The organism is Alkalicaulis satelles, from assembly GCF_008630495.1.
Lineage (GTDB): Bacteria > Pseudomonadota > Alphaproteobacteria > Caulobacterales > Maricaulaceae > Oceanicaulis > Oceanicaulis satelles.
This window is the reverse complement of the sequence record NZ_VWOJ01000001.1, coordinates 670,526-728,196: the sequence shown is the minus strand read 5'-3', so window position 1 is coordinate 728,196 and position 57,671 is coordinate 670,526. Positions and strand designations below refer to the sequence as shown.

The window sequence follows — 57,671 nt, the reverse complement described above, 5'->3', positions numbered from 1 at the left end:
GGGGCGTAGCGCAGCCTGGTAGCGCATCTGGTTTGGGACCAGAGGGTCGCTGGTTCGAATCCGGCCGCCCCGACCATCTTTCCCGCCTGTGGGCGGGGGGCTTGAGAGTTCTGGAGACGCCTTGATGTTCGCCAAGATCTACCGTCCGGCGAAAACCGCGATGCAGTCCGGCCGCGCCAAGGCGCAAAGCTGGGTGCTGGAGTTCGAGCCGGCCATGGCCAAGCGCCCCGACCCGCTCATGGGCTGGGCCTCCACCGGCGACACCCGCCGCCAGGTGCGCCTGAGCTTCGACAGCCGCGACAGCGCCGTGGCCTACGCCAAGCGCTACGAAATTCCCTTCCAGGTGTTCGAGGCCCGCGAAACCCCGCGCCGCATCAAGACCTATGCCGGCAATTTCGCCCATGACCGCAAGGAGCCCTGGTCACACTGACCGGGCTTGCGCGCCGGGCTGTGCGCCGTGCCGGGCAGGGCGCACGCCGCCCCCACTGCCCCAAGCCGCTGCTTTTGATTGCCGCCCCGCCGCGCGCCGGTTAAGCCTTGCGCGCGGGCGCGATCAGCCTCCACCCCCGCCCGCACTGGCCCCGTAGCTCAACTGGATAGAGCGCCGGACTTCTAATCCGATGGTTGCAGGTTCGAGTCCTGCCGGGGTCGCCAGGGCCTACCCCAACACCCGCGCCAGATCCCCCCACAAATCCTCCACATCCTCCAGGCCCACTGACAGCCGCAGCAGCGCGCCCTCGGCGCTCCAGGGCACGGCGGTGCGGATGATCTGGCGGTCGCAGGGCAGGATCAGGCTTTCGAACCCGCCCCAGGAAAAGCCCATGGCGAAGAGCTGGCAGGATTCGGCGATGGCTTCGCCTTGCGCCGCGCTGGCATCCTTCACGATGAAGGCGAAGCAGCCGGCCGGGCCGCTGAACTGGCGCGCATAGAGGGCGTGGTCGGGACTGGAAGGCAAAGCCGGATGCAGGACGCGGGCGATGCGCTTATGGGCGTCGAGGCGGTGCGCGAGCTCCAGCCCCGTCGCGCCCGAGCGCTCCAGCCGCAGGGGCAGGGTGCGCAGCCCCCTCAGGCACAGGAAGGCGTCATCGGGCGACACGTGGAGGCCGTTGACGCTCTCCTGGGATTTCAGGCGTTTGGCGTGGGCGCCGCGCGCAGCCACTGCGCCCATCAGGAAATCCGAATGCCCGCCAGCGTATTTGGTCAGCGCCTGGGCGGCGTAGTCCACGCCCAGCGCCAGCGGGTTCATCAACCAGCCCGCGCTCCAGGTGTCGTCGATCACGGTGGTGACGCCCGCGGCCCGGGCTGCGGCGGTGATGGCGGGGATGTCCTGCACCTCGAAGGTCAGCGAGCCGGGGCTTTCGATGAGGATCATCCGGGTCTGCGGCGTGATCAGCTGTGCAATGTCCGCCCCGATGCGCGGATCGTAATAGCGCGGCGTGACGCCTAAGCGCGGCAGCTCCTCGTCGCAGAAGCGGCGCACCGGCTTGTAGGCCGAATCGGTGATCAGCGCCTCGCCCGGCCCGGTGACCGCCGCGCGCAGGGCCAGCACCACGCTCGCCAGCCCTGAGGGGGCGAGGCCGACATGATCAGCCTCATACATATCGGCGATGGCCGCGCGCAGCTCGTCATTGGGGCTCAGCCCGCCGCGCCCGTAATGATGTTCGCCCGGCGTGGGCTCATAGAGCGCCTGCGCGCTGTCGCCCAGCACGGTGGAGGCGCGGCGCACCGGCGGGTTCACCAGTTCGCGGTCGCGTTGCGAACGGCCGGAATGAATGAGGCGGGTATCGCGTTTCATGTCGACGCGGGCCTCCTGTTTGGGTACATCCAAGGGGCGGTTCTTTAAGCGTTTAGGGTGGTTGGTGCAGTGACGCCAGCGTCTTTGTTCGACCTGTTTGCGCCGCGCCGCTGGTCAAGGGCCGCGGCGGCGTTTGCCGTGGGCTTTTCGGTATCGCAAAGCCAGATGGAGGCCATGGGCTCGGCGCTGGCCTCGATCCGCGACCGGGGCGTGCTGGCCTGCGGGGTGGATACCGGCCTTCCAGGCTTTGCCGAACAGGACAGCGACGGGACCTGGCGCGGCTTCGAGATTGATCTGTGCCACGCCTATGCGGCGGCCTTTCTGGGCGACGCCACGCGCGTGCGCTTCGTGCCCCTGACCACCGCCGAGCGCCTGCCGGCGCTGGAAGAGGGGCGGGTGGACATCCTGCTGCGCAATACCAGCTGGACGCTCTCGCGCGCAGCGCGGATGAAGGTGAATTTCGCAGGGATATATTATTATGACGGCCAGGGCTTTCTGGCGCCCGCCGATCTGGGCGTGGCCAGCGCGCGCGAATTGTCCGGCGCGCGCGCATGCGTGCAGGACGCCACCACCAGCGTGCTCAATCTCACCGACTATGCCGATATCTATGGCCTCACCCTGACGCCGGTGCTCTCGGACACGCCCGCCGAGGCGCGCGCGGCCTATGAGGCCGGGCGCTGCGACGTGCTCACCAGCGATATCTCGGCCCTGGCCGCCCTGCGCCGGGGGCTGGCTGCGCCCGATGACCATGTGATCCTGCCCGACGTGATCTCCAAGGAGCCGTTGTCCGTGGTGGTGGCCGCGCGCGATCCGCGCTTCGCCGAGGCTGCGCGCTGGGTGCTCCATGCCCTTGTGACGGCGGAGGAATACGGCGTGACCGCCGCCAATGCCCGCGCGCTGCGCGCCGAGGCCCGCAGCCCCGTGGTGCGACGCCTGCTGGGCGCTGAAGGCGCCATGGGCGAGGGGCTTGGACTGAACGCGGACTTTGCGCTGAACGCCATCACCGCGCGCGGCCATTACGGCGAAATGTTCGCCCGCCATCTGGGCGAGACCTCGCCCCTGCGCCTCGAACGCGGGCTGAACGCCCAGTGGAGCGATGGCGGCCTGATCTACGCGCCGCCGTTCAGGTAGGGGCTTAATCTGCCAAAATCAATTTCAAAAGCCTGCACCAGTATTGTTAGTCAATTGGGCCTTCGCACGGCGTCAATTGATCTGATTGTTTGCCCCGATGGCGATGTTATATTTCTGGAGGCCAATGAGATGGGTCAGTTTCTCTGGATGGAAGAGGTCGCGCCGGATTTACCAGTCTTATGGGCGTTCACTGACTATTTGTGTCGGCTCGCTGGCGCTGACTTTGAACCGCGCCCGGCCGAAATTACACTGGCGGCCGCGCGTTCGGATGGGGCCTTTGAACGCGGTCGAAATGATATGGCGGAGCGCGCCAGAGTGGCTTCCCCATTGTTCATTTACGAAACCGAAGACGGGCGCGCCGGCCGCCCCGCTGGACGTTGAGGAGCCTGCATTGATCTCTGCTGTGTTGGCTTTGTCCGCATCCTTGGCGCTCGCGCCAACGCCGCTTGAGCAATCGTGCGGAGCGTGGGCGGGGGCCGAGGCGATCCTCGACTCTCCAAGGTCGAACATCATTTTGTTAGGCGAAAGCCATGGCAATGCCGAGCAGCCTCATGCGGTGGGGGCGCTCCTGTGTGTCGCGGCAGGGCGCGGCGAACGCATCTTGCTGGCGCTGGAGATTCCCGGAACCGAGGACGACCGCCTTCAACGCTTCATGGCCAGTGACGGCTCTCTCGAGGCGCGCGCGGAGTTGTTTGACGGCAGTTGGTTTTGGACGGTCGTTCGCGATGGCCGCTCAAGTCTCGCTCTGTTTCGCCTGCTCGAGTACGCTCGCACCCTGCGTGAAGCGAGGCACTCCATTGACGTCGCAGCTGCTGACAGAGATGCGGCGGAGCCCGTCGATGCGATTCTGGCGCGGTTTCCTGGCCCGTTGCCAGATGTCGCGCCCGACGCATTGCGCCATGGCGCCCGTAACCTGCATATGGCCGTGACCGTTGCCAAAGCCTGGGACACGGGCGGCTATGACCGGATATTGATGATGTCAGGCGCCATGCATGTGCGTCGCTCAGTGACGGAGAACCAGTTCTATTTTCCCCGCGAACGGATGGTGCGTACATTGCCCTACGTCGCCACGCCGCTCCTGCTCGGGGACAGACCTGTGCGTACGTTCCGGCTGGTGCATTCCGGCGGCGTTACAGAGGGCTATACTGGAGACGAGCCTGTCTTTGGCCAATGGACCGCGCCGCCAAATGCGCCTGCTGGGCTTTCCCCGGGCAGCTCGATCTTCAATCCAGACGCCCTTTATGACGCTGATTTTGACGGCATTATACATGTCGGCCAGGTGTCCGTGTCGCCGCGCGCTGTTGATGTATTGCTCCGTCCCCAGCGGGCCGATACCGAAGACTAGACGCCTTGAAGCCCTGGGCCTGAGAGCCGCATAGCGGTTTTACCCCTCCAGCCAGGGCGGCGTGGGCAAGCCCTTCTCGCGCAGGAAATCGGGATTGTAGAGCTTGGACTGATAGCGCGAGCCGTGATCGCACAGAATGGTCACGATGGTGTGGCCGGGGCCCATCTTGCGCGCCATGCGCACAGCGCCCGCGATATTGATGCCCGCTGATCCGCCCAGGCACAGGCCTTCGTGCATGACCAGATCATAGAGGATCTCCAGCGCTTCCTCGTCGGGGATGCGAAAGGCGTCGTCGATGGCCGCGCCGTCCAGATTGGCGGTGATGCGGCTCTGGCCGATGCCCTCGGTGATGGAATTGCCTTCCGCCTTCAGCTCGCCATGGGCGTAATAGCCGTAGAGCGCCGCGCCGCCGGGGTCGGCCAGCGCGATGCGCACGGTTTTGCTTTGGCTCTTGAGGTAATCGGACACGCCCGCAATCGTGCCCCCCGAGCCCACCGCGGCCACGAAGGCGTCGACCTGGCCGCCGGTCTGCGCCCAGATTTCCGGGCCGGTGGTCTGGGCGTGGATGGCGCGGTTGGCGGTATTGTCGAACTGATTGGCCCAGATCGCGCCATGGGGCTCGCTGGCGTTCATCTCTTGCGCCAGCTGTCCTGAATAGCGCGCATAATGATTGGGGTTGGCGTAAGGGACGGCGTCCACCTCGATCAGTTCAGCGCCCATCAGGCGGATGGCGGCGGCCTTCTCGCGCGACTGGGTGCGCGGAAACACGATCACCACACGGTAGCCCAGAGCCCGCCCAACCATGGCCAGGCCAATGCCGGTATTGCCCGCTGTGCCCTCCACGATGGTGCCGCCGGGTTTCAGCGCACCGGAGCGCTCCGCGGCGCGGATAATGCCCAGCGCGGCGCGGTCCTTCACCGAACCGCCGGGATTGAGAAACTCCGCTTTGCCCAGAATCTCGCAGCCCGTGGCGTCCGATACCCGGTTCAGGCGGACCAGAGGCGTGTCGCCGATCAGATCGATCACAGAGCGGGCGGGCGAAGCGGTCATGGCGGGTTTCCTCATTTGACGCCCCTCCATGCCAGATCGCGGCGCGTGTGGCGAGGGCGCGTCAGTAGCGCCAGTCAGCCGCCTGGCCTGCGCGCCAGTCCTTAAGCCAGCGCGCAAAGCGCGGCAGGCCTTCAGCGATGGAAGTTGTGGGCTCAAAGCCATAATCGGCGCGGATGGCGTCAATATTGGCCGCGGTCATATGCACATCGCCCGGCGCCATTCCGGTCATGATTTTCTCGGCCTCAAGGCCAAAGGCGTTTTCCAGCGTGGCGATGAAGTCCATCAGACGCTCGGGCCGGTTATTGCCGATATTGTAGAGCCGGTGCGTGCGGCCGGCCGCCTGGCCGCCTTTCGGCCCGCCCAGGGCGATGGCGGTCACGCCCGCGACGATATCGTCGATCCAGGTGAAATCGCGCATCAGGTCGCCATGGTTGAAGACCTGGATGGGCTTGTTGTCCAGCATGGCCTCGGCAAACGCGTAATAGGCCATGTCCGGCCGGCCCCAGGCGCCGTAGACGGTGAAGAAGCGCAAGCCCACCTGCTCGATGCCGTAGAGCGAGGCATAGCTCTGGCTGATCATCTCCGCGCCGCGCTTGGTGGCCGCGTAGAGCGAGACCGGCGAGTCGGCGCGCGCGTCCTCGGCGAAGGGCGCGGGCGTCGTATCGCCATAGACCGAGCTGGATGAAGCGTAGACCAGGAAGGGGCGGGTGCTGGCGTGGCGCACATGCTCCAGAACGGTCAGCTGGCCTTTGAGATTGGAGTCCAGATACGCAAACGGCGCTTCCAGCGAGTAGCGCACGCCCGCCTGGGCGGCCAGGTGCACGATGACGTCAAACGCGCCCAGCCCGTCCAGCGCCGTTTCATCGGCCAGATCCCGCTCGGCGAAATCGAAGCCCTTTCGGGCCTTGAGGAATTCCACCCGCGCGCGCTTCAGGGCCGGATCGTAATAGGCGTTGAGATTGTCCAGCCCCGTGACGGCGCAGCCCTCATCCAGGAGCGCATGGCTGACATGGGCGCCGATAAAGCCGGCCGCGCCGGTGACTAGGATACGCAAGGGCAAGGCTCCTGAGACGGATATCAGTCGGGCTGACGTCAGGTCTGGTTCTTCAAAAACCAGTCATAGGCGTCTTGCAAGCCCTCGCGCAGGGCGATCTTCGGCGTCCAGCCCAGCGCGCGAATGGTATCGGCGCTCATGAGCTTGCGCGGCGTGCCGTCGGGCTTGGAGAGATCTTTGGTCAGTTCGCCCTCAAAACCCACCACCTCCATGACGAGGCGCGCCAGCGCCTCGATGGTGAGATCCTGGCCCGAGCCCACATTGACGTGCTCAGGAGCGGAATAGACCTGCATGAGATGGACCAGCGCATCAGCGCAGTCATCGGCGTGGAGAAACTCGCGCATGGGCGCGCCGGTGCCCCAGATCTCCATGGAGGCCGCGCCGGCCAGCTTGGCCTCATGGGCCTTGCGGATCAGGGCCGGGATCACGTGGGAGGTCTGGAGATTATAATTGTCGCCCGGTCCGTAGAGATTGGTGGGCATGGCCGAGATGAAGTCGCGGCCGTGCTGCTTGCGATAGGCCTGGCACAGCTTGATGCCGGCGATCTTGGCGATGGCGTACCACTCATTGGTGGGCTCCAGCGGGCCGGTCAGCAGCGCGTCTTCGGGTATCGGCTGGGGCGCGAGCTTGGGATAGATGCACGAGGAGCCCAGGAACAGGAGCTTCTCCACGCCTGTCTCATGGGCGGCGTGGATCAGATTGGCCGCGATCATCAGGTTGTCGTAGAGGAAGGCGGCCGGATAGCTGTCATTGGCCAGAATCCCGCCCACCTTGGCGGCGGGGATGAACACGGCCTCCGGCTTCAAGCGCGCCATCAGGGCCTCGGCCTGGTCCTGGCGCACCAGATCAGCTTCCTGGCGCGTGGCGGTGAGGATCTCGCAGTCCTCGCGCTTTAGCCGGCGCACCAGGGCAGAACCCACCATGCCGCGATGGCCGGCCACATAGACGCGCTTGCCCTTGAGGGAATAGACGCGCTCAGCCATGACGGTTATTGCGACCCGCCTCGGCGGCCACGGCCTTGAGGTCTTCGGCCACCATTTCGCGCACCAGTTCGGGGAAGGCGGTGGTGTGGCGCCAGCCCAGTTTCTCCTCGGCCTTGGAGGGATCGCCGATCAGCAGGTCCACCTCGGTGGGGCGGTAATAGCGCGGATCAATGCGCACCAGCACCTCGCCCGTCTTGGCGTCCCGCCCGGTCTCGTCCACGCCTGCGCCCGTCCATTCAAGCGTGCGGCCGGTTTCGGCGAAGGCGCGTTCGGCGAACTCGCGCACGGTATGGGTCTCGCCCGTGGCCAGCACCCAGTCATCGCCGACCTGGTGCTGGACGATGCGCCACATCCCTTCCACATAGTCGCGCGCATGGCCCCAGTCGCGCCGGGCGTCCAGATTGCCTAGCCACAGCGACTTCTGGAAGCCCAGTTCGATGGCCGCCACGGCGCGCGTGATCTTGCGGGTGACGAAGGTCTCGCCGCGCATCGGGCTCTCGTGATTGAACAAAATCCCGTTGGAGGCGTGCATGCCATAGGCCTCGCGGTAATTGACCGTGATCCAGTAGGCGTAGAGCTTGGCCGCCGCGTAGGGGCTGCGCGGATAGAAGGGGGTGGTCTCGTTCTGGGGCACGGCCTGGACCAGGCCGTACAGCTCGGACGTTGAGGCCTGATAATAGCGGCAGTCCTGCTCCATCTTCAGAATGCGCAGCGCTTCCAGAAGGCGCAGCGCGCCCAGCGCATCGGCGTTGGCGGTGTATTCGGGCGTCTCGAAGCTGACCTGGACGTGGGACTGGGCGGCCAGATTATAGATCTCGTCAGGGCGGGTTTCCTGCACCAGCCGGATGAGATTGGTGGAATCGGTCATGTCGCCATAGTGCAGATGGAAATTCGTCGGCGCCTCGTGCGGGTCCTGATAGATGTCATCAATGCGCGCGCTGTTGAACGAAGAGGCCCGCCGCTTCATCCCGTGCACCACATAGCCCTTGGACAGGAGCAGGCGCGCCAGATACGCCCCGTCCTGGCCGGTGACTCCGGTAATCAGCGCGGTTTTCGTCATGCCCGTAACCTCAAAGCCTGCCGTGCGCCTTGCGCCGCAGTGTGGACGGGCTTCGTTGTAGCGGCAAACGGATGGAAGAAAAGCGTTATGCCTGCTTTGTGGCGCCCTGGTCACCCGCCACGGGCGAACACCACCTCGCGCACGGTGCGGATCAGGATCACGAAATCACGCCATAGCGACCAGTTGCGCACATACCAGGCGTCCAGGCGCGCGCGTTCGGCAAAGGTGGTCGCATTGCGCCCATTGGTCTGCCACAGCCCGGTCAGGCCGGGGCGCACGCGCTGATAGGCGGTGAGATAATCGCCGTACTCGTCCATCTGGCCGAGGGTCATGGGGCGCGGGCCGACCAGGCTCATCTCCCCGCGCAGCACATTGATGAGCTGGGGCAGCTCGTCGATATTGGTCTTGCGGATCAGCCGTCCCACCGCCGTGATGCGCGGATCGCGGCGCAGTTTCTGGAACGCGTTCCATTCCGCCGCCACCGCCGGGTCCGAGGCGATCAGTGCTTCCAGGCGCGCTTCGGCGTCCATTTGCATGGAGCGGAATTTCAGGCAGTCGAAGACCTCGCCCCCGCTTCCGGCGCGCTTCTGGCGGAACAGGGCCGGGCCGCCATCGGCGCGCACGGCCAGCGCCACGGCGCCCATCACCGGCGCCAGCACGATCAGAAGCGCTGCGCTCGCTGCAATATCGAAGGCGCGCTTGGCGGCGCGCGCCAGCGGGCGCGCCAGCGGGTCGCGCACGTCCACAAACGAGACATCTTCGAGCGGGTAGTTGAGAATTTCGGCATGAGCGGGCAGGGGCCCCAGCTGGGGCGCCAGGAGGAAGGGCACGCCCTCCAGCGTCAGGGCGCGGATCACGGCGTGCTGATGGCGCTCGCCGGGCGAGGGCGCGTAGACCACCACCAGGCCCGAGGCCGCCGCCTGGCGCATCATGTCGATCAGGCGGCGCGATGCGAGGCCTTGCGTGCTCACTGCGGTTTCCACATGCACGCCCAGCGCGTCATGGCGGGCGATGACGTCGCCCGTGCTGGCGGCGCGGGCGGGTTCGCAAAACACAATGGCCGGGCTGGTCCACAACCCCGCCGAACGCAGGCTGGTGCGCGCCGCAAGGCGCGTTATGACCAGCACCGGCGCCAGCAGAACCCAGTGCAGCATGGTCAGAAGGCGCGAGCCCACCTCGATGGTCGCGAACTGGATGGCGCCAGCCGCCATCAGCGCGGCGGCGCAGCCGATGAGGATGGCGGGCATCTGATCGGCCAGGGCCTCGCGCCGGTGGTAATGCCCGCGCGAACGAAACCAGGCCAGCAGCGCCAGCGAAAACGCGCCCGCCATGCCCAGATGCAGGCTGATTCCGGCCGGATTGGCGCTGAGCGCGGGATAATCAACGCCCGCGCGCCACAAACCGGTGATCATCCAGGCCAGCGCGCCAGCCAGCACAAAAGCGATCAGATCAGCCCAAAGAAGGGCTGCAGACTTGATCGATTGGAGCCCCGCAGAGGAGACCCGTCCGCCCGCGCCTGTGTGCGTTTCCAGTGACTGATCGAGGCTGTGAACCACAAATCTGCTCCACCCTGACGCGCCCGAAAGCGCTGAGGGCCCAGCGATGCAAGCCCGGGGCCAGCTAGCATGGGCGCGCGCAGCCGCTTGACGCGCCCCGGGCGGCGAGGAAGGGGCCGGTCTTCAGGTGCTCCACCCCGTCTTCTCTTCGACCGTGTCGCCAGTAGAGATTGGATGGCGCCATCGACGCCTGGGCCGGGCGGAGGTATTGGAAGGGCCATGATCGAGATCCGCCCCGATGACCTCAGCTCGGAAGAGGTCCAGGCCCTGCTGGCGCTGCATCTGGCCGGCATGCACGCCAGCTCGCCGCCTGGAACGGTGCATGCGCTGGGCGTGGCGGCGCTGACATCACCGGATGTCAGCGTGTGGACAGCTTGGCGTGAAGGCGCGCTGGCGGGCATGGGCGCGCTCAAGGCCCTGGGCGAGGGGGCGGGCGAGATCAAATCCATGCGCACCCATCCTGATCATATGCGTCAGGGCGTGGGCGCGGCCCTGCTCGAGCACATCATCGCAGAAGCCCGCGCACGCGGTTGGCGCCGCCTCAGCCTGGAAACGGGCTCTGGCGGGCCGTTCGAGGCGGCGCTGGCGCTTTACCGCAAACGGGGATTTGAGGAAGGCGCGGCCTTTGGCGGGTATCAGCCCGGCGCGTTCAACCGCTTCTTTCACCTGGATATCTAGAAAAACCCGCCTACCAGCGCGCGCGCAGGGCGAGGCCGGCATAATGGTCTTCTTCAGACCAGTCGCGCGCGCCCATGCGGTAGTGGCGCTGTTCGCGCACATAGCCCGCGGTGACGAACAGATCGTCATTGACCTCCAGGCCGACGCCGAAATGGGCGTCGCCCACGCTGGCGAAGGCGCCTGCAGGGGCGAAAGTGTAGTCCAGCATGCCGCTTGGCGCGATCACATAGCTCTCGCGTCCCGCCCCGCCGACCAGGAAAACAGGCGGCAGATCGCTGAGCGTGCGGGTGCTTGCGGTGAGCTGGACGCCCAGCGCCGAACCTGACCAGCGCGACCCGTCTACGGCGCGGGCGCGGGCGCGCAACTGCACGTCCGGCCCAAGGTCAAAACCGGTCTCGTCAGACGATGCCAGACTATAAGGATAAGGCTCGGCCAGGCGCAGGGCTGCGCCCGAGCGCGACAAGGCAGCCGCCACCGCCTGGCGGCTGCCATCTGAAGCCTGGGGCAGCGAATACGCGTCCAGATCCACAAACGGCGCGGAAAGGGCCAAAGCGCCCGGATCGGCCGATGGGGCGTGGGCCGGATTCTGGGGCGCGGCGTCGGTGACGAAAGCGGTGAATAATCCGCCTCCGGCGACCAGGGCGGCCAGAGACAGCTCGGCTGAGCGCCGTAAAGTCAAGGCGCGGGCATGACGGCGCTTGCGCCCTGCCGCCCGATCCGTGTTCAAGACTGCCTCGACACCGCCTGCGCGCATGCCAGCACCTCGTCCCTGTCCCCCGGCCAGACGATGAGGCGGTCATGACGCCGCCCCTGACGCACTGGCTTGAACGCAGATTACTGCGCACCGCGGGGAACGGGCAAGGCCATAGTTAACCGGCCGGTTCGCGCATCGCACGGAAGCATGACGGCGCGCAGCGCACCGGTTGACGCCGTCAAGCGCGCGTCATACATAGCGCCCCCTGATCACGGGCCAGCCCTGTGAACGGCATTGACGCGGGGTGGAGCAGCCCGGTAGCTCGTCAGGCTCATAACCTGAAGGTCGTAGGTTCAAATCCTACCCCCGCACCCAATTCCCCGAATGAAAATAAAGCTTTGAAGCGCCACTCCTTGCGCCGGCGCGCCCTGTGCGCGTTCGCCTCAACATGACCGCTAAGCGTCGTATATTGCGGCTGTGTGCAGGGGCTTTTGACTGATGCGCGTCCTCGCCCTTCGGGCTGCGGGCGCTGCGGGCCAGCTCTGGCTGGGCGAGATCGGCGCCTGCTCCTGCAAGAACCGCATCTGCAATCCCGGTCATTCTCATGTAGGAACATGGCACACACACGGTCGCGACCTGCATGGCCACCCCTCGTTTCACGAGTTCTCTATGGCAGATGGAAGGTTTGCAATTCGGAGTCGGAGGCCTTTAGGCTTAATAACAAACCAGAGGGTGACCTCGTATACTCCGAGATTTGATCATAGAGGTAGGGCCGACTATCATCAACGGTCACCATTCTCTAGCTCTCCAGGCCGTGCTTTTGCGACCCCAGACATTTCTTGCGATTCTTAAGTGCGGAGCAAAAATCATGACATCATCGTTGTTCTTGTCAATTGTGTGGGCGCTCATTCTGGCGGGGAGTGAAAATCCAGAACAACATCCCACAGAGCGTTGGGGTGCTTACGATGAAACGCATTCAATAGACCAAAGCGTGACGTCTGGGATTCAGATCTTGTATTTATTCGACGTATTTAAATATGCTAAAAGAAAAGCCAATGTGTCTGGACGGGAGCTGTTGGATTTTGAATGTTACGGAATTTCCATGACCACCATATTTAATGGCGATATGGAAATTGTCGAGCGGCATTTTTCTTTTCTAGGTGTGCAAAGACTGGATTCTGAATTCGAGGATGCCGACGACCATGACATTGTAAGTTGGAAGTGCGCTACAGATGACCGAATTAGATCATTTGGAGTGTCTTGTGATCATGATTGTAATTACATGGAAATGGATGCATTTACGGATTGGAATTAAGGTCCTGCTCTAGGGGCTGCATCGGAGCGTGCGTCTAATCCTTCGAAGCATCGCCGAGACCAATGGGTCGGGCGCGGTGGTGCAGATCAACAGCTATGACGACTATGGCCTGCCAGCGTCCGGCAATGTGGGCCGGTTCGGCTATAAGCCATGACATCCCTGCGCGTCCTCGCCCTTCGGGTTGCGGGCGCTGCGGGCCAGCTCTGGCTGGGCGAGATCGGCGCCTGCTCCTGCAAGAACCGCATCTGCAATCCCGGCCTTGGCCGCTTCATCCAGCCCGACCCGATCGGCCTGGCCGGCGGGCTCAATCTCTACGCCTATGTGGGCGGCGATCCGATCAATTTTGTGGATCCGTGGGGGGTGTCGCCGGATATTCCAGAGCGTGAGCCACACCAAGAATACAAGGATAAAGAGTGCCCTTTCTCGATGCACTGCCGGGATGATCATTTGCTTCAATGGATCGCGTCGGGAGATGCTTTGATATTCTTCTCTGCGTCTATGGGGATGTCACCTTCTCAGGCAGCTTTTGCAACAGCGATCATGCAGCTCAGAACGATATATGGTATTGTTGGAGAGCCGCATTTTTTTGCAGAAAGTGCGGTTGGGTTATGCTCTGCTGATTTGGCTTTTCACATGATAAGATTGCCATTGATGCCTGCTCCAGGTGCAGCTTTTGCTGAAGAGGGCGGACACGAACGCAAGCTGTGGGGCAATAATCCGATTTTTCAAATCGTCGATCCAGATAATCGGACATTGATTAACATAACCCAACCCGGCCATCGTTATTATCCAGGGTTCTTGAATTCAATGTGAGGCGGGGAGCTTTCGGAACTTCAATTATAAGTGTTGTGGGTGTTGGTATAGGTGCGCACAGGAAAGAGAATATTGCTATTGGTTCTGCATACTTCGGGCGCGCTGTTTCTGGAGCGGCGAGTATGTGTACGGCGTTGACATTAGTTGCCCGAGGAGGGCCCGGAAGATGAATAAATACAGTCTCACAGCTCTGACCAGCGTTGCCGCATTTTTCTTGTCGGGATGCGACCCTTTCGCTTCAAGCTACCCTTCCTCGCGATTTCTTGTATGCCTGCAGCAGCCCCAACAGGCAGATGATCTCCGTTTGTTTTTCGCTAAACACGTCATCGAAAACGGTTTTTTATATCACGATATGCCAATACTGGTTGATGTCCCCTTGCACTCTTCCGCCAGGGGCGAACCGCGCCCCGGCTATTGGGAGGACATAAGGCTGGCCGCGCAAGTGCCCGGCGCGACGACATTCATGATGGCGAACAATGCAAGCCTGTATGGTCATGAAGTGAGCATTGCCATTTTCGCAAGCAATATTCCCGAAGCTTCCCGCGCATTCGAAGCAGATTTTTCGCAGGCTTTGCTGATTGAATGGAATGCCATCCCAATCAATCCGCGCGTCGGTTTGATACCAGGCGTTTGCGATAATCTGGATGAGGTGGCGCTATAGTCAAAGAGATTTAACACCATTTAAATAACGCCGCCGGCCAGATCGGCTGATCTTTATCTCCTGCGCGTCCTCGCCCTTCGGGCTGCGGGCGGCGCGGGCGCACCCTGGCCAACGATATCTACGCCTTCACCGGCTATACCAATATCGACGTGAACTTCACGGTGAACGGTCTGAACCCGTATCTGACGGCGGCCCATTTCACCTTCAGCCATGACGCGCGCGGCGCCTTGGCGGGCGCAGGCCGGGGGGCGAACCGATATTGATGGGGCTGGCCTGTTCGCGCTGTGCGCCGCGCGCCAACCCTCTCTTTGATATGGCCGCCAACACTATCCTTGCGCGCTGGCCGGCGCCGGGGCGAACGCGCGGCGTGCGTGTTGACGCTGGACCGGCAAGGGAGATTCCATTAACGCAGGGCGCCGCGGGTCTGGCCCGCGCCTATTGTCAAGACGAGAGACACACCAGAGTGGCGAGAGACAAGGACCGGCGCGGAGCCGTGACAATCGAGGATGTGGCGCGGCATGTCGGCGTGTCGCCCATGACGGTGTCCCGGGTCATCAATAATTTCAGCGGCGTGCGCCAGTCCACGCGCGAGAATGTCCTGCGCGCCGTGGCCGAGCTGGGCTATTCGCCCAATCCTGCGGCGCGCTCGCTGGCCCGGCATGGCGGGCGGCGGGTGGGGCTGCTCTACTCCAACCCCAGCGCGGGCTATCTCAGCGAGTTCCTGGTGGGCGCGCTTGATGGGGCCCAGCGCAGCGGCTCCCTTTTGATGATTGAAAAATGCGGCGCGTCAGAGGACAGCGAGCGCGCTGCAATCGACCGCCTGGTGGCCGGGGGCGTGACCGGCGTGATCCTGCCGTCGCCTCATGCCGAATCGGTGACGGCGCATGAACAGCTGGCTTTGCACAATATCACCGGAGTCGCGGTCGGCGCCCGGCTGCTCAACCAGCAACCCAATACGGTGCGCATTGATGATTTCGCCGCCGCCGCCGAGATGACGCGCCACTTGCTGGATCTGGGTCACAAGCGGATCGGTTTCATCAAGGGCGCGGCCAACCAGTCGGCCACCGCCGAGCGCCTGCTGGGCTTCGAGACCGAGATCCGCAAGGCCGGGCGCGCCGCCTCCGCCCTGGTTGAGGAGGGCGATTTCACCTATCGCTCGGGACTGGAAGCGGCCATGAGGCTGCTCGCCAGCGAACAGCCGCCAACCGCCATTTTCGCCAGCAATGACGATATGGCCGCCGGGGTCATGGCCGCCGCCCATTATCGCGGGCGGGTGGTGCCTGGCAGCCTTTCTGTGGCGGGATTTGACGATACCCCGATCGCCACAGCGGTCTGGCCGGAACTGACCACGATTCATCAGCCCGTGGCCGGGATGACCGAGACGGCGGTGCGAATCCTGTCAGAGGCCGCGCGCGGCAAGACGCCCAGCGCCCCGGCCCAGCCCGTGGACCGGCTTCTTCCCTACAAGCTCGTCATTCGCGCCTCCACCGGCCCGGCGCCCCGACCGGACGCCTCGTAAATTCCAGTTCCAGGCCGGTTACGGCCTTGACACTTGGAGGATTAAGTAGCGATGTTAGCGCTAACAAACACAGTGCGCTTGCGGTTGAAGCCGACAGGAGCCGGGGGGAGGAATGACCCGACTGACCGACTGCCTTCCGGCGGATTGGCGATCCGCGACGCTGGCCGGGCGCATTGCGCTGCCTGAAGGCCCGGCGCCGGTGATGATCCGCAATGGCCGGGTCTATGACATGTCCGCCATAGCGCCCACCTCTGCGGACTTGCTGGCGCAGCTGGACCGGACCGGCGTGTCCGGCGGGCGTGATCTGGGCGCGGCGGAAGCCCTGAACATCGCGACAGTCTGGGGCGAGGATGCGCCCGGCGCCCTGACATTGCTCGCGCCGGTGGACTTGCAGACGGTCAAGGCTGCTGGCGTCACCTTCGCGGTCTCCACCATCGAGCGTGTGATCGAGGAACGCGCGGGCGGCGATCTGGCCCGGGCGCGCGATATCCGTGACACGCTCCAGACTCGCATGGGCGGCGATCTGGCCTCGGTCAAGCCGGGCTCCGAGAAAGCGGCGCGGCTGAAGGCGGCGCTGATCGCCGACGGGCTGTGGTCCCAGTATCTCGAAGTCGCTATCGGCCCGGACGCGGAGGTCTTCACCAAATGCCCGGTCCTGGCCTCCGTGGGCCATGGCGGCCATGTGGGCGTGCGATCTGATTCCCAATGGAATAATCCCGAGCCGGAAATCGTCATGGTGTGCAATCCCGAAGGCGAAGCCGTGGGCGCCATGCTGGGCAATGACGTCAATCTGCGCGATTTCGAGGGCCGCTCGGCCCTGCTTCTGGGCAAGGCCAAGGATAATAACGCGTCGTGCGCGCTGGGCCCGTTCATCCGTCTGTTTGATGACGGCTTCACCCTGGATGACGTGCGCTCGGCCACGGTCGCGCTGCGGGTGGAGGGCGAGGACGGGTTTGTGCTCACCGGCGAAAGCTCCATGCGCCTGATCAGCCGCGATCCGCTGGACCTGATCGGCCAGACCTTTGGCGAACACCATCAATATCCTGACGGGATGGCGCTGTTCCTGGGCACCATGTTCGCCCCGATCGAGGACCGGGATGCGCCCGGACGCGGCTTCACCCACAAGCGCGGCGATCGTGTCAGGGTCAGCTCCGAGCGTCTTGGCGTTCTGGAAAATCTGGTGGAGCATTGCGACAATGCGCCCCCCTGGACGTTCGGCATTTCCGCGCTGATGCGCAATCTCGCCGCCCGCGGGCTTCTGGAGGCCACATGATTGCGAAGGTCAACGGCAATGCGGCGGTCTATCCCTCGCTGAAGGGACGGGTCGTGGTCGTGACCGGCGGCGGTTCGGGCATTGGCGCGGCGCTGACCGAGGCTTTCGCCCGCCAGGGCGCGCGCGTGGCGTTCATCGACGTGGCCGAAGAGGCTTCGCGGGCGCTGGACCAGTCCCTGTCCGGACTGGACCCGGCGCCGGCCTATTATCATTGCGACATCACCGACACCGCCGCGCTCAAGGCCGTGCTGGCGCGCATCGCCCGCGAGGCCGGGCCGGTCGATGTGCTGGTCAATAACGCGGCCAATGACGACCGCCACCGGGTCGAGGATGTGACGCCCGAATACTGGGACAACCGCATCGCCATCAATCTGCGCCACCAGTTCTTCGCCAGCCAGGCTGTCGCTGAAGGCATGCGCGCGCGCGGCCAGGGCGTGATCGTCAATCTGGGCTCCATATCCTGGCGCCTGGGCCTGCCGGAGCTGTCGGTCTACGAGACCGCCAAGGCGGGCGTGGAGGGCATGACCCGGGCCATGGCGCGCGAGCTGGGCGAGCATGGCGTGCGCGTGGTCTGCATCGTGCCGGGCAATGTGAAGACGCCGCGCCAGGCCCAGTGGTACACCGCCGGTGAAGAGGCGCGCATCGTCGAGCAGCAGGCGCTGAAATTCCGTATCGAACCGGGCGATATCGCCGCGGTGGCGCTGTTTCTGGCGTCTGATGATGCGCGCGCGTGCACCGGACATGAATTCATGGTCGACGCCGGCTGGGGCTAGAACCTGGACGGCAAGAACACCAGGCCCGCAAAGAGGCCTTCAGGGGAGGACTAAGACATGGCCAATCTCTCGGCTCCGGGAGCGGCCGGTTCGGCGGACGCTGAACAGGCCAATATGGGCTTCATCATCACCACCGCTCTGGTGGCCACCATCGGGGGCTTCCTGTTCGGGTATGACAGCGGGGTGATCAACGGCACGGTGGACGGGCTGAGGGGCGCGTTCGGCTCGGAGGATATCGGCACCGGGTTCAATGTCGCCTCCATGCTGCTGGGCTGCGCCATCGGCGCGGCGTTCGCGGGCCGGGCCGCCGATATTTTCGGCCGGCGCACCATGATGATCGTGGCGGCTGTGTTCTTCGTGATCAGCGCCTGGGGCTCGGGCGTCGCCAACAGCTCGGGCGAGTTCATCGTCTTCCGCATTCTGGGCGGCCTGGCGGTGGGCGCGGCCAGCGTCATGGCGCCGGCCTATATCTCCGAGATCGCCCCGGCGCGCATGCGCGGGCGTCTGACCACCATCCAGCAGATCGCCATCATTTCCGGCCTGTTCTTCTCCTTCCTGGCCAATTACCTGCTGGCCAACGCCGCAGGCGGATCCACGGCGGAGTTCTGGCTGGGCTTCCAGACCTGGCGCTGGATGTTCTGGGTCGAGCTGATCCCGGCCATCATTTTCTTCATCGCCCTGTTCCGCATTCCTGAAAGCCCGCGCTTTCTGGTCATCAAGGGCAAGACCGATCAGGCCGAGGCGGTGCTGACCCGCCTGTTCGGCGCTGAAGCGGCGAAGATGAAGGTGGAGGAAATCCGCGCCTCTCTGGCGTCCGATCACAAGCCCAAACTCTCCGACCTTCTGGACCGCGAGAAGGGCGGCGTGCGCCTGATCGTGTGGGCGGGCATCGGGCTGGCGGTGTTCCAGCAGCTCGTGGGCATCAATGTGGTCTTCTATTACGGCGCGGTGCTCTGGCAGTCGGTGGGCCTGAGCGAGGGCGATGCGCTGATGATCAATGTGGTCTCGGGCGCCCTGTCCATCGCCGCGGTGATCGCCGGCCTGATGGTCATCGACAAGGTGGGCCGCAAGCCCATGCTGCTGATCGGCTCGTTCGGCATGGCGGTGACGCTGGGCCTGGTCGCCTATGCCTTCTCCACCGGGACATTCCTGGCGGCGGGCACAGTGCTGGAGCCGGGCACGGTGCTGGCCAGCGGCACAGCCTATCCCGAAGGCGCGGTGCTGAGCTCCAGCGTGCTCGACCTGCGCCCGTCCATGGGCTTGCTGGCTCTGGTGGCGGCCAATGTCTATGTGATGTTCTTCAACTTCTCCTGGGGCCCGGTGATGTGGGTGATGCTCGGCGAGATGTTCCCCAACCAGATCCGCGGCTCAGGGCTCGCCGTCTCCGGCTTCGCCCAGTGGATCGCCAATTTTGCGATCACGATGAGCTTCCCCATCATGGCGGCCGGGCTCGGGCTGATGGCCGCTTACAGCTTCTACGCCACGTGCGCCCTGATCTCCTTCTTCTTCGTCCTGGTGATCGTGCGCGAGACACGCGGCAAGGAACTCGAACAGATGACCGGCTGATACGAAAGGACCTCACGCCATGGCCGCCACACTCGAACTGTCGCACTGGATCGGGGGCCGCAGGCAGGGCGATGACCGCCCGGCTGAAAGCCTGAACCCGTCGGACACGCGCGATGTGGTGGCCCGCACGCCGGACGGGACGGCGGAGGATGTGGACGCCGCCGTCTCCGCCGCCCGCGCCGCCTTCCCGGCCTGGTCCGAAGCCTCGCCGGAAGTGCGTTCGGACGTGCTGGACAAGGCCGGTTCGCTACTGATGGCGCGGGCCCAGGAGGTGGGGCGATTGCTCTCTCGCGAGGAGGGCAAGACCCTGCCCGAGGGCATTGGCGAGACCATGCGCGCGGCGCGCATCCTGAAATACTTCGCTGGCGAAGCGCTGCGCCTGCACGGCCAGAATTTGGCCTCCACCCGGCCCGGCGTGGAGGTGCAGACCTACCGTCAGGCGGTGGGGGTGTATGGCCTGATCACGCCGTGGAATTTCCCCATCGCGATTCCCGCCTGGAAGGCCGCGCCGGCGCTGGCGTTCGGCAATACGGTGGTGCTCAAACCCGCCGGACATACCCCGGCCACCGCCGAGGCGCTGGTGGCGATCCTGCACGAGGCGGGCCTGCCTGATGGCGTCCTGAACATGGTGATCGGGCGCGGCCGGGTCGGCCAGGCGATGGTCGACCACCCGGACGTGGACGGCATTTCCTTCACCGGCTCGCAGAAAGTGGGCGCGGGCGTGGCGGCCGGCGCGGTGGCGCGTCAGGCGCGCGTGCAGCTGGAGATGGGCGGCAAGAACCCGCTGGTGGTGCTCAATGACGCCGATCTGGAGCGGGCGGTGACGATTGCGCTCGATGGCGCCTTCTTCTCCACCGGCCAGCGCTGCACGGCCTCGTCCCGGCTGATCGTGGAGGAGGGCATTCACGACACATTCGTCGCCGCCCTGGCCGAGCGCGTGAAGGCGCTGCGCGTGGGCGATGCGCTGGACAAGGACACGCAGGTGGGACCGGCGGTCAGCGAAGACCAGCGCGAGACCAGCTATCGCTATATCGAGATCGCCGCCAAGGAAGGCGGTTCGATTGCGGCCGGCGGCGAGCGCCCGCAGCTGGAAAAGCCGGGCTGGTATGTCCAGCCCACGCTTGTGACCGAAACCCGGGCCTCCATGCGCATCAATAATGAAGAGGTGTTCGGGCCCGTCGCCTCGGTGATCCGGGTGAAGGATTACGAAGAGGCGCTTCACACCGCCAATGGCGTGGAGTTCGGCCTGTCGGCGGGCATCGCCACCACATCGCTCAAGCATGCCCGCGACTTCCAGCGCCGGGCGAAAGCGGGCATGGTGATGGTCAATCTGCCCACAGCGGGCGTGGACTATCATGTGCCGTTCGGAGGCATCAAATCCTCCTCCTACGGCCCCAGGGAGCAGGGCTTCGCCGCAGCCGAGTTCTTCACCCAGGTGAAGACCGCCTATAGCTGGTCCTGAAGATGAGATGAGCGCGCCGGAACTGTTGTGGGACTGCCAATGCGAGCTGGGTGAAGGCCCGGTCTGGGATGCGGCGCGGCGCTGCGTCTGGTTCGTCGACATCAAGGGCCGGCGCCTGCACCGCTATGGCGTGGATGACGGTTCCCGCCAGTCCTGGACCACGCCCGACCAGACCGGCTTCGCCCTGCCGGCCAGCGATGGCGCGCTGGTGTGCGGGGTGCGCGGCGGGCTCTACCGCTTTGATCCGGATAAGGGCGATTTTGAACGCTTGTGCGAGGTGGAGGCCGGCCGCCCGCAAAACCGCATCAATGACGGATTCGCCGCGCCCGACGGCGCGCTCTGGTTCGGCACCATGGATGACAGCGAGCAGCAAAAGACCGGCGCGCTCTATCGCTGGGCCGGGGGCGAGCTGAGCCTGATGGATGACGGCTATGGCGTCACCAATGGCCCGGCCCTGAGCCCGGACGGGGCGACGCTCTATCATCACGACACGCTGGACAAGACCATCTACGCTTTCGATCACGCAGAGGGGCGCATCTCGAACAAGCGCGTGTTTGCGGTGACCCATGAAGGCTATGCCGACGGGCCCAGCGTGGACAGCGCAGGCGTGTTGCATGTGGGCCTGTTCGGCGGCTGGGGCGTGGCGCGCTTTGCGCCGGACGGGCGGGAACTGGACAAGATCGCCTTCCCGGTCTCGGCGATCACCAAGGCCGCCTTCGGCGATGATGATCTCAAGACCCTCTACTGCACCACGGCCTGGCTCGGTCAGGACGCCGCTGCGCGCAAGGCCCAGCCCCTGGCGGGCGGATTGTTCAAACTGCGTGTCGAGACGCCGGGCCTGCCCCAGAACCTGATCGCGCTTTAGGCAAGCGCTGCGCGCCCCGCCAGGCTTGCCTGCGGGCGTATGGAAGGGGTGCGGACGGCCCCTGAGGGCCGGATGGCGTTGGCGTGGTGGTGTGGCTTGGCCTTGAAGGGCCGTCCGCACGCGCGGGTGATGTCCGTATTCCCGTAACCCCATTAAGCCCCGGACGGGGCGGTGAAGGGCGCGCCATCGGTGAGGACCGGCCGCCAGACACCAGGAGCGGGGGGACAATGATCCCCGCGCCGGTCTGACATGAGCGCGCCGCGAACATGCCCTTCCATCAGACCGGCAAGGCCCATCATAAGGCAGGCGGAAGACAGGGGGATAAGCGGCGCGTCACCGGCGCCCCCGTGCCGGCTCTGGCGCCGGCTTCAGTGATTGTCGCGGGGCGTGCCGAAGCGGTCGATGATGCGGTAGTATTTCACCGCCGGTTCCAGCACCGCGCCGGTGTCCAGCTGGCCGGTCAGGCCGCGCTGGACTTCCTGCCAGGGGGTCTGGGAGGGCGGATAGGCATAGCCCCCGGCCGCCTCCAGCGCCTGGCGGCGCGTGGCGATCTCGTCATCGCTGACCAGCCAGTCCACCCGCGCCGCCTCCAGATCCACACGCAGCCGGTCGCCGGTCTTCAGGAGCGCGATATTGCCGCCTGCGGCGGCTTCCGGGCTGATGTGCAGGATGGAGGCCGAGCCGGATGTGCCCGACTGGCGCCCGTCGCCCAGGCAGGGCAGGGCCTTGATCCCGTCCTTTATGAGCCGGGCGGGGGGGCGCATATTGACCACTTCGGCCGAGCCGGGATGGCCGATCGTGCCCGAGCCGCGCATCACCAGAATGGACTGCGCCGTGATGGGTTCGGCCGGGTCGTCAATGCGCTTGTGATAATCCTCCGGCCCGTCAAACACCACCGCCACGCCCTCGAAGGCGTTGGGCGATTGCGGATCGGACAGATAGCGCTGGCGGAAGTCGGCCGAGATCACGCTGGTCTTCATGATCGCGCTGTCGAACAGATTGCTGGTGAGCACCAGAAACCCGGCCTTGTGCGCCAGCGGCGCGTCAAACGTGCGGATGACGTCGGGCAGGATGATTTCGGCGTTCCGGCAGTTCTCGCCAATCGTGCGCCCGTTGACGGTGCGGGCGTCCTCGGCGATCAGGCCCTGGCCCATGAGCTGGGCGATGACGGCGGGCACGCCTCCGGCCTGATGGAAATCCTCGCCCAGATAGGTCCCCGCCGGCTGGAGATTGACCAGCAGCGGGATGTCGTGGCCATGGCTCTGCCAGTCGGTCAGATCCAGCTCCACCTGGGCGTGGCGCGCCAGCGCCATCAGGTGCACCACCGCATTGGTCGAGCCGCCTATGGCCGAGCTGACCGCGATGGCGTTCAGGAAGGAGTCGCGCGTCAGAATGTCCGACGGTTTGAGGTCTTCATGGACCATGTCCACGATGCGCTTGCCTGTGGCGTAGGCCATTTGCGGGCGCTCGCGGTAGGGCGCAGGGATGGCGGCGCTGCCGGGCAGGCTCATGCCGAGCGCCTCGGTCAGCGAGTTCATGGTGGTGGCCGTGCCCATGGTGTTGCAATAGCCCACCGAAGGCGCGCTGGTGGCCGCCAGCTCGATAAAGCCCTCATAGTCGATCTCGCCGGCCGCCATCATCTGGCGCGCCTGCCACACGATGGAGCCCGAGCCCACGCGCTGGCCCTTGTGCCAGCCATTGAGCATGGGCCCGACGGACAGCGCGATGGCGGGAATGTCCACGGTGGAGGCCGCCATCAGACAGGCGGGCGTGGTCTTGTCGCAGCCAATGGTCAGCACCACGCCGTCAATGGGATAGCCGTAGAGCAGCTCGACCAGACCCATATACGCCAGATTGCGGTCCAGTGCGGCGGTGGGGCGCTTGCCGTTCTCGTGGATAGGGTGGACGGGAAATTCAATCGCGATCCCGCCCGCCTCGCGAATGCCTTCGCGCACGCGCTGGGCCAGGGTGATGTGGTGGCGGTTGCATGGCGCCAGGTCCGAGCCGGTCTGGGCGATGCCGATAATCGGCTTGCCCGAGCGCAGCTCGTCCAGGGTCAGGCCGTAATTGAGATACCGTTCCAGCGACAGGGCGGTCAGGTCAGGATTGTCAGGGTTGTCGAGCCAGGCGCGCGACCGCAAACGTCGGGTCATAATCTTATGCCTTGTCATATTATTCGCGCGGGCAGGGCCGGTCAGGTCCGGGCAGCGCGACAGTTGGACTTTGACGATCAAGCGCCATTAGTCCGACAAATAAAGCTGAATCCCGGACCCCGCAAGCGCTCTTTGGGCGCTTCGCCCGCTTCGTGTCCATCACGATCGCGTCAGGCGGCGCCGGGGCGTTTGCCTTGCCGCGCGGGGGCCGCACGCTTGAGCGCGCGGGACGTGTCCCTGAGCGCGCCGCGCACCAGCACTTCCATGGCGGCGCGTGCTTCTTCGGGGCCGCCAGCGGCGATGGCGTCGAAGACTTTCCAGTGCTGGGGCATGGGATCGGCGGGCAGCTCGTCCTTGCGGGCCTTGTAGACGGTGGTCCAGTGGACGCCTGCGCCGATGGTGCTGGCCAGGCACAGCAAGGGCGGATTGCCGGTGGCCTCGAGAATGATGGCGTGAAATTCCCGGTCCGCATCACGCCCGGCCGCCGTGGTTACGGTGTGGCGCTCCATGCGCATCAGGGCCTCGCGCATGCGTGTGAGATGCCGGGAATCGCGCCGTTCGGCGGCCAGCGCCGCGGCGGCGGGCTCCACGATCAGGCGCAGCTCGAACAGGCCCTCGACCAGCTTGGGCAGGGGCTCGGCTTCAAAGAACCAGGCCAGCACATCCGGGTCGAGCAGATTCCAGCGGTATTGTTCGGCGATGCGCGTGCCGGTCTTGGGACGGCTTTCCACCAGCCCCTTGGCGGCCAGGGTGCGCACCGCCTCGCGATAGGCGCTGCGCGAGACCTTGAGCTGTTCGCTGAATTCGATCTCGGTGGGCAAAGTCTCGCCCGGCTTGTAGCGCCCCGAGACGATGGCCACACCCAGATCATGCGCAATCGTGCCATGAATGCGCGTCAGGGGGCGTTCTGCAGGGGCCATCGCAGCCAGGACATCGCGGCGCCGGGCAGCCATCGGTCTCGCTCCGGTTAAGGGGCGCCGCAGGACAGACGGCGCTTATCAGACATATCAACACTCAGTACCCAGATAAACTGAAGCGCGGGGAGTGTCCACTTGGCGCGAATAATCAGACAAATTCATTGACCGCCTTCCCGCCGCCGAACTAGGGTGTGGTAGCGCTATCATATCTGGCCGCTCAATGAGCCGGATCACAGGGGAGGGACTGACAATGAGCGTCGTTGAATTACGCAGACCAATGCGGGGCTGGCTGGCCGCGCTTGCTGCAGCGGGTCTGGCCATGTCGGGCGGGGCGATCGCCCATGCGGCGGTTGAGCCTGGCGAAGATGCGATCTATCGCGACGCCTCCCAGCCGGTCGAGGTTCGTGTTGAAGACCTGCTTTCACACATGACGCTGGAGGAGAAGGTCGCCCAGATGATCGGCATCTGGCTGTCCAAGGGCGATATCGAGACGCCCGATGGCGATTTCGATCCTGAACTGGCCTCGCAGAATTATCCGCACGGGATCGGCCAGATTTCCCGCCCCTCCGATTTCCGCGGCGCCGATCCGGACAATGTGGCCGCAGGCGCGAATGAAGGCGCGGTCAACCGCACCGAGCGCCAGACCGCCGAATACATCAACGCCGCCCAGCGCTGGGCCATCGAGAATACGCGGCTTGGCATCCCGGTCATGTTCCATGAAGAAGCGCTGCACGGCTATGTGGCGCGCGGTTCGACCAGCTTCCCGCAATCGATTGCGCTGGCCAGCACCTGGGACCGTGATCTGGTGGAGCGCGTGTTCACCACGACCGCCAGCGAGGTGCGCGCACGCGGCGCGCGCCTGGTTCTGTCTCCGGTGGTCGATGTGGCGCGCGATCCGCGCTGGGGCCGCATCGAGGAGACCTATGGGGAAGACCCCTATCTGGTCACCGAGATCGGTCTGGCCGCCATTCGCGGTTTCCAGGGCGAGACATTGCCGCTGGAGCCCGAGCGGGTGTTTGTGACGCTCAAGCACATGACCGGCCATGGCGAGCCGGAATCGGGCATCAATATCGGCCCGGCCAATATCTCCGAGCGCACGCTGCGCGAGGTGTTCTTCCCGCCCTTCGAGGCGGCGATCACCCAGCTGCCTGTGATGTCGGTGATGGCCTCCTATAACGAGATTGACGGCCTGCCCAGCCACGCCAATCGCTGGCTGCTCAATGACGTCTTGCGCGAGGAATGGGGCTTTGATGGCGTGATCGTCAGTGACTATTTCGCGATCCGAGAGATCATCACCCGCCACCAGATGCTCGACGATATCGATGACGCCGTGGTGCGGGCTATGGACGCGACGGTGGATATCGAACTGCCCGACCCGGACGGCTATCCCCATCTTGTGCGCCTGGTGCGCGAAGGCCGGGTGTCTGAAGAGGCGGTCGACGCCGCCGTGCGCCGCCTGCTGACCATGAAATTCCTGGCCGGCCTTTTTGATGATCCGTATGTGGACGAAGACGCCGCGGAAGGCCTGACGGCCACGCCGGAGGCCATTGCGCTGGCGCGCGAGGCGGCCCAGCGGGCCATGGTGCTTCTGTCCAATAACGGAACCCTGCCGCTCGACCCGGCCCGCACCGGCACGCTGGCCGTGCTGGGCACCCATGCAGTGGATACCCCGCTGGGCGGCTATAGCGACATTCCCCGCCATGTGGTCAGCGTGCTGGAGGGCATGGAGAACGCCGCTGAGCAGCATGGCAATTTCAATGTCATCTATTCCGAAGGCGTGCGCCTGACCGAAAGCCGCGAATGGGCCGCCGATGACGTTGATCCGGTGCCGGCCGAGGTCAATGAACGCCTGATCGCCGAGGCCGTGGAAGCGGCGCGCGATGCGGACGTCATCCTCATGGTGCTGGGCGAGAACGAGCAGCTCAGCCGCGAGGCCTGGGCCGAATACCATCTGGGCGACCGCCCCACGCTGGAGCTGTTCGGCCAGCAGATGGATCTGGCCCGCGAAATCTTCGCGCTGGGCAAGCCCACCGTGGTCCTTTTGCTCAATGGCCGCCCGCTGGCGATCCAGGAGCTTCTGGAGAACGCCGATGCGGTGATTGAGGGCTGGTATCTGGGTCAGGAGACCGGCAATGCGGTGGCCGACGTGGTGTTCGGCGCGGTCAATCCGGGCGGCAAGCTGCCGGTCAGCTTCGCACGCTCGGCGGGCCATCTGCCGGTCTTCTATAATCACAAGCCGACCGCGCGCCGCGGCTATCTGCTGGACGATGTCAGCCCGCTCTTCCCGTTCGGCTTTGGCCTGTCCTACACCACATTCGACATCTCCGAACCGCGCCTGCAGCGCGCTTCCATCCGCGTGGGCGAGACGGCGGTCGTGGAGGTCGACGTGCGCAATACCGGCGACCGGCTCGGCGACGAGGTGGTCCAGCTCTATGTGCGCGACGATGTGGCCACGATCACCCGTCCTGTTCTCGAGCTGAAGGGCTTTGAGCGCGTCACACTGCGCCCTGGCGAGCGGCGCACCGTGCGCTTCGAGCTGGAGCCTGAGGCGCTGTCTCTGTGGAACCTTCAGATGGAGCGTGAGGTGGAGCCGGGGACCTTCACCATCTCGGCCGGACCGAACTCCGCCGAGCTGCGCTCCACCACCCTGACCGTGGTCGAGTAGAGGCCGCATCCCGAACCTGGCAGCAAGGACGCAACGCCATGAGCGCGAGCCATCTGAATCCATTCCCCTGGATCCTGCGGCTCCTGACGCTCATGGCGTTCGCCTGCCTGTCGGGACCGGCGGCGGCCCAGCATCCGGTCCGCGGGGAATGCGAAGGCCCCGCGGGCGTGTGCGCTGGGTCGCCGCCGGTTTCGGCCTTTGCCCTGATCGTCGCCGATGACCCCACCGTGGTGCTGACCGATCCGGGCGATTATCCCGGCCTGCTGCGCGCCGCCCAGGATCTGCGCAATGATCTCGACCGCATAGCGGGCGTCACGGCCGGAGCTGAAATCACCCATTTGCGGCGTGTGGACAGCCGGGGCATGGCGGTCATGGCCGGGGTGCTGGGCCGCAATCACGATATCGACCGGCTGGCGGCGGAGGGGCGTCTGGATGTCTCGGGCGTCGCGGGCGAATGGGAAGCCTATGTCCAGCAGGTGGTCGACAATCCCGCGCCGGGCATAGAGCGCGCCCTGGTGATCGCAGGCTCCGACATGCGCGGGGCGATCTTCGGCATTTACGACCTCTCCGAGCGCATGGGCGTCTCGCCCTGGCACTGGTGGGCCGATGTGCCGATAGAGCGGCGCAGCGATCTCTATGTCACCGAAGGGCGCCGGGCCGAGCGCCCGCATGTGCGCTACCGGGGCATTTTCCTCAATAACGAGAACCCGGCCCTGCTGGGCTGGGTCAACGAGACCTATGGCGGCTTCAATCACCGCTTCTATGGCGATGTGTTCGAGCTGATCTTGCGCCTGCGCGGCAATTATCTGTGGTCAGCCATGTGGGGCAAGGCGTTCTACGATGATGACGCCATGAACCCGGTCACCGCCGAGGCCATGGGCGTGGTGGTCGGCACCACCCATCACGAGCCCATGCTGCGCGCCCATATCGAGTGGGAGCGCTACGGGATGGGCGAATGGGATTACCGCGCCAATCAGGACAATCTCCAGCGCTTCTGGCGTGAGGGGCTAACCCGGCTGGCGCGCCACCAGACCCCGGTGGTGCTGGGCATGCGCGGCGATGGCGATGAAGCCATGAGCGACGAGACCGAGGTGGAGCTGCTGGAGCGCATCGTCGCCGACCAGCGCGCCATCATCGAGGAGGTGACCGGCCGCCCGGCACACGAAACGCCGCAAATGTGGGCGCTCTACAAGGAGGTGCAGGACTATTACGACGCCGGGATGAGCGTGCCTGATGACGTGATGATCCTGTTCGCCAACGACAACTGGGGCAATATCCGCCGCGTGCCGCAACCGGGCGAGACGCGCGAGGGCGGGTTCGGGATGTACTATCATTTCGACTATGTGGGCGGTCCGCGGAACTATAAATGGATCAACACCACCCAGATCGCGCGCACCTGGGAGCAGATGAATATCGCCGCCGCGTTCGGCGCCGATCAGCTCTGGCTGGTCAATGTCGGCGATCTCAAACCCATGGAACTGCCCATCAGCCACTTCCTGACCCAGGCCTGGAACCCGGCCGCCATGACGCAAGGCGTGATGGAGGGCTTTACGCGCGGCTGGGCCGCCCAGCAGTTTGGCGAACAGCACGCAGACGATATCGCCGCGCTGCTGACCGGCTATACGAACTATAATTCACGCCGCAAGCCGGAGATGGTCGGGCCGGATACGTATAGCCTGGTCAATTTCGGCGAGGCGGACCGCATCCTGGCCGAATGGGATGCGCTGGCTGAGCTGGCCAATGCGGTGCGCGAGCGCCTCGATCCGGCCTATGACGACGCTTTCGTCCAGCTGGTCTGGTATCCGGTGATCGCGGCGGGCAATCTCAATCGCCTGCATATCGAGACCGCGCGCAACCGGCTCTACGCCGCGCAGGGGCGCGCAGCGGCCAATGCCAGCGCGGATGCGGTGCGCGCCGCGTTCGAGCGCAGCCATGAGCTGGACCGCATCTATGAAGAGGATGTGGCGGACGGAAAATGGGTCCACATGATGGCCCAGACCCGCATCTCCTATACCTATTGGCAGCAGCCTGAAGAAGATGTGCTGCCTGATCTGGAGACTGTGAATCCGGTGCGCGGCGCGGTGCTGGGCGTGGCCGTCGAGGGCGATGAGCGGGCCTGGCCGGGCGCAGACGGCGCGCCGGCCTTGCCCGTCTTCTACCGTCATGGCCGCCAGACCCGCCATATCGATCTGTTCGACCGTGGAGGCAGTCCGGCCCGCTACACCCTCGCCGCCAGCGCGCCCTGGGTGCGCTTGTCCGACACGCAGGGGCGCGGTGATGGCCGGGTCGCGGTCTCCATCGACTGGGACGCGGCGCCCGAGGGCGAGGCCAGCGCGGTGATATCCGTCACCGGTCCGGACCGGAGCGTGATCGAGATCGCCGTCACGGCCGTGAACCCGGATATCGCGCCGTCTGAGGGCGCGTTTGTGGAGGCAGACGGCTTCATTGCCATGGAGGCCGCACACTTCGCCCGTGCGATGGACGGCGAGGGCGTGGCCTGGCGCACCGTGCCCGATCTCGGCCGCACGCTCTCATCGGTGACGCTCTTTCCGCCCACGGCTGAGGCCGTGACGCCGGGCGGAGAGTCCCCGCGCCTGGAATACGATCTCCACCTGCTGGAAGCCGGCGAGGTGGAGGTGCAGGTGACGCTTTCACCGACGCTGGATTTCAAGGCGCAAGGCGGCTTGCGCTACGCGATCTCCATCGGCGATGAGGCCCCGCAGATCATCAATATGCATCTCGATGAGTCCGAAGCGACATGGGAGCGCAATGTGGGCGACAACTCGGTCGTCCATACCAGCCGCCACACTGTGGAGGCCGGCCCGCAAGTCTTGCGCCTCTGGATGGTCGATACCGGTCCGGTCTTCCAGCGCATCGTGATCGCGCGCGATGACCTGCCGCAAACCTATCTCGGCCCGCCGCAGAGCTGGCGGGCGGAGTAGGGGGTGTAGGACGGGCGGCGTAGGGGTGTTGTTGGTTCCGCAGCCCATCCGGGCTGCGATGTTCCGCGAAAAGTCGCGGGCGGGCTTTGCCCTTGCGGCCCCTGACGGGGCCGGACTGGCGAGATGAGTCCAGTACCTCCTTCTTGCGTTTTCCCGGCGAAAGCCGGGACCCAGTTTTTAGTGATGCTCCGCACATCCGTGCGTCGCTCCTCGCATAGGCTCGGGCGCGCGGTCGCGCTTTCGCCTCGGCGGAGCCGGGGCTCCGCTCCGGCGTAGCAGGGTGCGGCGCTGCGCGCCGGGGCTCCACTCCGGCGAAAGCCGGCGCCCAGTCTTTTCTGGGTCCCGGCTTTCGCCGGGAAAACGCAAATATTTGTATGTAGTTAGTTATTCGTCCCGGCTCGGGGGCCGGGACCCCGGACCGCTGGCGCGTCCGGGGTTCCAGCGCCTCTTCCTACTCCCCGCCTGAATAGGCGTACGGCCCCATGGTCACGCCGACAAATCCGCCTGCGATGCGGGTGGACAGGAGCGAGCCGTCCGCATCTTCCAGAAGCGGCCGCCACGCGTCCTCTTCGAGCGCGTAGTGGAAATCAATCTCGCCCGCCCGCGCGGTGATGCGCAGATCGATGGGCGCGCCCGCCTCGCCCTCGAACGGCGTGCTGGCGAGAATCTCTCCGTGTACGTCCTGATCGGGACCGGCGCGGCGCTCCACCCGGATCACATCACCGTCCTGATCGCGCGCCAGCCCGATGAAATACCAGTATTCATCGCTCTGCAGGGCAACCAGCCCGGCCCTGTCGCCCGCCGATTGCGGCTCAAAGCGCATGCGCATGGAGGCGCTGGCATACATGTGCTGCTGGCGGCGCCCGAGATAGGACGGGTTGGCGTTCTCGCCCAGCGCCACATGGCGCGCGGTCAGCACCAGGCTGCCCGGCTCGCTGTCCAGATCATGCCAGCTCTCCTGCGGCACGCGCAGCATCATCCAGTGCGGCGGCAAGGGGCCTGAGAAATCCTCATGCACCTCGAACGCACCGGCCATGGGCGGATCGGCGGGGTCTTGCGGCGGCAGGTCCGGACGGCGATAGGCGTAAGGGATGAGATCGCCGTCCCCGGTCATGCGCGGCCAGCCCTCCTCCCAGCTTACCGGCATCAGGAAGGTTTCCCGGCCGGTATTGTAGAGATCATCGCCATAGGGCCGCACGGCCAGGAAGGTGCTCCACCATTCGCCCGAGGGCGTGGTGACGAAGCTGGCGTGGCCGGCGGATGTGATGGGATAGGGCCGGTCGCGCGGCAGATCGCGCTGGGTGAGGATGGGATTGCCGTCCCAGGCCTCATACGGCCCCATGGGGTTTTCGCTGCGCAGCACGACCTGGGAATGGCCTTCGGCCGTGCCGCCCTCGGCGCAGATCAGATAGTAGAGCCCGTCCACCTTGTAGATATGCGGACCCTCGATCCAGATCGGCTGTTCGGAGAAGTCCACCCCGCCATCGACCAGCACGATGCGCTCGCCAAACGTGGTGAGGCTTTCAAGGTCGAATTGCTGGATCCAGACCGCGCGGTGGCCGTCATATTCCGGCTCGCGGTCAGGCGGGCCGTTATTGAGGATATAGGCGCGCCCGTCCTCGTCGATGAAGAGGGACGGGTCGATCCCGCCCGCCAGATCGGGCAGCCAGACCGGCGCTGACCACGGCCCGGCGGGATCCTCGGCGGTGATCAGGAAATTGTCCCCGCAATCCACACACGTGTTGAGCATGTAGAACACGCCCTCATGGTGGGCCATGGCCGGCGCGAAAATGCCGCGCGAAAGCCCCAGATTGCCGAAATCGACCATGTCGGTGCGGTCCAGCGCATTGCCGATCTGGGTCCAGTTGACCAGATCGCGGCTGTGAAACACCGGCAGGCCGGGAAAGTAGGCGAAGGTGGAGGTGGTCAGGTAATAATCCTCGCCCACCTGGAGTATGTTCGGGTCGGGATAAAACCCGCCCAGGACCGGGTTCTGGAACTCGCCCTCGCCCGCCGGGAAGGCCTCATGAGCCGGATCGCCGCCCTCATAATGAAACCAGTCGAACCGGGCGAGCAGCGGGCCGTCCTCGCCGTTCATAGCGGCTTCGGTTTCGCCATTGGCTGCGGGCGGCGGCGCATCCTCAACCGCTTCAGGCGCTTCGCAGGCGCCCAGCAGGAGCGCCAGCGCGCTGGCGCCGGACAACAGCGCGACTGAGTGACGGTGCGGTTTCATGATAATCCTCCCTCATATCCCTTGGCGGGGCGTTTCGCCTCCGTTTTGTTAGCGCTATCATTTCAGGCCGGGCGGGTGGTTTCAAGGAAAACCGGCGCTTCTCAAGCGGCTTTCGCGGCGCAGTTCATGGCGATGAAGTCGGCATGGCCGGGCATCTGGGTGGCGCAATTGCCGATCACGGCGTGCAGCTCGTCCATGCGCGCGCGCAGCGTGGCCTCGTCCATGGCTTCCACCACTGGGTCATAGCTGCGCGGGACCAGGCCCTGGCCGATCATTACAGCGAACCAGCTGGTGTCGTTGAACAGCTCGTCATTGTCGCGGAAGATGCGCCCGTGGCTCTCGAAGATGCGGTATTTTTCCTTCAGCGTTTCGGGCACGTCCATCTGGCGGCAATAGTTCCACATCGGCGCATCATCGCGCTTGGTGAGGTGATAGTGCAGGATGATGAAGTCGCGCACCTGCTCGAACTCGCGCGCGATCATGAAATTATAGCGCGCGATATCGGCCGGCTCGAACGCCCGGCTGGGGAAGAGCATGAGCAGGCGCGCAATCCCGCTCTGGATGAGATGGATGGAGGTGGACTCCAGCGGTTCCAGGAAGCCCGAGGCCAGGCCTAGCGCGACCACGTTTTTCACCCAGGCTTTCTTTCTGCGCCCGGTCACAAAGCGCAGCTGGCGGGGGTCAGCCAGCGCCTCGCCATCAAGATTGGCCATCAGCGTCGAGGCCGCTTCATCGTCGGAGATGAACTGGCTGGAATAGACATAGCCATTGCCGATGCGGTGCTGCAGCGGAATGCGCCATTGCCAGCCGGCCTCGCGGGCGGTCGAGCGGGTATAGGGCGTGAACTCGCCATCTCCATGTGCGCAGGGCACGGCCATCGCCCGGTCGCAGGGCAGCCAGTGGGTCCAGTCCTCGTATCCGGCCTTCAGCGTCTGTTCGATCAGCAGGCCTCTGAAGCCCGAGCAGTCGATGAACAGCTCGCCTTCGATCTTCTGCCCGCTCTCCAGCTCCACGCTCTCGATAAAGCCGTCCTCTGCGCGCTGATGGACCTTGACGATCTTGCCTTCGGTGCGCGTCACCCCGCGCGCTTCGGCGAAGCGGCGCAGGAAGCGGGCATAGAGCCCGGCGTCGAAATGGAAGGCGTAGGCGATGTTGGAGAGCGGGGAATTGCCCGCCTTGACCGGCCGCATGAAGCGGTTCTGGCTCGCCGCCACCGAGGTCAGCGAATACTCGGTCACCAGGCGCGGATCGCCGCCATGAAGCATGCGCAGCCAATAGGCGTGGAAGGAGACGCCCTCCATGTCCACGCCGAAGGGGCCGAACGGGTGGAAATAGCGGTGGTCCTTTTTGCCCCAACCGACAAACTCGATGCCCAGCTTGAACGAGCCTTGGGTCTCGCGCACGAAGTCGTTCTCGTCCAGGCCCAGCATCCGGTTGAAGATATTGATCTGGGGGATGGTGGCCTCGCCCACGCCCACCGTGCCGATCTCCTCGGATTCCACCAGGGTGATGTCGGCATAGCGGGGGCCGAGGATTTTGGCCAAGGCGGCCGCGGTCATCCATCCGGCGGTGCCGCCGCCGGCGATCACGATCTTGCGTATGCGGGTCTCGTCCATCTGGTCCCCCTTCAGGCGGCGCTGGCGCGGCAGTGCTGATTGATGAAGTCGGCGTGCAGCGGCATGGAGCCAGCGGCGCCGCGCACCAGGGTGCGGATCTCTTCCAGCGCGGCGGCGATCTCGTCCACCGGCGCGGCGTCCACCAGCGGGTCATAGCCCTGCGGCATCACGTTCTGGCCCAGCAAAACCGCGTGCCAGCTGGCCTCGGCGAACAGCTCGTCCTCATAGCGGAACAGCCGGCCCTTGCTGCGGAACAGGGCGAGCTTGCGCGCCAGAGTGTCCGGTATGTCCATGTGCCGGCAGGCGTCCCAGAGCGGCGCGCCGTCGCGCTCATTGGCGTGGTAATGCAGGATGATGAAATCGCGGATGGCCTCGATCTGCTGGTCGGTGAGCCGGTTGTACTCGTCGATCTCAGCTTGCGCGAAGCCGCTGTCAGGCAGCAGGGCGAGCAGCCGCGATATCCCGCTCTGGATCAGGTGGATGGAGGTGGATTCCAGCGGCTCGAGGAAGCCTGAGGCGAGCCCCAGCGCAACGCAGTTTTTCACCCAGGCTTTCTTTCTGCGCCCGGTGACAAAGCGCAGGGGGCGCGGATCGGCCAGCGCCTCGCCGTCCAGATTGGCCAGGAGGGTGGAAGCGGCTTCGTCGTCGGAGATGAACTGGCTGGAATAGACATAGCCATTGCCGATCCGGTGCTGCAGCGGAATGCGCCACTGCCAGCCGGCCTCTCTGGCCGTTGAACGTGTATAGGGCGTGAACTCGCCATCTCCGTGCGCGCACGGCACGGCTATCGCCCGGTCGCAGGGCAGCCAGCGGGTCCAGTCCTCGTAACCGGTTTGAAGCGTCTGTTCGATCAGCAGGCCTCTGAAGCCCGAGCAGTCGATGAACAGCTCGCCTTCGATCTTCTGCCCGCTCTCCAGCTCCACGCTCTCGATAAAGCCGTCCTCTGCGCGCTGGTGAACCTTTGTGATCTTGCCTTCCACCCGGGTCACGCCCCGCGCTTCGGAATAGCGCCGCAGGAAGCGGGCATAGAGCGAGGCGTCGAAATGATAGGCCCAGTGCAGCTGTGTCAGTGGTGAGCGGTATGGCGGGGCGATGCCGCCGAACCGGTTCTCGTAAGCCGCCATGGCGCACAGATTATATTCGGCGAAATCGGCGGCCCGGCCGAGGCCGCGCAGCTTGAGCCAGAACTGGTGGAATTTCACCGCGTTCATGTCCGCCCCGAACGGGCCGAACGGGTGGATGTAGCGGTGGCCGGGCCGGGTCCAGTCCACGAACTCGATGCCCAGCTTGTAGCTGCCTTGGGTGGCTTTCAGAAACTCGCGCTCGTCCAGCCCCAGCACCTCGTTGAACTGGCGGATGGGCGGGATGGTGGCTTCGCCGACGCCGACAATGCCGATCTCCTCGGATTCCACCAGGGTGATGCGTGTGACGCCATTGGCGATGAGGCGCGACAGGGCGCCCGCCGCCATCCAGCCGGCCGTGCCGCCGCCGACGATCACGATCTGGCGCAGGGGCGGGGCGCTCATGGCGCTCTCCCGTGCAACTGGGCCAGCATGTCGCCATGGGCGGGCAGGCGCCGGGCGGTCTGGGCGGCCAGCTGGCGGATATGCTCACAGCGGTGTTTCAGGGCGGCTTCATCCAGACCGTTGGCCAGCGGGTCATGATCGTGCGGCTGGACGCGCCGGGCGATGAAAGCCGCCGCCCACATCGCCTCGTCATAGACCGCGTCCTCGCTGCGCATGATGCGCCCCCGGGCTGCATACAGCGCCATGCGCCGCGCCAGCTCCGGCGAGGGCTGCAGCGTGCGGGCCCTGGCCCAGGGGGCTTCCTTACGGGTCTGGGCGAGATAGGCGTGGGCGGCGAAATCGCGCACAGAGCCGGTTTCCGCCTCGAACACGCGGTTATATTCGCGCGCTTCCACAGCGCCGCCATCGCCATGGGGGACCAGCTTGAGAAAGCGCAAGGCGGCGCTGGCGGCCAGATGCGCCTCGGCGCTGGCGAGCGGATCGGGCCGGCAGGCCGCCGCGCCCACCGCCAGGCAATTGGCGCTCCAGGGCGCTGTGCGCCGTCCCGGATTGAAGGCGCTGACCGAGGCTGCGCCGCCCAGCTGTCCGATGGCGGCCGCATCGTCCATGGCCGATGAGGCGAACACCAGCTGGTCAGACCGCGCGCCGTAGAGAGGGATGGTGCGCACCCATCCTGCGGCGTCCGCCTGGTTGTGCGTCAGCGGGGCGGGGGCTGCGCCCTCTTGGGTCAGGGTGCTGGCGATGCGGTCGAAGCCCGGCGCGGCCCAGCTCTCCCACCCCACGCCCAGCACGCCGGAGATGAGCGCGGCGCGCTCGCCGGTGGCGTCGATGAAGACATCAGCCTCGATCGCGCGTCCATCCTCCAGCAGCGCGGCGGTCAGCGCGCCGTCATCGCCGCGCCGGGCGGACATGACGCGGCCCTCCAGCGCTTTCGCTCCCGATTGCAGCGCGGCGGCGCGCAGCAAGCGCGCATAGCCCGCCGTCTCCAGATGAAGGCCGAAATCCAGCGTGGACAGGAAGGAGGCCGGGTCCGGCGAGGGCGGCGCAAAACGGCCCAGGCGCGCCGCTTCCCCCGCCAGCGAATAGGCGGCCAGATCCATGTCGCCGGCCCGCGCGCCCAGCCGCATCAATTGCTGATGGAAGCGCACCGGGCCGATATCGGCGCCGGTATCGCCATAGGGCAGAACGGTGTCAGCGCCCGGCGCCCAGCCGGTGTGGCGCTCGCCCAGCTTGAAGCTCCCGCGCGCGGCGCGCAGGACGTCAAGATCATCCAGACCAAGCCCATGATGGTGATCCTGAGCGCCGGGCAGGGTGGACAGGGCGGGCGTTTGCGCGCCCAGGCTTTCATCCGGCCGGCCATCATCGGCCACGGTGATCTGAACGCCCAGCGGCGCCAGGGCGCGCGCGGCGGCCAGGGCGAACATCCAGCCGGCGACGCCGCCGCCAGCGATGAAGATATGTCCGGGCGCGCCGCTCATGGCTCAGCCTGCCGCGCTGGCGGGCGGGCGGGTCATGCCGATGGCTGCGCCGTGATGGGGCAGGGTGTCGGCCAGCGCTGCAATCTCCGCCTTCAGGCGGGCAAAGCGCGCGCGCGCAGCGTCTTCCGGTATGGCCTGAGCCAACGGGTCGAAGCGTCTTGGCGCGATACGCTGGCCGATATAGACCGCGATCCAGCTGGGCGGCAGGAATACGCCGTATTCATAGGACGTGGGCACGCCGCGCTCGCGGAACAGTTCCATCTTCCAGGTCAGCGAATCGGGAATATCCATGGTCCGGCAATAGTCCCAGAAGGGCGTGTCGTCCCGCTCGGTGGCGTGATAGTGCAGGATCAGGAAATCACGCACCCGCTCGTATTCCAGGCTCATGGAGTGGTTGAACTCGTCGGCGTCCGCCGGGTCCCAGGCGCCGGTGGGGAAGAAGTCCAGCAGATAGCCCAGCGCCACCTGGATCAGGTGGATGGAGGTGGACTCCAGCGGTTCCAGGAAGCCCGAGGCCAGCCCGATGGCCACGCAGTTTTTGCTCCATTGCTGGCGGCGCTTGCCGGCCAGGAAGCGCAGCCGGTTGGGCTCGGCCAGCGCGGTGTTCTCCAGCGCGTCCATCAGGATGTCCTCGGCGCGCGCGTCATCCATGAAGGCGCTGGCGTAGACATGGCCATTGCCGACGCGGTGCTGCAGCGGAATGCGCCAGCACCAGCCGGCCTCCTGCGCGGTGGCGCGGGTATAGGGCGGCAGTTCGCGGGTCGACGCGCTGGGCAGGGCAATCGCCCGGTCACAGGGCAGCCAGTGGGACCAGTCCTCATAGCCCGCTTTCAACGCCTGTTCGATGATCAGGCCCCGAAAGCCCGAGCAATCCACAAACAGATCGCCTTCGATGCGCGTTCCGTTTTCCAGCGTGATGGCGGTGACGAACCCGCTCTCGCCGTCCAGCGCCACATCCACCACCCGGCCTTCGGTGCGTTTTACCCCGCGCGCCTCGGAGAAGCTGCGCAGGAAGCGGGCATAGAGGGCGGCGTCGAACTGGTAGGCGTAGGAGAAGGTGGACAGAAGCGAGCTCATATCCATGGACGGGCGTGCGAAGCGCTCGCGGCGCGCCATCTGGATCGGCAGGGAATAATCGTCGATCGGCCCCATGGCCGCCTCGCCGCCCAGCCTCAGCCAGTGATGGTGGAAATTCACCGGGTCGTCGGGATGGCCGTAATCGCCGAAGGGATGGATATAGGAATCGCCCTTGCGCGCCCAGTTGCGGAACTCGATCCCCAGCTTGATGGTGGCGTTGGTGTCTTTCAGGAACCCGGCTTCATCGATCCCGAGCGTCTGGTTGAAATGGCGGATATGGGGCAGGGTGGATTCGCCGACCCCGACCGTTCCGATCGCCTCTGATTCCACCAGTTCGATGGCGATTGCGGTCCCTTTGAGGCCATGGGACAGGGCGGCGGCCGCCATCCAGCCGGCCGTGCCGCCGCCGACGATCACTACCCTGGCAATCCGCCTCCCTGGCGCCGTCATGGGCTTGGCCCTTATCTATTTGTCAGACATGGCTGCACATTTTCAGCCGAAGCCTGCATCCTATTGGCGCTTTTATCGCGCGGTCAACGCATCCTCCAGCCGTGCAGGGGCTTATTTGCAACGCGATTTCCCTTTTTTTCTGCATGCGGGGCTGAAATTGTTGCGGGCTGCGCGATGTTGCGCTACGACTTCATTAATCAGACATAAGCGCTAAACCAAAATGGTAGCGCTAACATAACAAACATACCGGGGAGGGAATACGATGTTTGTGACGATGAAGGAGACGTGTGACCAGAGCAAAGCTCCCGGTCACGAAAAGCTGTTGTCCGGCGTATCAGCCATGGCGCTTATCGCCTGCCTGATGACCTCGCCGGCCCTGGCGCAGAGTGAATCCGAAGCGGAAGAAGAGACGACACAAGCCCAGGACGTTGTGGTCGTCACCGGCTTCCGGGCCAGCTTGCGCACATCTCAGGACATCAAGCGCGATTCCGAGGTTTTCGTTGATTCCATCACTGCCGAGGATATCGGGGCGCTTCCGGACCGGTCGGTGACTGAAGCGCTGCAGCGTATTCCGGGCATCTCCATCGACCGGTTCCAGGCCGGCGTGGACCCTGATCACTTCTCCATCGAAGGCAGCGGCGTTGTCGTGCGCGGCCTGACCTGGGTGCGCTCCGAACTGAACGGGCGCGATACGTTCAGCGCCAATAACGGTCGCATTCTGAGCTTCGCCGATGTGCCGGCCGAATTGCTGGGCGGCGTGGACGTGTTCAAGAACCAGTCCGCCGACATGATCGAGGGGGGCATTTCGGGCAGCATCAATCTGCGCACCCGCGTGCCGTTCGATTCCGCCGGGCGCATGGCCGCAGCCTCCATCGAGGGCAGCTACGGGGACTTCGCCAAGGAATGGTCGCCGACGGTTTCGGCCCTGTTCTCTGACCGCTGGGAAACGGCGCGTTCGGGCGAGTTCGGCTTCCTGATCAATTATGTGAATTCCCAGCTGACCGCCCGCAGCGACGGCCAGCAGATCTCCAATTTCGGCCAGCGCACGCTGTTCTCCAATGGCGATGTGGTCGATGACGGCGCGTCCACGCCGGTAGGCACGGTCTGGTTCCCGCGCGGCGCAGCCTTCCGTTCCCAGACTTTCGAGCGTGAGCGTGAAGGCATCGGCGCCGCGGCCCAGTGGCGCAGCCCGGACCGTACGCTTGAAGCGACCGCCCAGTTCCTGCGCTCTGATTCCCAGCAGGCCTGGACCGAGCACGCCATCGAGATCGCGACGGACAATGTCGCCGACAATGGCGACTCACGCGCCTTTCCCGGCACGACGCTCTCGTTCGGGTCGGACGGGGTGTTCACCTCCGGTCTGATCACCAGCGATTCCACAGGCTGGCGTGATGACCAGTTCGGCGCCCAGCGTACGCCTGTATGGGGCCTGCAAAGCAATAATATCCGCCGCGATCAGGAGCAGCGGTATGTGACCACCGATTACGGTTTCAACCTGCGCTGGACGCCGGAAGGCCCGTGGTCGTTCAATTTCGACTACCAGCATGTGACATCCACCGTGGACGTCACGGACCTGACTTTGTGGAACTCCACCTATCAGGACGCCGAGATCGAGCTGCGCGGCAGCTCCATCCCGATTGTCCGTTTCCGCAATCCGGGCAGTTTCTGGGGGCCTGACGCCGATCCGAACGACCCCGCTCAGGGCGTTCCGGGCACGCCGTGCACCCCGCCGGCCCAGCATTGCCCGAACTATGCCGGGCAAAGCGATCTGAGCTCGCCGGCGGCGACCTTCACCCGCGCGGCCATGGATCATATCGAACAGAGCGAAGGCAAGCTGGACGCCTTCCGCTTTGATGCTGATTACAGCTTCAGCAATATGGGCTGGCTGGAATCGGTGCGTTTCGGCGCCCGGCGCTCCATCCGCAACCAGACCACCCGCTTCTCGACCTATAACTGGGGCGTGATCTCCGAGCAGTGGGGCAGTGGCGGTCCGGTCTGGCTGGACGGCAATGTGCCAGGTCTCGGCGATCTGGCCGGTTATCACGCGCCGTTCGGCTTCGATAACTTCATGCGCGGCAAGGTGCCGGTGCCTACAGGTGATCAGCCGCGCCTGTTCTGGGGCAGCAATATCATCCAGGACTATCAGGGCATGATCGATTATGCCCGCGGGGTGAATGACTCCTGGCGCCCGGACACGGCTTGCGGCCAGCCGGACAACTGGCAGCCGCTGCACCTGCGCTGCGGCGTGGATGCGGACAGCCCGTTCCTGTTGCAGGAGATCAATCCATCGCGTGAGCAGACCGATGCGCTCTACGCCATGGTCCGCTACAATACCGATCTGGATGGCGGTGCTCAGCTGAGCGGTAATTTCGGTGTCCGGTATGTGAGCTTTGACCGTGAGGCGAGCGGCTGGCGGGCCTTCAACCAGCAGGGCTTCCTGTCAGACGCCGAGTGCGATGCGCAAGCGGCTGATCCCGACCAGACCACCTCTACCTTCTGCCAGCTTGATCCGCAGGTGCGCGCCGATGCACGCGCCTTCGCCAATGGCGCTCTGGAGCCCAATGACGCTGTCTACACCGACGACTTCTGGCTGCCGAGCTTCAACGCTGTGCTGCGGCTTGAAAACGGATGGCAGTTCCGTCTGGGCCTGTCCCAGGCCCTGACCTGGCCCGATATCGGCCTGACCCGGAACTATTACGACATCTCCCTGTCGACGACGTCTGAAGACATTGTGGACGGGCGTCCCACCGGACGGTTCTCGGTCGGCAATCCGATGCTGCGCCCGATCCGTTCGGACAATTTCGACCTGTCGGCGGAATGGTATTTCGCAGAGGTCGGCTCGCTGACCCTGTCGCTGTTCTACAAGCGTCTGCATGACGTGCACACGAACGGGACCGAGCGGATTGCGTTCACCAATAACGGCGCGACCTTCGACGCCGTGGTGACCACCCCGGTCAATGCCGACACCACCGGCACGCTCAAGGGCTTCGAGATCGCCTATCAGCAGGTCTATGACATGCTGCCGGCGCCGTTTGACGGGCTCGGCATCCAGGCCAACTACACCTATGTGGACTCCTCCGGGGTCAGCCAGTCGACGCTTTCGGCGACGGATCCGGACGTGTCTGCGGGCCTGGTGGCCAATGTCGACACTTCGCGCCTGCCGCTGCAGGGCCTGTCAAAACACACGGCCAATTTCGCAACCTTCTACGAGAGTGATCGGTGGTCGGCCCGCCTGGCCTATTCCTGGCGCTCGGACTTCGTGGTGACGGTGCGCGACGTGATCGTGCCCTTCGCTCCGATCATCCAGGAGGATTCCGGCCAGCTTGACGGCTCGCTGTTCTACACCGTGAACGACAATGTCCGGATCGGGGTGCAGGCGGTGAACCTCACCAATGAGGTGACCCGCACCAGCCAGGTTCTCAATGATGACCTGCTCACCGCGCCCCGCTCCTGGTTCATGAATGACCGGCGCTTCACCTTCCTGGTGCGCGCCAGTTTCTAAGGGGTCTTCCTCCCGGCGGGCGTGCAGTTCAGGGCTATCCCCAGACTGCCCGCCCGCTCCTTTTTTGAGGGGCCCAGCGGGGCAGGGCGCCGCGTCATCCGGCAAGGCATACGGCGCGCCTGACACGATCCCGCATAACAGCATCAAGCAGTAGCAAGCGGAGTGACATCATGCTGACGCGTAGACAGACCCTGGCCCTTGGCGCAGGCGGACTGGCGGCCCTGGGCGCGCCGGGCTTCGCATTGGGCCGGGATGAGGACCGTGGTCCGTCCCTGCACGCGCTGGCCCAGGCCAAGGGCATGCGCTTTGGCAGCGCCGTGGGTGTGAGCCCGCCGGGTACGATTTCCGGGGCCTTCCACGATCCGCAATACCGTCAGCTTCTGATCGATGAGTGCGGCGTGCTCGTCCATGAAAACGAGCTCAAATGGTATGTCGCCCGCCCGGACGCCGAGACGTTCGATTTCGAACGCGCCGACATGATCATGGACTTCGCCGAGGAGAACGGCATGGAGATGCGCGGGCACACCCTGCTCTGGCATCACACCGACTGGTTCCCCGACTGGATCAATAATCACGATTTCGGCTCGCGGCCGGGTACGGAAGCCGAGCGCATGCTCACCGAGCACGTGCGCACCATGGTCGAACGCTATAAGGGCCGCATCTATTCCTGGGACGTGGTCAACGAGACCATCGACGAGGCCGGCCGTTTCCGCCAGACGCCGCTATCGCGCCATCTGGGCGAGGAGGTGATTGATCTGGCCTTCCATATCGCGCGTGAAGCCGATCCGGCCGCGGAGCTGCTCTATAACGACTACATGAACTGGGAGGCGGGCTATGAGCGCCAACAGGAAGGCGTGCTGCGCCTTCTGGAGCGGCTGAAGGCCCGGGGCGCGCCCATCGACGGGCTGGGCGTTCAAGGTCATATCGGCTCGGGCAATTACGACTATTCCACCGGCTTCGACACGGCGCGCGAGGACACCTGGCGGCAATTCCTGGACGATGTGGTGGGGCTGGATCTGAGCCTGTCGGTCACCGAGTTCGACGTGCACGACAAGAATCTGCCCGCCGATATCGAGATCCGCGACCGCAAGGTGGCCGAGCTGGGCCGGCGCTATCTCGATCTGATGTTCTCCTATCCCCAGACCAAGGACCTGCTGGTCTGGGGCATGGCCGATCAGTATTCCTGGTATCAGGAGCACTGGGTGCGCGAGGATGGCGTGGCCAAACGGCCCACGCCCTATGACGAGAATTTCCAGCCCAAACCGCTGCGCCAGGCGATCGCCGATGCGCTGATCGCCGCCGAGCCCAGGCCGTAAGGCGCGCTATAGCTGCAATGACGGGAAAGACACTCATGCTCTGCAAGACCTATGCCGCGCTGGCGGCTCTGATCGGCGTTACGGTTTTGAGCGCCTGTGACCAACCGGCCCTGAACGCCGATCAGACCGATGACGGCGCCGTCCCGCCGGCTGAGCGCGGCGTTCTTCTGGACCTGCCGCCCGAGGCGCGCGCCAATCCGGATGTCTGGCCGCGCTCGGCCACGCCCGCAGCGATCACCGATGAAGCCTCTGAAGCCCGGATCGACGAGATTCTGGCGCAGATGACGCTGGAGGAGAAGGTTGGCCAGACCATCCAGGCCGATATCTCCGCCATCACGCCTGCCGACATGGCCGCCTATCCGCTGGGCTCGATCCTGGCGGGCGGCAATTCGGCGCCGGGCGGGCGCAACTGGGCGGGCGCAGAGGACTGGGTGCAGCTGGCGCGCGATTTCCGCGCCGCCGTCGAGGCCCGCGAGGGCGCGCGCATCCCGCTCATCTTCGGCATCGACGCCGTGCACGGGCACAACAATGTCATCGGCGCCACCATCTTTCCGCACAATATCGGCCTTGGCGCGGCCCGGAACCCGGATCTGGTGGGCCGTATCGCCGAAGTGACCGCGCTGGAAGTGGCCGCCACGGGCGCCGACTGGACGTTCGGGCCGACAGTGGCCGTACCCCGCGATCTGCGCTGGGGGCGCACTTATGAAGGCTATGGCGAGGACCCGGAAATCGTGGCGAGCTATGCCGGTCCGGTGACGCTGGGCCTGCAGGGTGAGCTGCGCGCCGGCGAGGTGCTGGGCGTGGGCCGCATCGCCGGGTCTGCCAAGCACTTCCTGGCCGATGGCGGCACGGTGGACGGGGTTGATCAGGGCGACGCCCCGATCTCTGAAGAAGAGCTGATCCGCGTGCATAATGCGGGCTATCCCCCGACCATCGATGCGGGCGTGCTGACCGTGATGGCGTCCTTCTCCAGCTGGAACGGGGTGAAGATCACCGGCAACCAGACGCTGCTCGACGATGTGCTGCGCGGGCCGCTGGGCTTTGAGGGCTTTCTGGTCTCCGACTGGAACGCCCACGGCCAGATCCCCGGCTGCACAAATGAGAGCTGTCCCGAAGCCTTCAATGCGGGCATCGACATGTTCATGGCGCCCGATAGCTGGCGTCCGCTCTATTACAACACGCTCGAACAGGTCCGCTCCGGCGCCATCACCATGGAGCGTCTGGATGAGGCGGTGCGCCGCATCTTGCGCGTGAAAATCCGCGCCGGGCTGTTCGAGACCGAACGCCCGCTGGAAGGGCGCTATGACCTGATCGGCGCGCCCGAGCACCGCGCAGTGGCGCGCGATGCGGTGCGCCAGTCCCTGGTGCTGCTGAAAAATGACGGCGTCCTGCCGGTCCGTCCGGATGCGCGTGTGCTCGTGGCGGGCAGTGCGGCGGACAATATCGGCCAGCAATCAGGCGGCTGGACGCTGAGCTGGCAGGGCACCGGCACAACCAATGCAGACTTCCCCGGCGCCACCTCCATCTGGGGCGGCATCGAGGAGGCCGTGACGTCTGCGGGCGGCACTGCCGTGCTGAGCGCTGACGGCAGCTATGATGAAGCCCCCGATGTGGCCATCGTGGTGTTCGGCGAGACGCCCTATGCCGAGTTCCAGGGCGATCTCGATCATCTGGCCTTTGCTGATCCCGAACCCTTGCGCGTGCTGCGCAATCTTCAGGAAGCGGGCATCCCGACCGTCTCGGTGTTCATCTCGGGCCGTCCCATGTGGACCAATCCGGAGATCAACGCCTCCAACGCCTTTGTCGCGGCCTGGCTGCCGGGCAGTGAAGGCGGCGGCGTGGCTGATGTGCTGATCGCAGATGAAGCGGGCCAGGCGCGGTATGATTTTACCGGCACGCTCTCCTTCTCCTGGCCGCGTCATGCGCTCCAGACCCCTCTGAACCGGGACATGGATGATTACGATCCGCTGTTCGCCTATGGCTTCGGGCTGACCTATGACGACGACGGCGCGCTGGATGCGCTGTCCGAAGAGTCCGGCGTCAGCGGCGATGCAGCCAATCCCGACCGGTATTTCGTGGAAGGCCGGTTTGTCGCGCCCTGGTCGCTGCTGCTGCGCGATGAGGGCGGGGACAGCCGTCCGGGCCTTGCGCCTTCAGGCGAGAGCCCGCGCGGAAACGTGGCCATGCGCACGGTGGACGGCTCGGCGCAGGAATCTGCGCGCGCGCTGACCTTCACCGGTCCGGCCCGGGCGCTGGCCTGGGGCACGGCGGTGGACCTGACCCGTCAGGCCAATGGCGAGATGGCGCTGCTTCTGCGCTACCGCGCCGACAGCGCGCCCGAAGGCCAGGTCTGGCTGGGCGTGGGCGAGGCGGAAATCGACCTCACGCCCTTCATGGCTGAAACGGGCAGCTGGCAGGAGATCAAGGTGCGCCTGTCCTGCTTCCGCGATCTGGGCACGAACATCGCCGCCGTGGAGGAGCCGTTCTCCCTGCGCGCCGATGGCCCGGCCATGATCAGCTTTGAAACCGCGCGCCTGGCCTCAAACGAGGGCGACGCCATCTGCCCGGCGGAGTAGACAGGCTTCTGTCAGCCATCATTTCCCGGACGGCTCGCACCGTCCGGGAAATGATGGAGGCAAAAACTCTTCCTGTAGCGTTTTCCCGGCGCAAGCCGGGATTCAGAAAAGCTGGGCGCCAGCTTGCGCCGGTGAAACGCACTCCACCACATTCGTCATCCCCACACAGCTAGGGGCGGGAACGACGAGGGGCAGGATTACCGCTTTATGGCCTGCTCAAAGGGGACAGGCGGGCGCCCTGAGGCGTCGGTGAGATTGCATAGCGGGTTCATCGCCCAGCAGAAGCGCACGCGCGTGTCCGCGGCGCGCACACCCTCGATCGCCACGCTGTCCGGGCCGCTCACGCGCGCATCGGCGTAACGGCAGGCGGCGCCGGAGCAGAGCTCGAACCCGATGGCCCGGTCCGAGCCGAGCGTGATCAAAGCGCCCGTCACATCGTCAAACCGGACGGTCAATGTTCCGCGCGCATGCCGGATATCGCCGGGCACGGGGCCGGACGGGGCGATGTCGCTTTCGCCATGGACAAGGTGGCGGGCCGCCAGCGCCATCCGGCGGGCGAGTTCCTGCTTGTTTGGCGGGTGGATGTCGTGAATCTCGCCCAGATCATGGGCCGTCACGATTACTGCGCGCGGATCGGCGAGCGCCACCTGACGCTGGCTTTCGCGCAGATCGGCCCAGCCATTGTCCGCCGGTTCGGACGGGTGCGCCCCGAACCCGGCCAGTTGCACGATCACGAAGGGCAGATCAGCGCGAAAACGCCCCCGCCAGTCCGCGATCAGGCCTTCCAGAAGCGCGTGATAGCCGCGCCCGTCATACGTATCGGACTCGCCCTGATACCAGGCTGCGCCCGCGAGCGCGTAGCCGTCCAGCGGGCTGATCATCGCGTTGGCGATCTGCGAGAAGCCGCCCGTCGCCGACCAGGGCGAGCCGGGCGGATGGGCGAAGCCCGCAGGCGCCTTGGAATAGCGCCATGGCCCGTCCAGCGGGACAATCTCGCCATCGGCTAGCTCGATGGCGCGCAGATCGTCCGGGCCGACCAACCCGCCATAGCGCCAGGTGTCGAGCACATTGATGGTGAGCGTGTTGGCGCCTGCGCGCAGCCGGCCCGGCGCCAACTCATAGGCGCGAATGACAGACGGATCGGCCATGCCGCCCACCGGCGCGCCATTGAGCCAGGTCTGATCCACCTCGTCGGCCCGCCCGATATGCAAGACCGCGCCTTGAGCGGCCTGCTCTGCGGTCAGGTTGAAACTTGTGCGGTACCAGACCATGCCGTCATGGGCGGCCAGCGCCGGATCACCCCATTCCTCCCAATAGATGAAGGCCGGAACCACCGGCCATGATGAGATGTCCAGATCATCGGCCCAGGGCGCATCCTCGCGCGCCTCGCCGGTCTGGTTGAGCCACCAGTCCTCCCAGCGTGCACCCCAGCGGGCCATGGCTTCGGCCGGGTTATCGCGATAAAGCGCCAGCGTGGCGAGCGCGTCAGGATCTGCGCCGGCACGGCCGAGCGCCTCTTCGCTCATCCAGGCGGTGATGGACGATCCGCCCCAGGCCGAGATGATCAGCCCCATGGGAACATCATGAACGCGCCGCAGATCGCGGGCCATGAAGTAACACGCCGCTGACACGCTGGCGGCATTGTCCGGCGTGATCACCTGCCATTCCACGTCGGACCGGAAGTCTTGCGAAGGCCCGGACGCCGTGCGCAGGGGCAGGGTCATGGCGCGGATCATCGGGTCATTGGCCGCGCCGGTTTCAGCGGGCGCATCAAGCGCGCGGGCGATCTCCAGCACCATGTTGGACTGGCCCGAGCACAGCCACACATCGCCGATCATCACGTCCCGGACTGTCTCTGTCCGCCCGCCGCTCTCGACCGTCAGGGTGTAGGGCCCGCCCGCCTCCATGGCGGGCAGCTCCGCGCGCCAGCGCCCGTCATCGCCTGCAATCGCGCTCGCCTGTGACGGGCCGAGCGCGACGCGGATTTCGCTGCCCGGACTGGCGCTGCCGTGAACATGTATGGGCGCATCGCGCTGGATCACGCCATGGCCGGAAAACAGTGGGTGCAGGAGCGGGCGCTCATCCGCGTTTGCCGCCCCCGCCGTGTGCAGGCACAGCCCCGCAGCCAGAGCCAGCAGCGCAGTTGTCCGCCTCATGCGCCCTCCCATGTCACTCCGCGTCCAGCCAGCCGGCGACCCAGAACAGCGGCGCGTTCCAGTTAATCGCCACCTCGTTCATGGCGTAGGAGTCGATATGGTCGGCCCAGCAGGCCTGCGGCGCGCAGGTCCCGCGCATAGTCTGGGCAATCGGGTCTGACATGTTCTGGTTATTGGGCCCGCCCGACAGAATGCCTGCGGGCGGCTTGGGAAAGGCCGGATCGGCGGCATGGGCCCAGAAGCGGTGATGCGGATTGCGCATGGGCCGCGCGCCATAGCCCGACACATAGGACTGGTCGAGCGCGTTGCGCCCCAGGATATAGTCCATCGCATCGACCACCGCCTCGCGATAGCGCGCCTCGCCGGTGATCTCGTGGGCGAGCGACAGGATGACTGCGCGGTTGAGGAGGTTCGAGGTGGAGCCCCAGACATAATCGCCCGGACCGAAGGGAATGGCGTAGCCCTCGCTGTCGCGCACAGCGATATAGGCGTCCGCCGCCGTAACGAGATTGGCGCGGGCCGTCTCGCGCTCTGCCTCGCTCAGGCCGGTTTCCACGGTCGCCAGCGTGATGGTCCCCAGTGCGCCAACGCTCGGCCAGGCGATGCTGCCTGTAGGCGAGCCTTCAACACCGGGCGCGCCCAGGAAATGCGGTGAGGCGCGCAAGTCATCGAGATAGCGCTGCTCTCCCGTCGCCGCGTAGAGCTCTGCGGCGGCCCAGTAGAACTCGTCGCTGACATCATTGTCGCCATAGCCGCCCCCGCCATCGAACGTGCCGGGGGTGTAGATGTCCGGATTGGCCAGCGCCGCGTCATAGGCGCGGATGGCGGCGTTGAGGGCGCGGCTCGCATAGTCCGCATCCACATCGGCCCAGGCCCGCGCGCCGATGGCGGCCGAGGCGGCGAGATTGAGCGTGGCGGCCGTGCTCGGCGGATAGAGATAGCGCGGCACATCATCGGTGTGCGGCGCGTAGGGCAGGGGCGTCCACACCTCGTTATGGGCCTTGTGGTGGGCCATGCCGGAGACGTCGGTGGGGGTGAAGACCAGGTCTTCGCGCGAGGTGAGCGGACCCACAGGCAGGTCCATGGTGACCCCTTCAGGGATCTGCATGGCCAGCATGAAATCAAGATTCCAGCGGATCTCGTCCAGAAGGTCATTGACGCCATTGCCCGCTTCCGCGATGGGCAGGGTTCCGTCGCCATAGGCCGCGCCAAAGCGGGTGTAGGCGTCCAGCAGGGTCCAGACCGTAATGCCGCTATTGACCACGTACTTGCCGTGATCGCCTGCGTCATACCAGCCGCCGGTCACGTCCAGCGAATGATCGCAGCCCGCCCAGTGATTGCCGGCGGTGTCCTCGCCGGAAAAGCAGGTCAAAACCTCGTTCTCGTGGGCGGCGGGACGGGCCAGATCCGGCCGCTCCACATGGCGTTCCTCAATGGCGATGCCCGCCCGGTTTTGGTGAAACAGGTTCAGCGCATCGCGGGCGAGATCCTGCCAGGGCCGCTCAGTCACCGCGAAGGAGCGGCTCTCATATGCGTTGACGATCAGGCGATAGCCCTCGCCCGCCTCCAGCGCGCCAGAAAAATCAATCTGGTGGACGCTCTGGCCGGAGGACTCATCGGCGCCGAAGGGCATGGTTTCGCCGTCTGCCAGCACCGCGCCGGAGGCATCCACAATCTGCCAGGAGAGCGGCGTGGCGGCGTCGCTAACCAGGATGGCGCGCTTGTGCCCGCCGGCTTCAAACCCGATCTGGCTCAGGCGTAGGGGCGCTGGCGCGTCAGCCAGGGCCGCCGCGCTCATGAGGGCGGCCAGGCCTGTCCCGGCCAGCATGGTCAAGCGTGTCATGGCGTCATATCTCCCCGATGGCGGCGCCCGGCGCTGCTCATCCAGGCAACACGCTGGCGCTCTTGATTTTTTTTGCAGTGGCGGGCAGGCCAATTTGCCTTCCGCCCTGGCGTTGTTAGCGCTAACATCGAGTGTCGCAGGCGCGATGGACACGGTCAAGCTCAGGCGGGCATGGCGGACCATGAAGCGCCCGGGTCAGGTCCGGCTCAGATCAGCTATCAGCGCCGTCTTCGTCATCATGGTGACCGGGCGCTTGGCATAACGCCTTGCTTTCGCCATCAAACCCGGCCATAGAGCGCCCATCGCATGAAGCGCGGGCGTAGAGGCGGGGTCATCCCGCCCACGTGCTTTGATCGGATCGGCCGGAGCCTTCAAGGGCTCCAAGCATTGTTCCGGGCGAGGGCCGAAGGCCCGTCGACGGCGGCTGATCTGCGCGGACGCTTTCCCATAACCGAATGAATGGCCGGCTGGCGTGCGCGCCCCGGTCAGAAGGAATGTTTGTTTTGACCACTTTCTCCCAACTCGGCCTGGCTGAGCCCGTTCTGCGCGCCGTGACGGCCGAGGGCTATAATGTCCCCACCCCGATCCAGGCGCGCGCCATACCGCTGTTTCTGGCCGGCCGCGATCTTGTGGGCCTGGCCCAGACCGGCACCGGCAAGACGGCCGCTTTCGTGCTGCCGCTGCTGACCCGCCTGATGGCGGAGAAGAAGCAGGCGCCGGGCCTGTCCTGCCGCGCCCTGGTGCTAGCGCCCACGCGCGAGCTGGCCGCCCAGATCGGCGCCTCGGTCGCCGCCTATGGCAAATTCACCGGCCTCACCCACACCGTGGTGTTCGGCGGCGCCAAGCCGGGGCCGCAAATCCGCGCCCTGGCGCGCGGCGTCGATATTCTGATCGCCACGCCGGGCCGCCTCCTGGACCATCACCAGTCGGGCAAGCTGCGCCTGGACCTGACCCGCACGGTTGTGCTGGACGAGGCTGACCAGATGCTCGATCTGGGCTTCATGCCTGCGATCCGGCGCATCCTGTCGGCTGTGGGCCATCCGCGCACGACCGTGATGTTCTCGGCCACCATGCCGCCGGCCATCCGCCAGCTGGCGTCCGACTTCCTCAATGATCCGGCCAGCGTGGCGGTTTCGCCGCCCTCTCGCCCGATCGAGACCATCACCCAGAACGTGTTTTACGTGGATGCAGGCGCCAAGCCCGACGCGCTGATCAATCTGATGGCGCCCGAAGCGGGCCGCAAGGCCATCATCTTCACCCGCACCAAGCGTGGCGCGGACCGGGTGGCCAAGCGCCTGGCCGAGTACGGCCACAAGGCCGCGGCCATTCACGGCAACAAGACCCAGGGTCAGCGCGAGCGCGCCCTGGCCGCCTTCCGTTCCGGCGCCGCCCCGGTGCTGGTGGCCACCGATATCGCCGCGCGTGGCATCGATGTGGACGGCGTGGAGCTGGTGATCAATTACGAGCTGCCCAATGTCGCCGAAAGCTATGTCCACCGCATCGGGCGCACGGCGCGCGCGGGTGCGAGCGGACGGGCGGTGTCGCTGGTGGCCTCTGACGAGCGCGGCCTCCTGAAGGATATCGAGAAGCTTACCGGCAAGCCGATTGCGGGCCTCAATGACGCCCCGCCGCTGGCGCGCGGGGAGAGCGGGCGTCCGGCCCGTCCCCAGCAGGCCAAGCGCAGCGGCGGCCGGCCGGGTCATCGCGGGCAGCAAGGCGGACAGAGAGGCGCTCAGCAGGGCGCAGGCGCCAAGCCGGCCGGCCAGGGCGCGCGTCAGGGACGCCCGGGCAAACCCCGCCGGCGCAAGCCTCAGACCGCCTGAGGCGCCAGCCGGGTTCCCTCAAAGGCCTGCGCGCGCTAATCCTTGTCGCAAAGAGACGCGTCTGCGACAGGCGCGCCAGGCATTTGCGGGGAAAAGCCATGAGCGAGCACGCGCGGCCCGATGCGGGCGCTGAACGCCAGTCCGGGATTCTCGGGATGATCGAACGGGCGGGCAACCGCCTGCCTGACCCGGTGTTCATCTTCTTCTATCTGATCATCGCCATGGCGGTGATCTCCACCATCGCGTGGTTCTTCAACTGGTCGGTGGAGCATCCCACCGCGCGCGATGCGGCGGGCGACCCGCTGGTGGTCAGCGCTGTCAGCGTGTTCCACCCCGATTCCCTTCGTCATCTGCTTGTGGACATGCCGCGCATCTTCACCGGCTTCCACCCGCTGGGCTATGTGCTGGTGGTGATGCTGGGCGCGGGCGTGGCCGAGCGGGCGGGCCTGTTCGGCACGGCCATGCGCGCTGCGGTCCGCGATGTGCCGCGCCTGTTCCTGACCCCGGCGGTGGCCCTGGTGGCCATGATGGGCAATCTGGCCGCCGACGCGGCGTATGTGGTGCTGATCCCGCTGGCCGCGGTGATCTACGCCGCCGCCGGACGCCATCCCGTGGCGGGCATCACGGCTGCATTCGCAGGCGTCTCGGGGGGCTTCTCCGCCAATCTCCTGCCCGGCCAGCTCGACGCGCTTCTGTTCGGCATCACCGAGGCCGCCGTGGTGGCGCTCGATCCCACATGGACGATGAACATCGCGGGCAACTGGTTCTTCATCGCCGCGATGACCTTCGTCTATCTGCCCATCATCTGGTTCGTCACCGACCGCATCGTGGAGCCGCGCCTGGGGCCGTGGTCCGGAGGCACCGTGGCGGGCGGGGGCGAAACGCCCGAGACCGATCCTGAGGGCGAGACCACGCCGGCCCAGAAAAAGGGCCTGGCCCATGCCGGCGTCGCCGTGCTGCTGGTCTGTCTTGTCTGGCTGTTCCTGACTGTGGATGTGGTCTCCCTCGTCACGCTGGGGGCGTTCTCCCTTTATGGCGGCAATGCGCCGCTCTATCTGGGCGACCCTGCCAATGAAGTGACCGAGAATCTGGTGCCCTTCTTCTCCTCGCTGGTGGCCGGGTTCATGATCCTGTTCGTGTTCGCTGGCATCGCCTATGGCCGCGCGGCGGGCACCATCAAGGACCATCGCGACATCGTCGACATGATGGCCGGCGCCATGAAGGACATGGGCTATTATCTGGTGCTCGCGTTCTTCGCAGCCTATTTCGTGGAGCTGTTCAACCAGTCCCAGCTGGGGCTGATCTCTGCGGTCAATGGCGCGGACGCCATCCGCGATTCCGGCTTGCCCCTGCCTATCGTGCTGGGGCTGATCGTGGTGTTTGCGGGCCTGCTGAACCTGTTCGTCGGCTCGGCCAGCGCCAAATGGGCGCTGATGGCGCCGGTGCTTGTGCCCATGCTGATGTTGCTGAATGTGAGCCCGGAAATGGCCACGGCGGCCTATCGTGTGGGCGACAGCGCCACCAATATCATCACCCCGCTGATGGTGTATTTCCCGCTGGTGCTGGTGTTTGCCCGCCGCTGGGTTCCCGAGTTCGGCATCGGCTCGCTCACATCGGCCATGATCCCGTATTCGATCTGGCTGCTGATCGCGGGCATCATCATGACCGTGGGCTGGGTGTATCTCGGCCTGCCGCTGGGTCCCGGCGCTGAAGTCGCCTTCACCCTGCCGCAAGCGGGCTAGGGGAGGGCGAGAGATGGCTGAGACCGGCAAGGCCGCCAAGGGCGGCGGATTCCTCGGGGCGGTGGAGCGCTTCGGCGACCGGCTGCCCGATCCGGTATTCATCTTTGTCTGGCTGATCGCCATCCTGATGGCGTTCTCGGCGCTGGCGGCCTTCCTGGAGTTCACCGCCATTCACCCGATCACGGGTGAAACGCTGATGGCCCAGTCGCTGTTCTCGCGCGACAATGTCCAGCGCCTGCTGACCTCCATGCCCCAGACTCTCACCGGCTTCGCCCCGCTGGGGCTGACGCTGGTGATCATGCTGGGCGCGGGCGTGGCCGAGCGTTCGGGCCTGTTCTCCGCCGGCTTGCGCGCAGGCCTGCGCAATGCGCCCAAGGCGGCGATGACGCCCATCGTCATGCTGCTGGCCCTGGTGGCCACCCACTCCTCGGATGCGGCCTATGTGGTGCTGATCCCGCTCTCGGGCGTGATCTACGCCTCGGTGGGCCGCCACCCGATCGCAGGCATCGCCGCCGCGTTCGCCGGCGTGTCGGGCGGGTTCTCGGCCAATTTCATGCCCGGCCCTATCGATGCGCTGATCCTGGGCGTGACCGAGCCGGCCGCCCAGATACTGGATCCGTCCTGGTCCATGAATGTGGCGGGCAACTGGTTCTTCATCCTGGGCATGGCGGCGGTGTTTTTCCCCATCGGCTGGTTCGTCACCGACCGCATTATCGAACCGCGCCTTGGGACCTACACGCCCAAAGGCGAAACGCCGATCTCCAGCCAGAAGTCCGACAGCCAGCTTTCTCCAGAAGAGCGCCGGGGCCTGTGGTATGCGCTGGGCGGATTTCTCGCCGTCACGGGGCTGTGGCTCTGGCTGACCTTCGGGCCGGGGACCTATCTGCAGATCCCCGGCGCGCCCTGGGAAGAGCGCCTCAACCCGATGCTGGACAGCCTGATCGCGTATTTCTTCCTGCTGTTCCTGATCTGCGGGGTGTGTTTCGGCATTCCCACCAAGACCATCAAGAGCCACCGGGACGTGGTGCGCATGTCCACCGAGGCGATGAAGGACATGTCCGGCTATATCGTGCTGGCCTTCACCGCGGCGCACTTCGTGGTCATGCTCAACTGGACCGGTCTGGGCGCCATCGCCGCCATTCATGGCGCCGGTGCGATCCAGACGGCGGGCCTGCCTGCGCCGCTGCTCCTGGCGGTGATGGTGCTGCTGGCCGCCGGGCTCAATCTGGTGGTCGGTTCGGCCAGCGCCAAATGGGCCTTCATGGCGCCCTTCCTGGTGCCCATGTTGATGATCCTGGGAATCAGTCCGGAAATGGCCACCGCCGCCTACCGGGTCGGCGACAGCGTGACCAATATCATCACGCCGCTGATGGTGTATTTCCCGATGGTGCTGGCCTTCTGCCGCCGCTGGGACCCCGATTTCGGCATGGGCGGGCTGCTGGCGAACATGCTGCCCTATTCCTTCGCGTTCCTGATCGGGGGGCTGACGCTCACCATCTTCTGGGTGTGGCTGGGCATTCCGGTGGGGCCGGGCGCGCCGGTGACGTTCGTGGTTCCTGACGGCGCCGTGCTGCCGGAGCTCTAGATGGCCGGGCCGGGTCCGCGCAATGATCTCACAGACGTGGCCGGATTAAGCGCCGGTCAGGCCGAGGATCAGCGCGTGCAAACCGGCGTGACGGTGGTGCTGTGTGAAGCGCCCGCCATCGGCGCGGTGGATGTGCGCGGCGGCGGTCCGGGCACGCGCGAGAGCGATCTTCTGGGACCGGGCGCGCTGGTGGAGCATGTGGACGCCATCGCCCTGTCAGGCGGCTCGGTCTATGGGCTTGCGGCTGGCGACGGCGTGTGCGCCGGGCTGGGCGCGCGCGGGCGCGGCTATGGTCTTATGGACCTGCCCGGCGTGCCCAAGAGCCCGATCGTGCCCGGCGCCATCCTTTATGATCTGGCCAATGGCGGCGACAAGGCCTGGGGCGAGACCCCGCCCTATCGTGCGCTGGGCCTGGCCGCCTTGAAGGACGCTGAAGCCCGCGCGCCCGTGCGTCTGGGCCGGGCCGGCGCGGGTTATGGCGCGCGCGCAGGCGCTCTGCCGGGCGGCACGGGCAGCGCCAGCTATGTCACCCAGGACGGTTTCACGCTTGGCGCGCTCGCCTGCGTGAACAGTTTCGGCTCGGTGCGCATGCCCGGCTGCGACGCCTACTGGGCCTGGCCGTTCGAGATCGCCGGCGAGTTCGGCGGCGCGCGCCCGGATGTGACCAGGACGATCAGCGCCGAAGACTGGGGCGCGGCCAAGATGGATGGCCGCCCATTGGCCAACACCACGCTGTGCGTGGTGGCCACCGACGCCCGCCTCACCAAGGACCAGGCCCGGCGCATGGCCGTGATGGCCCAGGACGGGCTGGCGCGCGCCGTCCGTCCCGCCCATGCGCCCTTTGATGGCGATGTGGTGTTTGCCCTCTCCACCGGCCGCATCGCCCTGCCAGAGCCGGCGCCCGCTGCGCTCACGCGCCTGGGCGCCATCGCCGCCGACTGCCTGGCCCGCGCGATCGCCCGCGGCGTGCACGCTGCGTCCGGGCAGGGCTGAGCGCGCTGCAACAGCCCGGCGCCGGGCGCTTGCCATTCCCCGCGCCCGCCGCTAGTTTCCGCCCTCTCGCACGGGGCCCCGCCCCGCAGCGGACAGGCGCCCGTAGCTCAGCTGGATAGAGCACCAGACTACGAATCTGGGGGTCAGAGGTTCGAATCCTTTCGGGCGCGCCATTTTCTTTAATGAAATCAGACAGGACCGGTTTGCAGCGGGCGGCTTATGCGTTGCCAGGCTGTTTCGCCTGCGCGCGTCCTAGTGTATCTTGAGGACATCCCGTCAGGCGTAAACGGGCGGCCCCGGGATGGTCTGCAGGGGCGCGGCCGGGCATCGATCAGGGGGCGACCTGATCCCCCGGCCCCAATGACCTTTGCATCAATACAGTATCGACCCAGCGGCCCAGCTTGAATCCTACCGATCGGAGCGTTCCGGCCGGCTCGAAACCGTACCGGCCATGCAGGGCGATTGAGGCCGTATTGCCGCTGTCACCGATGACCGCGAGCATCTGCCGCCATGGCCCAGCCTCGCATTGCGCGATCAGCGCTTCGAGCAGCGCCGAACCGTAGCCATGTCCTTGGCGATCAACGGCGACATAGACGGAATTCTCGATAGTGTGACGGTATGCGGGACGGGAGCGATATGGCGTCGCATAGGCGTAGCCGAGCACTTCGCCGTCGATCAGGCCGACGAGATAGGGCAGGCCCGCCTCATGTACGGCCAGCAGGCGCGTGTTCATCTCGTCGATGGAAGGCGCGACTTCCTCGAAAGTGGCGAGGCTGTGCTCGACATAATGCGCGTAGATCTCACGCACCGCCGCCATATCTGCTTCACATGCTTCACGGATGCGCAATTTCGGCACAGCAGCGCCGCGCGCTTGAATGTCTTCGCTCATAGTAATTCCGTTCCCGGCAATCGTGTTCCAGGATCGACCCCAAAAAGCTTCCGCACCGGTCAAGCCGCAGTCAGGCTGGTGCAATTTATGAGTATCAGTAAAGATGCGCGTGCCGGCAACACGCGTTGCTTGCCGAACCCGTTTCCCCGAGATGTCCCCTGGGAATCATGAAGCCGCAAGCCTCGGGGCCGGCGGGGCGGTTGAAAGCCAGGCCGCTCCCGCCCCTCCGCCTACTCTGACCGGACTTGCTGGTAGCGCAGGTTGAGGCGGGCGGTGGCGTCGCGGGCCGGGCCGCCGCCATCGATGAGGCCTTCGAGGGTGACGCCGGTCAGCTCATAGCGCCGGGCGCCGTCAGGAGTTCTCAAGTTCAGCGTGGCGCCGGAAAAGTCGCGCGATTGCAGGGCGCGTTGCAGCGCGGCCAGGTCAGCGCCTTCAGCCAGGTAGAGCACCGCCACGCCGGCGCGCGCAGAGGCGGGCGGCGCGCCGAACTCGCCCTCGGCGAAGCGGGCGCCGGCGATGGGCGCCGTGACGTCATTGCCGATTAAACCTTTGAGGATCAGATCGCCGCTGATGCGAAGGCCATAGGGCTCCTGGAG

41 protein-coding genes and 4 tRNA genes (2 of these 45 running past the window's edge) are annotated in these 57,671 nt (G+C 65.6%); 27 read left to right on the top strand and 18 right to left on the bottom strand.

What is annotated here, in order from left to right; genetic code table 11:
* From F1654_RS03505 to F1654_RS03495, 3 genes are all read left to right on the top strand, one after another.
* Positions 1-76, top strand: a tRNA-Pro gene (locus F1654_RS03505) (it extends 1 nt beyond the left edge of the window).
* Between the two features lie 48 nt (positions 77-124).
* Positions 125-430, top strand: a complete 306-nt coding sequence (locus tag F1654_RS03500) for an ETC complex I subunit (RefSeq protein ID WP_150022101.1) — start codon at positions 125-127, stop codon at positions 428-430.
* Between the two features lie 147 nt (positions 431-577).
* A tRNA-Arg gene (locus F1654_RS03495) sits at positions 578-654 on the top strand.
* 4 nt (positions 655-658) lie between these two features.
* On the opposite strand, the gene metC is transcribed toward F1654_RS03495, so the two are convergent.
* Positions 659-1,795: a cystathionine beta-lyase gene (metC, locus tag F1654_RS03490; protein WP_150022100.1), complete on the bottom strand. Its 1,137-nt coding sequence runs from the start codon at positions 1,793-1,795 to the stop codon at positions 659-661.
* A 69-nt stretch (positions 1,796-1,864) separates the two neighbouring features.
* Between metC and F1654_RS03485 the strand changes: the two genes are divergently transcribed.
* Both F1654_RS03485 and F1654_RS03475 read left to right on the top strand, forming a co-directional pair.
* A complete protein-coding gene (locus tag F1654_RS03485; protein WP_150022099.1) occupies positions 1,865-2,926 on the top strand; it encodes an amino acid ABC transporter substrate-binding protein in 1,062 nt (353 codons plus the stop codon).
* Positions 2,927-3,317: 391 nt separating this feature from the next.
* Positions 3,318-4,271, top strand: a complete 954-nt coding sequence (locus F1654_RS03475; RefSeq protein WP_150022097.1) for a hypothetical protein — start codon at positions 3,318-3,320, stop codon at positions 4,269-4,271.
* A 39-nt stretch (positions 4,272-4,310) separates the two neighbouring features.
* Here the strand turns inward: F1654_RS03475 and F1654_RS03470 are convergent, their stop codons facing one another.
* The 5 genes from F1654_RS03470 to F1654_RS03450 all read right to left on the bottom strand — a co-directional run bounded on the left by F1654_RS03470 (position 4,311) and on the right by F1654_RS03450 (position 9,974).
* The gene (locus tag F1654_RS03470) at positions 4,311-5,321 is read right to left on the bottom strand and encodes a cysteine synthase A (RefSeq protein ID WP_150022096.1); all 1,011 of its coding nucleotides are present in this window, start codon (positions 5,319-5,321) and stop codon (positions 4,311-4,313) included.
* Between the two features lie 61 nt (positions 5,322-5,382).
* Positions 5,383-6,375 carry an NAD-dependent epimerase/dehydratase family protein gene (locus tag F1654_RS03465; RefSeq protein WP_150022095.1) on the bottom strand — a complete coding sequence of 331 codons (993 nt, stop codon included), beginning with the start codon at positions 6,373-6,375 and terminating at the stop codon, positions 5,383-5,385.
* A 38-nt stretch (positions 6,376-6,413) separates the two neighbouring features.
* Positions 6,414-7,358, bottom strand: a complete 945-nt coding sequence (gene fcl / locus F1654_RS03460; protein ID WP_150022094.1) for a GDP-L-fucose synthase — start codon at positions 7,356-7,358, stop codon at positions 6,414-6,416.
* Complete coding sequence (gmd, locus tag F1654_RS03455; protein WP_150022093.1) at positions 7,351-8,418, bottom strand: GDP-mannose 4,6-dehydratase; 1,068 nt, start codon at positions 8,416-8,418, stop codon at positions 7,351-7,353. Before gmd ends, fcl begins: the two co-directional genes overlap by 8 nt.
* Positions 8,419-8,528: 110 nt before the next feature.
* Entirely contained in the window at positions 8,529-9,974 is a 1,446-nt protein-coding gene (locus tag F1654_RS03450; protein WP_150022092.1) for an exopolysaccharide biosynthesis polyprenyl glycosylphosphotransferase, read from the bottom strand.
* Between the two features lie 219 nt (positions 9,975-10,193).
* Between F1654_RS03450 and F1654_RS03445 the strand changes: the two genes are divergently transcribed.
* Positions 10,194-10,652 (top strand): GNAT family N-acetyltransferase, encoded by a 459-nt coding sequence (locus F1654_RS03445; RefSeq protein WP_150022091.1) that lies wholly within the window; start codon positions 10,194-10,196, stop codon positions 10,650-10,652.
* Between the two features lie 10 nt (positions 10,653-10,662).
* Here the strand turns inward: F1654_RS03445 and F1654_RS03440 are convergent, their stop codons facing one another.
* Positions 10,663-11,379 carry a hypothetical protein gene (locus F1654_RS03440; RefSeq protein ID WP_150022090.1) on the bottom strand — a complete coding sequence of 239 codons (717 nt, stop codon included), beginning with the start codon at positions 11,377-11,379 and terminating at the stop codon, positions 10,663-10,665.
* Between the two features lie 265 nt (positions 11,380-11,644).
* Here F1654_RS03440 and F1654_RS03435 point away from each other — a divergent pair.
* From F1654_RS03435 to F1654_RS03390, 11 genes are all read left to right on the top strand, one after another.
* Positions 11,645-11,721: transfer RNA gene (locus F1654_RS03435), tRNA-Met, on the top strand.
* 493 nt (positions 11,722-12,214) lie between these two features.
* Complete coding sequence (locus F1654_RS03430; protein ID WP_150022089.1) at positions 12,215-12,661, top strand: hypothetical protein; 447 nt, start codon at positions 12,215-12,217, stop codon at positions 12,659-12,661.
* Positions 12,662-12,689: 28 nt separating this feature from the next.
* The gene (locus F1654_RS14085) at positions 12,690-12,815 is read left to right on the top strand and encodes a hypothetical protein (protein WP_269844597.1); all 126 of its coding nucleotides are present in this window, start codon (positions 12,690-12,692) and stop codon (positions 12,813-12,815) included.
* Positions 12,812-13,474 carry an RHS repeat-associated core domain-containing protein gene (locus tag F1654_RS03425; RefSeq protein ID WP_150022088.1) on the top strand — a complete coding sequence of 221 codons (663 nt, stop codon included), beginning with the start codon at positions 12,812-12,814 and terminating at the stop codon, positions 13,472-13,474. The genes F1654_RS14085 and F1654_RS03425 overlap by 4 nt, the downstream gene beginning before the upstream one ends.
* A gap of 166 nt (positions 13,475-13,640) precedes the next feature.
* On the top strand, positions 13,641-14,135 hold the full coding sequence (locus F1654_RS03420) for a hypothetical protein (protein ID WP_150022087.1): 495 nt from the start codon (positions 13,641-13,643) through the stop codon (positions 14,133-14,135).
* A 493-nt stretch (positions 14,136-14,628) separates the two neighbouring features.
* Positions 14,629-15,654 (top strand): LacI family DNA-binding transcriptional regulator, encoded by a 1,026-nt coding sequence (locus F1654_RS03415; protein ID WP_233205096.1) that lies wholly within the window; start codon positions 14,629-14,631, stop codon positions 15,652-15,654.
* A gap of 112 nt (positions 15,655-15,766) precedes the next feature.
* Entirely contained in the window at positions 15,767-16,927 is a 1,161-nt protein-coding gene (locus F1654_RS03410; RefSeq protein WP_150022085.1) for a fumarylacetoacetate hydrolase family protein, read from the top strand.
* The gene (locus F1654_RS03405) at positions 16,924-17,700 is read left to right on the top strand and encodes an SDR family NAD(P)-dependent oxidoreductase (RefSeq protein ID WP_150022084.1); all 777 of its coding nucleotides are present in this window, start codon (positions 16,924-16,926) and stop codon (positions 17,698-17,700) included. The genes F1654_RS03410 and F1654_RS03405 overlap by 4 nt, the downstream gene beginning before the upstream one ends.
* Positions 17,701-17,757: 57 nt before the next feature.
* Complete coding sequence (locus F1654_RS03400; RefSeq protein ID WP_150022083.1) at positions 17,758-19,266, top strand: sugar porter family MFS transporter; 1,509 nt, start codon at positions 17,758-17,760, stop codon at positions 19,264-19,266.
* Positions 19,267-19,285: 19 nt separating this feature from the next.
* Complete coding sequence (locus F1654_RS03395; RefSeq protein ID WP_150022082.1) at positions 19,286-20,728, top strand: aldehyde dehydrogenase family protein; 1,443 nt, start codon at positions 19,286-19,288, stop codon at positions 20,726-20,728.
* Between the two features lie 7 nt (positions 20,729-20,735).
* A complete protein-coding gene (locus F1654_RS03390; protein WP_150022081.1) occupies positions 20,736-21,593 on the top strand; it encodes an SMP-30/gluconolactonase/LRE family protein in 858 nt (285 codons plus the stop codon).
* Between the two features lie 368 nt (positions 21,594-21,961).
* Here F1654_RS03390 and F1654_RS03385 read toward each other — a convergent pair whose 3' ends face one another.
* Entirely contained in the window at positions 21,962-23,746 is a 1,785-nt protein-coding gene (locus F1654_RS03385) for an IlvD/Edd family dehydratase (protein WP_150022080.1), read from the bottom strand.
* Between the two features lie 170 nt (positions 23,747-23,916).
* Positions 23,917-24,699 carry a FadR/GntR family transcriptional regulator gene (locus F1654_RS03380; protein ID WP_150022079.1) on the bottom strand — a complete coding sequence of 261 codons (783 nt, stop codon included), beginning with the start codon at positions 24,697-24,699 and terminating at the stop codon, positions 23,917-23,919.
* Between the two features lie 214 nt (positions 24,700-24,913).
* Between F1654_RS03380 and F1654_RS03375 the strand changes: the two genes are divergently transcribed.
* Both F1654_RS03375 and F1654_RS03370 read left to right on the top strand, forming a co-directional pair.
* Positions 24,914-27,328: a glycoside hydrolase family 3 N-terminal domain-containing protein gene (locus tag F1654_RS03375; protein ID WP_233205095.1), complete on the top strand. Its 2,415-nt coding sequence runs from the start codon at positions 24,914-24,916 to the stop codon at positions 27,326-27,328.
* Positions 27,329-27,366: 38 nt separating this feature from the next.
* Entirely contained in the window at positions 27,367-30,270 is a 2,904-nt protein-coding gene (locus F1654_RS03370; RefSeq protein ID WP_150022078.1) for a glycosyl hydrolase 115 family protein, read from the top strand.
* Positions 30,271-30,721: 451 nt separating this feature from the next.
* Here F1654_RS03370 and F1654_RS03365 read toward each other — a convergent pair whose 3' ends face one another.
* The 5 genes from F1654_RS03365 to F1654_RS03345 form a co-directional block, all read right to left on the bottom strand.
* A complete protein-coding gene (locus F1654_RS03365) occupies positions 30,722-32,503 on the bottom strand; it encodes a glycoside hydrolase family 43 protein (RefSeq protein WP_233205094.1) in 1,782 nt (593 codons plus the stop codon).
* A gap of 101 nt (positions 32,504-32,604) precedes the next feature.
* On the bottom strand, positions 32,605-34,119 hold the full coding sequence (locus F1654_RS03360; RefSeq protein WP_150022077.1) for a tryptophan halogenase family protein: 1,515 nt from the start codon (positions 34,117-34,119) through the stop codon (positions 32,605-32,607).
* A gap of 11 nt (positions 34,120-34,130) precedes the next feature.
* Positions 34,131-35,645, bottom strand: coding sequence for a tryptophan halogenase family protein (locus tag F1654_RS03355; RefSeq protein WP_150022076.1), 1,515 nt, complete (start codon positions 35,643-35,645; stop codon positions 34,131-34,133).
* Positions 35,642-37,123: a tryptophan 7-halogenase gene (locus F1654_RS03350; RefSeq protein WP_150022075.1), complete on the bottom strand. Its 1,482-nt coding sequence runs from the start codon at positions 37,121-37,123 to the stop codon at positions 35,642-35,644. Before F1654_RS03350 ends, F1654_RS03355 begins: the two co-directional genes overlap by 4 nt.
* 3 nt (positions 37,124-37,126) lie before the next feature.
* The gene (locus tag F1654_RS03345) at positions 37,127-38,650 is read right to left on the bottom strand and encodes a tryptophan halogenase family protein (RefSeq protein WP_150022074.1); all 1,524 of its coding nucleotides are present in this window, start codon (positions 38,648-38,650) and stop codon (positions 37,127-37,129) included.
* Between the two features lie 262 nt (positions 38,651-38,912).
* Here F1654_RS03345 and F1654_RS03340 point away from each other — a divergent pair, with 262 nt between their 5' ends.
* The 3 genes from F1654_RS03340 (at position 38,913) to F1654_RS03330 (ending at position 46,044) form a co-directional block, all read left to right on the top strand.
* Positions 38,913-42,152, top strand: coding sequence for a TonB-dependent receptor (locus F1654_RS03340; RefSeq protein ID WP_150022073.1), 3,240 nt, complete (start codon positions 38,913-38,915; stop codon positions 42,150-42,152).
* Positions 42,153-42,322: 170 nt separating this feature from the next.
* Positions 42,323-43,468 (top strand): endo-1,4-beta-xylanase, encoded by a 1,146-nt coding sequence (locus tag F1654_RS03335; protein WP_150022072.1) that lies wholly within the window; start codon positions 42,323-42,325, stop codon positions 43,466-43,468.
* Between the two features lie 35 nt (positions 43,469-43,503).
* Complete coding sequence (locus F1654_RS03330) at positions 43,504-46,044, top strand: glycoside hydrolase family 3 protein (RefSeq protein WP_150022071.1); 2,541 nt, start codon at positions 43,504-43,506, stop codon at positions 46,042-46,044.
* A 197-nt stretch (positions 46,045-46,241) separates the two neighbouring features.
* Here F1654_RS03330 and F1654_RS03325 read toward each other — a convergent pair whose 3' ends face one another.
* Positions 46,242-48,200, bottom strand: coding sequence for a sialate O-acetylesterase (locus F1654_RS03325; RefSeq protein WP_199200436.1), 1,959 nt, complete (start codon positions 48,198-48,200; stop codon positions 46,242-46,244).
* A gap of 13 nt (positions 48,201-48,213) precedes the next feature.
* Positions 48,214-50,043, bottom strand: coding sequence for a glycoside hydrolase family 9 protein (locus F1654_RS03320; protein WP_233205093.1), 1,830 nt, complete (start codon positions 50,041-50,043; stop codon positions 48,214-48,216).
* 494 nt (positions 50,044-50,537) lie between these two features.
* Between F1654_RS03320 and F1654_RS03315 the strand changes: the two genes are divergently transcribed.
* The 5 genes from F1654_RS03315 to F1654_RS03295 all read left to right on the top strand — a co-directional run bounded on the left by F1654_RS03315 (position 50,538) and on the right by F1654_RS03295 (position 56,359).
* Complete coding sequence (locus tag F1654_RS03315) at positions 50,538-51,866, top strand: DEAD/DEAH box helicase (RefSeq protein WP_233205092.1); 1,329 nt, start codon at positions 50,538-50,540, stop codon at positions 51,864-51,866.
* Positions 51,867-51,964: 98 nt separating this feature from the next.
* Positions 51,965-53,608, top strand: a complete 1,644-nt coding sequence (locus F1654_RS03310; RefSeq protein ID WP_150022068.1) for an AbgT family transporter — start codon at positions 51,965-51,967, stop codon at positions 53,606-53,608.
* A 13-nt stretch (positions 53,609-53,621) separates the two neighbouring features.
* The gene (locus tag F1654_RS03305; protein WP_150022067.1) at positions 53,622-55,193 is read left to right on the top strand and encodes an AbgT family transporter; all 1,572 of its coding nucleotides are present in this window, start codon (positions 53,622-53,624) and stop codon (positions 55,191-55,193) included.
* Positions 55,194-56,186, top strand: coding sequence for a P1 family peptidase (locus F1654_RS03300; RefSeq protein ID WP_150022066.1), 993 nt, complete (start codon positions 55,194-55,196; stop codon positions 56,184-56,186).
* A 96-nt stretch (positions 56,187-56,282) separates the two neighbouring features.
* Positions 56,283-56,359: transfer RNA gene (locus F1654_RS03295), tRNA-Arg, on the top strand.
* Positions 56,360-56,517: 158 nt separating this feature from the next.
* On the opposite strand, the gene F1654_RS03290 is transcribed toward F1654_RS03295, so the two are convergent.
* Positions 56,518-57,075 carry a GNAT family N-acetyltransferase gene (locus tag F1654_RS03290; RefSeq protein ID WP_150022065.1) on the bottom strand — a complete coding sequence of 186 codons (558 nt, stop codon included), beginning with the start codon at positions 57,073-57,075 and terminating at the stop codon, positions 56,518-56,520.
* 230 nt (positions 57,076-57,305) lie between these two features.
* Positions 57,306-57,671: the 3' portion of a hypothetical protein gene (locus F1654_RS03285; protein ID WP_150022064.1), read on the bottom strand. Its footprint extends 48 nt past the window's final position; 366 of the gene's 414 nt are visible here — the last part of the coding sequence; its start codon lies beyond the right edge, outside the window; its stop codon occupies positions 57,306-57,308.

Bases quoted from the DNA above. Each gene is read 5' to 3' on its own strand.
- F1654_RS03395 (WP_150022082.1), top strand. From the start codon at position 19,286: ATGGCCGCCACACTCGAACTGTCGCACTGGATCGGGGGCCGCAGGCAG.
- F1654_RS03385 (WP_150022080.1), bottom strand. From the start codon at position 23,746: ATGACCCGACGTTTGCGGTCGCGCGCCTGGCTCGACAACCCTGACAAT.
- F1654_RS03350 (WP_150022075.1), bottom strand. From the start codon at position 37,123: ATGAGCGGCGCGCCCGGACATATCTTCATCGCTGGCGGCGGCGTCGCC.
- F1654_RS03405 (WP_150022084.1), top strand. From the start codon at position 16,924: ATGATTGCGAAGGTCAACGGCAATGCGGCGGTCTATCCCTCGCTGAAG.
- F1654_RS03305 (WP_150022067.1), top strand. From the start codon at position 53,622: ATGGCTGAGACCGGCAAGGCCGCCAAGGGCGGCGGATTCCTCGGGGCG.
- F1654_RS03430 (WP_150022089.1), top strand. From the start codon at position 12,215: ATGACATCATCGTTGTTCTTGTCAATTGTGTGGGCGCTCATTCTGGCG.
- F1654_RS03335 (WP_150022072.1), top strand. From the start codon at position 42,323: ATGCTGACGCGTAGACAGACCCTGGCCCTTGGCGCAGGCGGACTGGCG.
- F1654_RS03355 (WP_150022076.1), bottom strand. From the start codon at position 35,645: ATGAGCGCCCCGCCCCTGCGCCAGATCGTGATCGTCGGCGGCGGCACG.
- F1654_RS03410 (WP_150022085.1), top strand. From the start codon at position 15,767: ATGACCCGACTGACCGACTGCCTTCCGGCGGATTGGCGATCCGCGACG.
- fcl (WP_150022094.1), bottom strand. From the start codon at position 7,358: ATGGCTGAGCGCGTCTATTCCCTCAAGGGCAAGCGCGTCTATGTGGCC.
- F1654_RS03325 (WP_199200436.1), bottom strand. From the start codon at position 48,200: ATGAGGCGGACAACTGCGCTGCTGGCTCTGGCTGCGGGGCTGTGCCTG.
- F1654_RS03425 (WP_150022088.1), top strand. From the start codon at position 12,812: ATGACATCCCTGCGCGTCCTCGCCCTTCGGGTTGCGGGCGCTGCGGGC.
- F1654_RS03340 (WP_150022073.1), top strand. From the start codon at position 38,913: ATGTTTGTGACGATGAAGGAGACGTGTGACCAGAGCAAAGCTCCCGGT.
- F1654_RS03380 (WP_150022079.1), bottom strand. From the start codon at position 24,699: ATGGCTGCCCGGCGCCGCGATGTCCTGGCTGCGATGGCCCCTGCAGAA.
- F1654_RS03365 (WP_233205094.1), bottom strand. From the start codon at position 32,503: ATGAAACCGCACCGTCACTCAGTCGCGCTGTTGTCCGGCGCCAGCGCG.
- F1654_RS03500 (WP_150022101.1), top strand. From the start codon at position 125: ATGTTCGCCAAGATCTACCGTCCGGCGAAAACCGCGATGCAGTCCGGC.
- F1654_RS03420 (WP_150022087.1), top strand. From the start codon at position 13,641: ATGAATAAATACAGTCTCACAGCTCTGACCAGCGTTGCCGCATTTTTC.
- F1654_RS03330 (WP_150022071.1), top strand. From the start codon at position 43,504: ATGCTCTGCAAGACCTATGCCGCGCTGGCGGCTCTGATCGGCGTTACG.
- metC (WP_150022100.1), bottom strand. From the start codon at position 1,795: ATGAAACGCGATACCCGCCTCATTCATTCCGGCCGTTCGCAACGCGAC.
- F1654_RS03290 (WP_150022065.1), bottom strand. From the start codon at position 57,075: ATGAGCGAAGACATTCAAGCGCGCGGCGCTGCTGTGCCGAAATTGCGC.
- F1654_RS03345 (WP_150022074.1), bottom strand. From the start codon at position 38,650: ATGACGGCGCCAGGGAGGCGGATTGCCAGGGTAGTGATCGTCGGCGGC.
- gmd (WP_150022093.1), bottom strand. From the start codon at position 8,418: ATGACGAAAACCGCGCTGATTACCGGAGTCACCGGCCAGGACGGGGCG.
- F1654_RS03300 (WP_150022066.1), top strand. From the start codon at position 55,194: ATGGCCGGGCCGGGTCCGCGCAATGATCTCACAGACGTGGCCGGATTA.
- F1654_RS03470 (WP_150022096.1), bottom strand. From the start codon at position 5,321: ATGACCGCTTCGCCCGCCCGCTCTGTGATCGATCTGATCGGCGACACG.
- F1654_RS03445 (WP_150022091.1), top strand. From the start codon at position 10,194: ATGATCGAGATCCGCCCCGATGACCTCAGCTCGGAAGAGGTCCAGGCC.
- F1654_RS03375 (WP_233205095.1), top strand. From the start codon at position 24,914: ATGAGCGTCGTTGAATTACGCAGACCAATGCGGGGCTGGCTGGCCGCG.
- F1654_RS03370 (WP_150022078.1), top strand. From the start codon at position 27,367: ATGAGCGCGAGCCATCTGAATCCATTCCCCTGGATCCTGCGGCTCCTG.
- F1654_RS03360 (WP_150022077.1), bottom strand. From the start codon at position 34,119: ATGGACGAGACCCGCATACGCAAGATCGTGATCGCCGGCGGCGGCACC.
- F1654_RS03315 (WP_233205092.1), top strand. From the start codon at position 50,538: ATGTTTGTTTTGACCACTTTCTCCCAACTCGGCCTGGCTGAGCCCGTT.
- F1654_RS03400 (WP_150022083.1), top strand. From the start codon at position 17,758: ATGGCCAATCTCTCGGCTCCGGGAGCGGCCGGTTCGGCGGACGCTGAA.
- F1654_RS03390 (WP_150022081.1), top strand. From the start codon at position 20,736: ATGAGCGCGCCGGAACTGTTGTGGGACTGCCAATGCGAGCTGGGTGAA.
- F1654_RS03320 (WP_233205093.1), bottom strand. From the start codon at position 50,043: ATGACACGCTTGACCATGCTGGCCGGGACAGGCCTGGCCGCCCTCATG.
- F1654_RS03310 (WP_150022068.1), top strand. From the start codon at position 51,965: ATGAGCGAGCACGCGCGGCCCGATGCGGGCGCTGAACGCCAGTCCGGG.